Consider the following 56,727-nt stretch of genomic DNA (forward strand, 5'->3'; position numbering starts at 1 on the left):
GTGCGTAAACGACATCTCGCTGCGCGATATTTACGTCGCCGTCGATACGAAGAAGATGCCGCCCTCTGCGCCGGTCGAGGAAGAGGACAGCGGGCCGCTGAATCTCTCCACCCCTTATCCGATCGCCCTCAGCCGCGTCGCGCTGCATAACGTCAACGTCAAAATCGACGATACCGCGGTCTCCGTGCGCGATTTTTCCACCGGCCTGAACTGGCAGGAGAAAAACCTGACCCTGACGCCGACCTCGCTGCAGGGGCTGCTGATCGCCCTGCCGAAGGTGGCGAAAGTGGCGCAGGAGCAGGTGGTTGAGCCGAAAATCGACAACCCGCAGCCGCAGGAAAAACCGCTCGGCGAGACGATGACCGACCTCTTCTCGCAGCCGGTACTGCCGGCAATGACCGATGTGCACCTGCCGCTGAACCTCAACATTCAGGCGTTCCGCGGCGAGCAGCTGCGCCTGACCGGCGATACCGATATCACGGTGTACAACCTGCTGCTGAAAGTCAGCAGTATCGACGGGCAGATGAAGCTCGACGCCCTCGACATCGACTCCGATCAGGGCAAGGTCAGCGCTTCGGGCAGCGCCCAGCTACAGGATAACTGGCCGGTAGACATCACCCTCGCCGGAACGCTGAACGTCGACCCGATGAAAGGGGAGAAGGTGCAGCTGAAGGTGGGCGGCGAGATACGTAAAACGCTTAAGGTCGGAGTGGATTTAAGCGGGCCGGTCGCGGCCACGCTGCGGGCGGACGCGCAGCTGGCGGAGTCCGGGCTGCCGCTCAATATGGAGCTGAAGAGCAAGCAGCTCGCCTGGCCGTTCAGCGGCGAGAAGCAGTTCCAGGCCGACGACGTCCAGCTGAAGTTCAGCGGCAAAATGACCGACTACGCGCTGGCCTTCTCCACCGCGGTGAAAGGCCAGTCGCTGCCGCCGGCGAAAATCGCCCTCAACGCCAAAGGCAATGAGCGGCAGATCAATCTCGACAAGCTGACGGTCAATGCCCTGGAAGGGAAAACCGAGCTGAAGGCGCTCCTCGACTGGCAGCAGGCGATCAGCTGGCGCGGCGAGCTGACCCTCGACGGCATCAACACCGCCAAAGAGGTGCCGGACTGGCCATCGAAGCTCAATGGCAGGATCAAGACCCAGGGCAGCCTGTACGGCGGCAGCTGGCAGATGTCGGTGCCGGAGCTGAAAATTACCGGCAACGTGAAACAGAACAAGGTGGATGTTTCGGGCTCGCTGCAGGGCAACAGCTATCTGCAGTGGAAAATCCCGGGGCTGCATCTGGCGTTAGGCCCGAACAGCGCCGATATCAAAGGTGAGCTGGGGGTGAAGGATCTGAATCTCGACGCCACCATCGATGCGCCGCACCTGGATAATGCGCTGCCGGGGCTCGGCGGGACGGCGAAGGGGCTGGTGAAAGTGCGCGGCACTGTCGATGCGCCGCAGCTGCTGGCGGACATCACCGCCCGGGCGCTGCGCTGGCAGGAGCTGACCATCGCCCAGGTCAACGTCAAAGGGGATGTGAAATCCACCGATCAGATCGGCGGCAACCTGGACGTACGGGTGGATCGCATCAGCCAGCCGGGGGTGAATATCAGCCTGGTGCAGCTCAATGCCAAAGGCACTGAGAAGCAGCATGAGCTGCGGCTGCGGGTGCAAGGCGATCCGGTTTCCGGCCAGCTGGCGCTGGCGGGCAGCTTCGATCGTCAGGCCGAGCGCTGGAGAGGCGCGCTAAGCGATACCCGCTTCCAGACGCCGGTGGGGCCGGTGGCGCTGACGCGCAGTATCGCGCTGGACTATCGCAACCAGGAGCAGAAAATCAGCATCGGACCACACTGCTGGACCAACCCGAACGCCGAGCTCTGCGTGCCTGAGACCATTGACGCAGGCGCCAGCGGGCGGGCGCGGGTGAATCTCAACCGCTTCGACCTGGCGATGCTCAAGCCGTTTATGCCGGAGGCGACCCAGGCCAGCGGCGTCTTTACCGGTAATGCCGATGTCAGCTGGGACACCACCAAAGAGGGGCTGCCGCAGGGTAAAGTGACCCTCAGCGGGCGCAACGTCAAAGTGACCCAGGTGGTCAATGACGCCCCGCTGCCGGTGGCATTCGATACGCTGAACCTCAGCGCCGACCTGCATAACAATCGCGCGGAGCTGGGCTGGCTTATCCGCCTGACCAACAATGGCCAGCTGGATGGGCAGGTGCAGGTCACCGACCCGCAGGGGCGGCGTAACCTCGGCGGCAACGTCAATATCAGCAACTTCTCGCTGGCGATGATCAACCCGATTTTCGCCCGCGGTGAAAAGGCGGAGGGAAGGCTCAACGCCCGTCTGCGCCTGGGCGGCAACGTGAAGAGTCCGCAGCTGTTCGGCCAGATGCAGTTAAGCGGGGTGGATATCGACGGCAACTTTATGCCGTTTGATATGCAACCGAGCCAGCTGGCGATGAACTTCAACGGCACGCGCTCGACCCTGCAGGGGACGGTGAACACCCGTCAGGGGCAAATCGCCCTCAGCGGCAACGCCGACTGGACGCAGATCGATAACTGGCGGGCGCAAATTGCGGCGAAAGGCAGCCGGGTGCGGATCACGGTGCCGCCGATGGTCCGTCTCGATGTATCGCCGGACGTGGTGTTTACCGCCACGCCAAGCCTGTTCAACCTCGATGGCAAGGTGGATGTGCCCTGGGCGCGGATCGTGGTCAACGAAGTGCCGGAGAGCGCGGTTGGCGTGTCTTCTGATGAAGTGATGCTCGACAAAAACCTCAAGCCGATTAATCAGCAGAGCGCCGGGATCCCGATCAACAGCAACCTGACGATCCACGTCGGCAACAACGTTCGTCTGGAAGCCTTCGGTCTGAAAGCGCGTCTGACCGGCGATCTGAAAGTGGCGCAGGACAAGCAGGGGCTGGGACTCAACGGGCAGATCAATATTCCGGACGGCCGCTTCCACGCCTATGGCCAGGATTTGATTGTGCGCAAAGGGGAACTGCTGTTCTCCGGTCCGCCGGATCAGCCATTACTGAATATCGAAGCAATTCGTAACCCGGATGCCACCGAAGACGACGTGATCGCCGGCGTTCGCGTCACCGGATCCGCCGATCAGCCGAAAGCGGAGATCTTCTCTGACCCGGTTATGTCCCAGCAGGAAGCGCTGTCTTATCTGCTGCGCGGCCAGGGTTTGAGCAGCGGACAGAGCGATAGCGCCGCGATGACCTCAATGCTTATTGGTATGGGGGTTGCACAAAGTGGTCAGGTTGTGGGTAAAATCGGCGAGACGTTTGGCGTAAGCAATTTGGCGTTGGACACCGAAGGGGTAGGCGACTCTTCCCAGGTGGTGGTCAGCGGCTATGTACTGCCGGGTCTGCAGGTAAAATACGGGGTCGGTATCTTCGATTCCCTGGCGACGCTGACTTTACGTTATCGCCTGATGCCTAAGCTATATGTGGAAGCGGTGTCTGGCATCGACCAGGCGCTCGATTTGCTCTATCAGTTTGAGTTTTAGCAATGCGAATATTTGTTTACGGCAGTTTACGACGCAAACAAGGCAACAGCCACTGGATGACCAACGCCCAGTGGCTGGGCGCTCATAGTGTCGACGATTATCAGCTGTACAGCCTGGGCCACTATCCAGGCGCGGTGCCCGGCGAAGGCACAGTACATGGTGAAGTTTATCGTATTGATGCATCGACGCTGGCCGAACTGGATGCGCTGCGCACCAAGGGGGGCGAGTATGCGCGCCACCTGATTCAGACGCCTTACGGCAGCGCATGGATGTATGTCTATCAACGTTCCGTTGAGGGTTGTACGTTGATAGCGAACGGCAACTGGTTGGATCGCGACCAGTATTAACCATGACAGCGCCACCTTCGGGTGGCGTTGTTTTTTTCTGCGCCTACCTCTTACCAGAGCGGAAGATAATCCTTCGCCAGCCACGCTGTGGAAGCCAGCGTCGTCAGCGCGAGGAATAATAATCGTCGTGTTGGGGTGCTAAACATTACATGACCTCCTCGAGCGTGGTAGGAGGGGCAGCCCACCGCAGGTAACGCCGCATCGCCGATCGCAGCTTCAGCCAGTCAGCCACCCGGTGTGACAATAACCAGGCCGTTGGGCCTATCAGCTCCAGCACCGCCAGTACCCCACCAAAACAGAGTAACAATAAGGACAGCATGTCCAGCGAATCCTGAACCTGCCACCAGACGCGCCGGCCTGACTGAAGGGCGCTGACGAGTTCTACTCCGAGAAATAACAGATACATCACCAGCGCGAGGCCGTAAAACAGGTAATAGAGCAGCGACAGCTGTCGGCGTCCAGGATAGAGCGGATGGTTTTTTATATAAGCCGCGCCGTCGCTGGCATTGTATAGCGCATGGATCGCCCGGCTGTCGCGCTCGTATACGGCGAGGATGCGATCGCCGGTGGCAAGAAACGGCGGCTGACAACGGTAAAACACCGGATGCAGCGCGAAATTAGCGCAGCCTGCCTGCCACCAGAAGGCCAGCGGCAGGGAACCGCATTGTATCCCGAGGCCGTGATATTCGCGGGTTGGATTGCCTGCATACCACTTCTTAAAGTGGGCGTCGATGATGATGTCTGCCTGAGCGGCATAGAGTTCCGGCAGGGCTTGCGTAAAAGGCATTGCCGACTGGCGGAGGGCTTGCGTCGTGGCGGGTAGCGGCTGGCAAAAGGAGACGTCGCGTCGGCGGGCCAGCGCCATCTTCGCCAGCAGATCGCGCATGGCGGGGTGCCGTTTTAGCGCCGGGTGGAACAGTCGCTCGTAGAGCCCGGTTAACAGCGCGATGAAGGCCAGTATCGCGATAATGCCGCAGCCGAACCTACCCCATTCCGAGGCGCTCACCAGGAGCGGGATAAGGGTGACGATGAGCGTCAGCAGGCTGATAAACAGCAGTGGCCGGGCCCAGCGCTTTACGTGTTGACTGGGCTCAAGGAGCGTTTCGCCATCGCTGAGCCAGTGGATCCAGTAACTGCCGTTGTCCAGGCGGCGGGCGCCAAGATGCAGGGGCTGATTGATCTTCAGACGGTCAAAAAGCGAGGGGTCGTTAAAATAGCGTTTATCGGTATAAAAGACATGCTCGCCGGCGATAAGGCGCAGATACCCCTGTTTTTCAGAGGCGGCGGTCGTGAAGCCAGAAAAGTTAAGAGTGAAATAGCGAACGCTTTTCACGGGACACCCTCCATGGTGTTATCGCGGCAATCCGTGCCGCAATCAGGCAGGGGATGACCCTGCCTGAGACAGAATTACTTCTGCTTAGCGCGCTCGAAAGAGGCAACGATTTCGGCTTTCGCCGCTTCCGCGTTGTCCCAACCGTCGACTTTAACCCATTTGCCTTTTTCCAGATCTTTGTAGTGCTCAAAGAAGTGAGTGATCTGGGCTTTCAGCAGTTCCGGCAGGTCGTTCACATCATTGATGTGATCGTATTCTTTGCTCAGCTTGGTGTGCGGTACGGCAACCAGTTTCGCGTCTTCACCGGATTCGTCGGTCATCTTCAGAACGCCAACCGGACGGCAGCGGATCACGGAGCCCGGCTGCAGCGGGTACGGGGTCGGGACCAGCACGTCAACCGGGTCGCCGTCCAGGGAGAGGGTGTGGTTGATGTAGCCGTAGTTGCACGGATAGAACATCGCTGTGGACATGAAACGGTCAACGAACAGTGCACCGCTCTCTTTGTCGACTTCGTATTTGATAGGATCTGCGTTCGCCGGGATCTCGATCACGACGTAGATGTCTTCCGGCAGATCTTTGCCCGCAGGTACGTTGAGTAAGCTCATGTCTGTTTCCTTTAAAATGTATGGCAAACAAGTGCTCGGTATTATAGCCAACTCACATCGAATGTCTTCGCTTCTTTTTTCCGATCTCGCCGCGGAGTGCTCTGAATTTTGCACGCCATAATGACATGAAAATCCATAAACATAGCCACATCATGAATAAATTTATGTAACCGTTTTCATTGCATGTGATTGATTTATCAAACTGCTTAAAAAAACGTCACAAACCGCCGCTGCCGCGCTCCCCGCTAAGCCTTATCCGCTCTCCGCTGGGCTATTGGGCTGTCATTAACATCTCATTTACTTTTTTGAAGTGTGATGTAACGCATTCAGTTACATCACCGATTGTCTATAGTTTGTCCGCAGGTGAGACTTTAACCAACAATAACCCTACGAGGATACCCTTATGTGGAAGCGCTTACTTCTTGTCACAGCAGTTTCCGCAGCTATGTCGTCTATGGCGATAGCTGCCCCGCTAACCGTAGGTTTTTCGCAGGTCGGTTCTGAATCCGGCTGGCGTGCGGCGGAAACCAGCGTCGCGAAAGAGGAAGCCGCCAAGCGCGGTATTACGCTGAAGATCGCTGATGGTCAGCAAAAACAGGAAAACCAGATCAAAGCGGTGCGCTCCTTTATCGCCCAGGGGGTTGACGCGATCTTCATTGCGCCGGTGGTGGCCACCGGCTGGGAGCCGGTGCTGAAAGAGGCGAAAGAGGCCAAGATACCGGTCTTCCTCCTCGACCGTTCCATTGATGTGAAAGATAAAGATCTCTACATGACCACCGTGACCGCCAACAACGTGCTGGAAGGCCAGCTGATTGGCGACTGGCTGGTGAAAACCGTCGACGGTAAGCCGTGTAACGTCGTTGAACTGCAGGGCACCGTCGGGGCCAGCGTGGCCATCGACCGTAAGAAAGGCTTCGCCGACGCTATCGCCAAAGCGTCGAATATCAAAATTATCCGCTCTCAGTCCGGCGACTTCACCCGCAGCAAAGGGAAAGAGGTCATGGAGAGCTTTATCAAGGCGGAGAATAACGGCAAAAACATCTGCATGGTATTCGCTCATAACGACGATATGGCCATCGGCGCCATCCAGGCCATTAAAGAAGCCGGTCTGAAGCCGGGCAAAGATATTCTGACCGGCTCCATCGACGGCGTGCCGGATATCTATAAAGCGATGATCGCCGGCGAAGCCAACGCCAGCGTCGAGCTGACGCCGAATATGGCCGGCCCGGCGTTTGATGCGCTGGAGAAATACAAAAAAGACGGCACCCTGCCGGAGAAGCTGACCATTACTAAATCGACGCTGTATCTGCCGGATACGGCGAAAGAAGAGTTAGAGAAGAAGAAAAATATGGGCTACTGAGTGGCTAGCCCCTCATACCGGCCCTCTCCGCAAGCGGAGAGGGTAACAGGCAGCGTTCCAGTAACCCCGGCAAGCAGAGCGCGAACCGGGGCAACCTGACATCATTTGAAGGTGATATCGATTATGAGCGCCGAGGCACACCAGGAGATCCTTCGCACCGAAGGACTCAGTAAATTCTTCCCCGGCGTTAAGGCGCTGGATAACGTCAACTTTAGCCTGCGGCGCGGCGAAATCATGGCCCTGTTGGGCGAAAACGGCGCCGGAAAATCGACGCTGATCAAAGCGCTTACCGGCGTTTACCATGCCGATCGCGGCACCATCTGGCTGGAAGGCCAGGCCATTTCCCCGAAAAATACCGCCCATGCCCAGCAGCTGGGGATCGGCACCGTTTATCAGGAAGTGAACCTGCTGCCGAATATGTCGGTGGCGGACAACCTGTTTATCGGCCGTGAGCCGCGGCGGTTTGGCCTGCTGCGGCGTAAAGAGATGGAGGCCAGGGCGACGGCGCTGATGGCCTCCTATGGCTTTTCCCTCGATGTGCGCGAGCCGCTGAACCGCTTTTCAGTAGCGATGCAGCAGATCGTCGCTATCTGTCGGGCTATCGACCTGTCGGCCAAGGTATTGATCCTCGACGAGCCCACCGCCAGCCTCGATACTCAGGAGGTGGAGATGCTGTTTACCCTGATGCGCCAGCTCAGGGATAACGGCGTCAGCCTGATCTTCGTCACCCATTTTCTCGACCAGGTCTATGCGGTCAGCGACCGCATTACCGTGCTGCGCAACGGCAGCTTCGTCGGCTGCCGCGAAACCCGCGAGCTGCCGCAGATTGAGCTGGTGAAAATGATGCTGGGCCGCGAACTGGACCACAACGCCCTGCAGCGGGCGGGCCGAACCCTGCTGAGCGATAAGCCGGTGGCGGCGTTCGAAGGCTACGGCAAGAAAGGCACCATCGCCCCGTTCGACCTGCAGGTCCGTCCGGGCGAAATTGTCGGCCTCGCCGGCCTGTTGGGTTCCGGACGCACTGAAACCGCCGAGGTGATCTTCGGCATTAAAACAGCGGACAGCGGGAAGGCATGGATCAAAGGCAAACCGCAAACCCTGCGCTCTCCGCATCAGGCCTCCTGCCTCGGGATCGGCTTCTGTCCGGAGGATCGCAAAACCGACGGCATTATCGCCGCCGCTTCGGTGCGGGAAAATATCGTCCTTGCCCTGCAGGCGCAGCGCGGCTGGCTGCGGCCGATACCCCGGCGTGAACAGAACGAGATCGCCGAGCGCTTTATTCGCCAGCTGGGGATCCGTACCCCCAGCGCGGAGCAGCCGATCGAGTTTCTCTCCGGCGGCAACCAGCAGAAGGTATTACTTTCCCGCTGGCTGCTGACCAAACCGCAGTTCCTGATCCTCGATGAACCGACCCGCGGCATTGACGTCGGCGCCCACGCGGAAATTATTCGCCTGATTGAAACCCTCTGCGCCGATGGTCTGGCGCTGCTGGTCATCTCCTCTGAACTGGAGGAGCTAGTGGGTTACGCCGATCGGGTCATTATCATGCGCGATCGCCGGCAGGTGGCCGAGATCCCGCTCGCCGAGCTCTCTGTACCGGCGATCATGAACGCTATTGCGGCATAAGGAGTAACTCATGATGCCTCGATCTCTTTCGCAAACCGGCCCGGAGAAGCGACGCTTCACCTGGCCGAAGGGCACCCCGCAGATCATTGCTCTGCTGCTGGTTCTGCTGGTCGACAGCCTGGTGGCGCCCCATTTTTATCAGGTGGTGCTCCAGGATGGCCGCCTGTTTGGCAGCCCAATCGATATTCTCAACCGCGCCGCTCCGGTGGCGCTGCTGGCCATCGGCATGACGCTGGTGATCGCCACCGGCGGCATCGACCTGTCGGTGGGGGCGGTGATGGCGATTGCCGGCGCGACGGCCGCCTCGATGACCGTCGCCGGACACAGCCTGGCGGTGGTGCTGCTGGCCTCGCTGGCGGCGGGCGCGCTGGCCGGGCTGTGGAACGGCATCCTCGTGGCGGTCCTTAAGATCCAGCCCTTTGTGGCGACGTTGATCCTGATGGTGGCCGGACGCGGGGTAGCGCAGTTGATCACCGCCGGGCAGATCGTCACCTTTGATTCCCCTGCGCTGGCGTGGCTTGGCAGCGGATCGTTTCTGCTGTTTCCGACGCCAGTGATCGTCGCCGCTGCTACGCTGCTGCTGTTCTGGCTGTTTACCCGTAAAACGGCGCTGGGCATGTTTATCGAAGCGGTGGGGATCAATATCCGCGCGGCGAAAAACGCCGGCGTTAATACCCGCATCGTGGTGATGCTGGCCTATGTCCTGAGCGGCGTCTGCGCGGCGATCGCCGGGATCATCGTGGCGGCGGACATTCGCGGCGCGGATGCCAATAACGCCGGGCTATGGCTGGAGCTGGACGCCATTCTGGCGGTGGTCATCGGCGGCGCTTCGCTGATGGGCGGGCGATTCAACCTGCTGCTGTCGGTGGTGGGGGCGCTGATTATCCAGGGCATGAACACCGGGATTTTGCTCTCCGGCTTCCCGCCGGAGCTCAACCAGGTGGTGAAAGCGGTGGTGGTGCTGTGCGTACTGATTGTCCAGTCGCCGCGCTTTATCGGTTTACTGAAAGGGGTACGCGGCCATGATAAAACGTAATTTACCGTTGATGATCACCCTCGCGGTGTTTGTGCTGGGCTATCTCTACTGCCTGACGCAATTCCCCGGCTTTGCCTCGACGCGGGTGATCTGCAATATCCTGACGGATAACGCCTTCCTCGGGATCATCGCCGTGGGCATGACCTTCGTGATCCTCTCCGGCGGGATCGATCTGTCTGTCGGGTCGGTGATCGCCTTTACCGGCGTCTTTCTCGCCAAAGCGATTGGCTTTTGGGGAATATCACCGCTGGTGGCGTTTCCGCTGGTGCTGGTGATGGGCTGCGCCTTCGGCGCGTTTATGGGGCTGCTGATTGACGCCCTGAAGATCCCGGCCTTTATCATCACCCTCGCCGGCATGTTCTTCCTGCGCGGCGTGAGCTATCTGGTGTCAGAGGAGTCGATTCCGATTAACCACCCGGTGTATGACACCCTGTCCGGGCTGGCATGGACCATTCCCGGCGGCGGACGCCTCAGCGCCATGGGGCTGCTGATGCTGCTGGTGGTGGTGGCCGGTATTTTTGTCGCCCACCGCACCCGCTTCGGCAATCAGGTGTATGCCATCGGCGGCAACGCGACGTCGGCGAATCTGATGGGGATTTCCACCCGCAGCGCCACAATCCGTATCTATATGCTCTCCACCGGGCTGGCGACGCTGGCCGGGATCGTCTTTTCCATTTATACCCAGGCGGGCTATGCGCTGGCGGGCGTCGGCGTGGAGCTGGACGCCATTGCCTCGGTGGTGATCGGCGGCACGCTGCTCAGCGGCGGCGTTGGCACCGTGCTGGGAACCCTGTTCGGGGTGGCGATCCAGGGGCTGATTCAGACCTACATCAACTTCGACGGCACCCTCAGCTCATGGTGGACGAAAATCGCCATCGGCATTTTGCTGTTTATCTTTATCGCGCTGCAGCGTGGGCTGACCGTGCTGTGGGAAAACCGGCAGAATGCGGCGGTGACGCGGGTGAGCGGGGCGGGGAGTCGCTAAGCGAGAGGCTCCTCCCGCAGGCGCGGGAGGAGCGGGCAGGGCGTTTAGGCGTCCGGGAACGACTTAATAAAGTTCTCGACGTCTTCCACCATGTGGTTGTTGCCGACGAAGAAGGAGCGGCGCTGGTGCAGGCTTTCCGGAACAATATCCAGAATACGCTCTTTACCATCGCTGGCCTTACCGCCCGCCTGTTCGGCAAGGAAGGCCATCGGGTTGCATTCATACAGCAGGCGCAGCTTACCATCCGGGTGGCTGGCGGTGCTTGGATAGAGGTAGATGCCGCCTTTCAGCAGGTTGCGGTGGAAGTCCGCCACCAGAGAGCCGATATAGCGTGAGGTATAAGGACGCTGAGTCGCTTTGTCTTCTTCCTGGCAGTACTTAATGTACTTCTTCACGCCCTGCGGGAATTTGATGTAGTTGCCTTCGTTAATGGAGTAGGTATTGCCCTTCTCCGGGAAGCGCATGCGCTCCTGGCACAGACAGAAGACGCCGAGGGACGGGTCATAGGTGAAGGCGTGGACGCCGCAGCCGGTGGTATACACCAGCATTGTCGAAGAGCCATAGACCACATAGCCCGCTGCCACCTGCTTGTTTCCCGGCTGCAGGAAATCTTCTTCTGTCACCGGCGTGCCAACAGGCGTCACACGGCGATAGATAGAGAAGATCGTACCGACAGAGACGTTAACGTCGATGTTAGAGGAGCCATCCAGAGGGTCCATCAGCACCACGTATTTGGCGTGTTCACACCCTTCGAAGACGACAATCTCATCTTCTTCTTCAGAGGCGATCCCGGCAACAATATCGCGTGCTCGCAGTGCGGCTTTTAATTTTTCATTAGCGAACAGATCGAGTTTTTGCTGAACCTCGCCCTGAACGTTTTCAGCACCGCTGGCACCCAGGATATCGACCAGACCGGCCTTGTTGATATCGCGGTGGATGATCTTGGCGCCCAGCTTTATTGCTGACAACAAAGCAGTCAGCTCACCGGTGGCGTGGGAGAACTCGTGCTGCTTTTCAACAATAAACTCACCTAACGTTTTCATAACTCGTTCCCTGCATTTTTATGTTGAGTAAAACGAACGCAACAATCTTAACAAAGAATCAAAAAAGTGCGCACTGGTGAATCGCGCCAGCAAAATACAGATTCGCCTGAAATGCATTTCGCCAGGGCCCGGGATATGGGTAAAATGTGCCCCGGATAAGAGAAGGAAATGACGAATGCGCATTCATATTTTAGGAATCTGTGGCACGTTTATGGGGGGCCTGGCCATGCTGGCGCGCTCCCTCGGTCATGAGGTAACGGGGTCGGATGCTAACGTCTATCCGCCGATGAGCACCCTGCTGGAAAACCAGGGGATTGATTTAATTCAGGGCTATGACCCCAGCCAGCTGGAGCCCCGGCCGGACCTGGTGATCATCGGTAACGCCATGACTCGCGGCAACCCGTGCGTTGAAGCGGTGCTGGAAAACAATATTCCCTATATGTCCGGCCCGCAGTGGCTGCACGACTTCGTGCTGCGCGATCGCTGGGTGCTGGCCGTCGCCGGGACCCACGGCAAAACCACCACCGCCGGCATGGCGACCTGGATCCTTGAAGCCTGCGGTTACCAGCCGGGCTTCGTTATTGGCGGCGTTCCGGGCAATTTCGACGTCTCTGCGCGCCTGGGCGACAGCCCGTTCTTCGTCATTGAAGCGGATGAATACGACTGCGCCTTCTTCGACAAGCGCTCCAAATTTGTTCACTACTGCCCGCGGACGCTGATCCTTAACAACCTTGAGTTCGACCACGCGGATATCTTTGACGACCTGAAGGCGATTCAGAAGCAGTTCCACCATCTGGTGCGCATCGTGCCGGGCAAAGGCAAAATTATCCTGCCGGAGAACGACATCAACCTGAAGCAGGTGATGGCGATGGGCTGCTGGAGCGAGCAGGAGCTGGTGGGCGAGCAGGGCCACTGGCAGGCGAAGAAGCTGAACGCCGACGCCTCGCAGTGGGAAGTGCTGTTTGACGGCGAAAAGGTCGGCGAGGTGAAGTGGGCGCTGGTCGGCGAACATAATATGCATAACGGCCTGATGGCCATTGCCGCGGCGCGTCACGTCGGGGTACTGCCGGCGGATGCCGCGAACGCGCTGGGCAGCTTTATCAACGCCCGCCGTCGTCTGGAGCTGCGCGGCGAAGCCAACGGCGTCACCGTGTATGACGATTTCGCTCATCATCCGACGGCGATCCTCGCCACGCTGCAGGCGCTGCGCGGCAAAGTGGGCGGCACCGCGCGCATTCTCGCCGTGCTGGAGCCGCGCTCTAATACCATGAAAATGGGCGTCTGCAAGGACGATCTGGCGCCGTCCCTTGGCCGCGCCGATGAAGTGTTCCTCCTGCAGCCGCAGCATATTCCATGGCAGGTAGCGGAAGTGGCGGAAGCCTGCGTCCAGCCGGCCCACTGGAGCGCCGACGTCGATACCCTGGCGGAGATGGTGGTCAAAACCGCCCATCCTGGCGACCATATCCTGGTGATGAGCAACGGCGGCTTCGGCGGCATTCATCAAAAGCTGCTGGATAAGCTGGCGCAAAAAGCGGCCGCGGCAGAGTAAGCCCGAGCGCCTCCGGTCACTGCCCTCCGCGTGAGGGCAGTTTTGTTTTTACCAACAGGGAGGGTGTGATGCTGACCTGCGAAAGCGTACTAACTACCGACTCGCCCCATTTCGCTATGCTGGACGCGCTCTACGCACGCGCCTTTCCGTGGCACGAGCAGCGCGAAAGCGAGGCTAAACTTCAGGCGCTGAGCCACCCGCACTACGCGCTGGAGGCGTGGTTCGATGAGGACGTATTTATCGGCCTCAGCGGCTGCTGGCAGTTTGCCGGCTACGGCTATGTCGAACATCTGGCGATCGACGATACGCTGCGCTCCCGTGGCTATGGTAAACAGCTGCTGGCGCAGATCCTGACGCGTGCCCCGCTGACTATTCTGGAAATCGATCCGCTCACCAGCGAGATCGCCCATAAACGGCTGCGCTTTTATCAGTCGATGGGATTTCACGCTAACCCCTGGGCGCATCGTCATCCCACCTATCATCAGGGCATCGCGGATCATGAGCTGCTGGTGCTGAGCTATCCGCAGCCGATCGATGAGCGACAGTACCAGCAGTTTGCCCGGGATCTCGGGCGCGAGGTGATGGGGCGGGAGTAGCCCGGCGCGGCGTACCGCTCCGGGCGTCCGGCTGGGGGTATTTTTACTCTTTGGCGATCGGCGTTTCGTTCTCCGCCACTTTATTGTCGCCCTGAATCTGCGCGATCTTCTGCTCGACGGCAGCCACCTGGGCGCTGTCGTGCAGCAGGGTGTAGGTCAGATCAAACAGCGCGCTGGCGCCCGGCTGCAGCTGCTTCACGCGTTTTTGCTCGCGTTCAATGGTCACCGGATAGGCGTAGCTGGTCCCCGGCTCGATACCGGTGACGTAACCCTGTTTGACGGTGTCGGTGTTTTTCCACAGCGTCAGGGCCGGCAGCTGGCGGGTGTCGAACTGAATGGAGGCGCCTTTATCGCCAGACTTGTTGACCACGGCGGCCAGCGTCTGGTGATTTTCATCGGCCAGCGGCTGAATATTAAATACCATCTCGTCAAAGTCTTTGGTCGGTCCCTGATAGGTTTGCCAGGTTTTTAACCCGCTCTTGGCGTAATCATTGAACGGGCTGATGCTTGACATCGGGGCGAGGAAACGTGCGCCTTCTTCGAGGATCGGGGTACCGAAGTTGCTGTGGTAGATGATCTGATAATCATGCGGATAGTCGGCGTGATTGGTTAAGACATCGTGCAGGCTGAAGCTGTTGCTGCCCGGGATATAGCGCAGCTCGGTCATGGTCTGCAGATCGGCTTTTTTGAAGGTGCTCTCTTTCACCAGCCCGCGGACGCGAATTTCATACGGCGCGCTGTCGGCCACCTCAACCTCCACCAGGGAGGCCGGCGTGTTGCCGGCCTTGCCGTGCAAGGTATAAATTTGCCCGTCCGCGGTGACCGGATGGCCGGTCCACTCATAGCCGCAGCGGACCATCATCTCGTTGAACCCTTCCAGCCAGCCGAGTCCGTTGCGGCTCTCCAGGTTGATAAACGCCGGGTTAACAACCTCTTTGACCGGCGAGTCCCAGCCCATCCGACTGCCGAAGCCTTCCACTCGCAGCAAGTTCATGCCCCGCGTCGGGCTGAGGGTGATAGTCAGGCCGTCTTTACTGCGAATGGTGAGGATTTTGCTGCCTTCCTGCTTGCCGCCGTGCAGGACTTTCTGCTCAATGCTGAACGTATGGTCTTTCACCTTCAGCTGATCGCTGCTGATCTGCCAGTTTCCTTTATCCATGCCCTCTTCAGCACTCGTCAGCACCCATGTTTTTGCCGCGGCGGAGCCAGAAACCAGCAGAGCGATAGCCGTCAGAACCAGTGTCTTTTTCATTTTTATTCCCTTTTGCTGAATCGATTGTGTCATTGACGTGTGAAATCTACCGGCATGGGGGTGATTAAAATGTGAAGCGCCTCACCTGGTGAGAAAATGGCCGTTTTGAAGATGTTAAATGCGATAAGTGTCGTATTATTGTGCTAAGACTTGATTAATTATCACCACAATATGTGATCTGCATTGCTTTTAGCTTTAACGATTCAGCCAAGGTGAGGCAATAAACAAAAGTATCGTTGTGCGGATTAGGGGGACTCAGGAGATGCAGCGGGAACCCCCTGCTGCCGCGATGTTGGCGTTGTAGCTGGGGAAGGTAGGCCGGATAAGGCGTAGCCGCCATCCGGCACAACGACGGGAACGCGCCGGATACAGCCTGCCCGGCGGCGCGGCGCTTGCGCGGGCCTACGGAGTTGAGCAACTGTTTGATAACTCAGGTTCAGCAGCCTTCCGTAGGCCGGATAAGGCGTAGCCGCCATCCGGCACAACGACGGGAACGGCGTAGGATACAGCCTGCCCGGCGGCGCGGCGCGGGCCTGCGGAGTTGAACAACTGTTTGATAACTCAGGTTCAGCAGCCTTCCGTAGGCCGGATAAGGCGTAGTCGCCATCCGGCACAACGACGGGAACGGCGTAGGATACAGCCTGCCCGGCGGCGCGGCGCGGCGCTTGCGCGGGCCTGCGGAGTTGAACAACTATTTGATGACTCAGGTTCGGCAGCCTTCCGTAGGCCGGATAAGGCGTTAGCCACCCCCAGACAAAGCGGAGTAGCCCGGATAAGGCGCAGCGCGCCGCCATCCGGGTGACTTGTGCGGCAAAAGCGGCGGGAATTAGCCTTCGTTTTCCGCCAGTTCGCGCAGATACTGGAAGATCAGGCGCGCGGATTTCGGCGGTTTGTTGCCTTCTTTCTCTTTCTTCGCATTGCGGATCAGGGAACGCAGCTGCTGACGGTCAGCATCTGGCCACAGGTTCAGCACTTCAGCTACGGCGTCATCCCCGTCGTCAATCAGTCGGTCACGAATCTGCTCCAGCTTGTGGAACAGCGCAACCTGCTGGTTGTGGCGGTTTTTTAGCTTATCCAGCGCCTGACGAATCGGATCGACATCGCGATTGCGCAGCATCTTACCGATAAGCTGCAGCTGGCGGCGGCGACCCTCTTTTTTGATTCGCTGGGCGAGTTCGATGGCGTCGCGCAGGTCAGTATCCAGCGGAATTTTATCCAGCGCGTTTTTCCCCAGGTCAACGAGTTCAGCGCCAAGACGCTTCAGTTCTTCAGCGTCGCGCTTAATTTCACTCTTACTGACCCAGATAATTTCATCGTCTTCATCCTCGATATCATCACCGGGAACGTCGTCGAGCCAGTCTTCGGGCTGCTTTGTCATCTCAGGCTCCTTAAAAAAAGAGGCTAATGTTACCAGTTAAGGCGCGCACTGAAAAACGGTTCTCTGTTAGACTTCAGTTAACTCCTTCTTACATTATGGCATTAGCAATGAAAGTGATCTCTCAAGTTGCCCAGCAACGTAAGACGCTGGAAGAGGCCGTGACCACGGCGCTGGAACTGGCGGCAGGTAAATCCGATGGCGCAGAAGTCTCCGTCAGCAAAACGACAGGCATCGGCGTCAGCACCCGCTATGGCGAAGTGGAGAATGTAGAATTCAATAGCGATGGGGCGTTAGGCATCACGGTTTACCACCAGAACCGCAAGGGCAGCGCCTCTTCCACCGATCTCAGCCCGGACGCCATCGCCCGTACCGTGCAGGCGGCGTTGGATATCGCACGCTATACCTCCCCGGACCCGTTTGCCGGTGTGGCCGATAAAGAGCTGCTGGCCTTTGACGCTCCGGATCTGGACCTGTTCCACCCGGCGGAGGTCTCCCCGGACGACGCCATTGAACTGGCCGCCCGCGCGGAGCAAGCGGCGCTGAAGGCCGATAAACGCATCACCAACACCGAAGGCGGCAGCTTTAACAGCCACTATGGCATCAAAGTGTTCGGCAACAGCCATGGCATGCTGCAAAGCTACTGCTCGACTCGCCATTCGCTCTCCAGCTGCGTCATTGCGGAAGATGACGGCGATATGGAACGCGACTACGCCTACACCATTGGCCGGGCAATCGAGGATCTGCAATCCCCGGAATGGGTCGGGGAAGAGTGCGCCCGCCGCACCCTGTCGCGCCTGGCGCCGCGTAAGCTGTCGACCATGAAGGCGCCGGTGATTTTCGCCAACGAAGTGGCGACCGGGCTGTTTGGCCACCTGGTCGGAGCGATTGCCGGTGGTTCGGTATACCGCAAATCCACCTTCCTGCTCGATTCGCTGGGCAAACAAATTTTGCCGGAGTGGCTGACCATTGAAGAGCATCCGCACCTGCTGAAAGGGCTGGCCTCCACGCCGTTCGACAGCGAAGGCGTGCGCACCGAGCGTCGCGATATCGTCAAAGACGGCGTGCTGACCCAGTGGCTGTTGACCAACTACTCCGCCCGCAAGCTGGGGATGAAAAGTACCGGCCACGCCGGGGGCATCCATAACTGGCGCATCAACGGCCGCGGGCTGAGTTTTGCAAAGATGCTTAAAGAGATGGGCACCGGTCTTGTGGTTACCGAACTGATGGGGCAGGGTGTCAGTGGCGTCACCGGCGACTACTCACGCGGCGCATCCGGCTTCTGGGTAGAAAATGGCGAAATTCAATATCCTGTCAGTGAGATCACCATTGCAGGAAATCTGAAAGAAATGTGGCGTAATATCGTGACCATTGGCGATGATATCGAAACGCGCAGCAACATTCAGTGTGGTTCTGTGCTGCTGCCGGAGATGAAAATCGCCGGACAATAACACCTGTTTGCTTAAATAATAAAAAGGAAGTGAGCAATGCGTAAAAAACTGTTAGCGATGCTGGCTGTCTCTGCTTTTGCGCTCGGTTCAGCGTCGGCCTTCGCCGACTTGGGCGAAGACATGGACACTCTGGCAGAAAACCTGCAAGTGGTACAGAAAACCTCTGACGCCGGCGAGCTGAAAGCGGCGCTGAATAAGATGCGTACCGCCGCGGTTGATGCCCAGAAAGAGACCCCGCCGAAGCTGGAAGGCAAAGCGGCCGACAGCGCTGAGATGAAAGATTACCGTCACGGTCTGGATATTCTGATCGGCCAGATCGACGGCGCGCTGAAGCTGGCGAATGAAGGCAAGGTGAAAGAGGCGCAGGCCGCCGCGGAGGAGTTTAAAACCACCCGCAACACCTACCATAAGAAGTACCGCTAACTGTTCTTTTCGGGAGGCATCAGCCGATGTCTCCCGCCTGAAAACCTACCTGTATCACATTTTTCCCTTTTCTTTTTCCGGCCTTTCCGCAGCCGCGGGCGGCTCATTCGCGCGCATTGTTGTGATACGTCTCACGCCATAATTGCTGTTTTTTCATTTTTCCAGTGAATATGTGGTGTCGATCACGCCTGCCGTCTCCCTTTCCACTTCGAAGTGGAAAACAACTCGCTACAAACTCCCACCCCCCGGCGCTACTTTGATTCCCAGAGACATCAGCGGGGTATCAGAAGTGAATAACGGAGCGGTAATACACGACGTAGGGGAGCAGGCAGCGCAGACCGAACGCCTGGCTGACAAGATGCTGCAGCAGGTTTTTGCCCTGTTAAGCCGTCACGGCATCGTCCCTAACGACGTTCAGGAGCAAATGCTGACCTCCCACGTGCGGGCGATGGCCCACCGGTCAATCAGCGGGGAACCGCTGCCGGAAGTGGATGCCAGCCTGTTCGAAGAGATTTCACCAGATTCAATGACGTTGGCCCGCGAAGTGGTCGCGCAGTTCGGCAACCTGCCTGATGAAGAGGCCTGGCTGCTCTCCGTCCATTTCGAAGTCGCAAAAGAAAACCTGTAAGGAGCAAAACATGGAACAAATCACCGTAGTTATTGGCGACCGTCTGGGTAAAGGCCAAAAAGTCGCCGCAGGCGCAGAGAAAGCCGGCGCACGTGCAGTGGTCGTCCCTGGCGTTGCTGCCGACATGAAGCTTGGCGACATGATGAAAGCGGAAAACGCCACCTTCGGCATCTCCTTCTGCGGCAGCGGCGGCGCCGGCGCCATCACCGCCCAGACCAAACACGGCTACAAAGCGAAATACGGCATGCGTTCCGTGGAAGAGGGCGTCACCGCCATCAACGAAGGCTGCAACGTGCTGGGCTTCGGCTTTATGGATAAAGAAGAGCTGGGCGAGCGGCTGGTAGAGGCCTGGAAAAAGAAATACGGCGCATAAGTATGAAAGAGCAATTCACCACCACGGTGAGGGTTGCCGGCAAAGGCGAAAGCAAATCACGGGCCTTCGCCGATGCCCTGAACCATGTGCAGGCTGCGGTGATGAAAACCTCATCGCACATTCTGCTGCGTATTGAGCCACAGGACGTGACGGTTGTTCATGCGCGCGAAGCGGTACGAAAAGAGGCCTTCCTGTTTTTCTTTTTGCGCCGTGAACGACGGACCTACAGCGTGGAGCTGGACGTCACCGTCAACGTGACCGCCATCGATCTCGATAAAGTGGATTTCGTCACGCAAACCTGATTGTTAGCAAAGGGTCTGACTATGTTCCTGATAATTTTAATAAAATCGCTTATCATCGGCGGCCTGGTCGGCGTCGGCGTGGGCGCCGGAGCGGCACGCATGTTTCATGCCCCTACCACCCAGGGGATGGGGGCGTTTCGAACCCTGGGCGAGCTGAACTCCTGTGAGGGCGATCCGGCTTCCCACTTCTCCTTTGGCCTCGGTTTCTTCTTTAACGCCTGGGCCTCTTCCGTTGCAGCAGGCTCCTTCACCCAGGATGTTGACCACCGCATTATCCCCAACTGGGGCGCGGCGGCGCTGATGCTGAAAAATCGTAACGTCGGCGAAACGCTGCACGATCCGAAAAAAATGGCCATCTCCTGCGGCATCATCGGCATGATTGTCGTCGCCTTCCTCAACCTTACCGCCTCGTCCGTACCGGAAGCGCTGCAGGTGACCGCGGTTAAGGTACTGGTACCGGCGGCAAACCTGCTGGTGAACACCGTGATGCCGGTGATCTTCTGGCTGGCGGCGATCGACGCCGGTAAAAAATCAGGCTTCTGGGCGACCATCTTCGGCGGCGCAGCGCAGCTGATTATGGGCAACGCCGTACCGGGGCTGGTGCTGGGTATTCTGATCGGCAAAGGCGTTGAAGAGAGCGGCTGGAACCGGGTCACCAAAGTGATGATGGTGGCCATTGTCGCCCTGTTCGTCCTCAGCGGCTTCTTCCGCGGCTTCGACATGAAGATGATCGAATCCTTCCATCTGACCGTGCCGAACTGGCTGGACATGATCCACAACTCACTCAGCGGCAAATAACGGGAGCCTGATAATGGAACAGAATAAAGGTTTTTGGTATGCCGACTGGTCGTTCCCGATCTTCGTTGGCCTGCTCTCCTCCGGCGTCTTCGCCGGGACCCACATGTACTACCTGTACGGCATCGGCGCCTTTAACGAAGTCGCCTTCGTGGCGATGCTGAAGTCGGGGATTGATACCGGCGTTTACGGCGCGGTGGCGGCGTTTGGCGCCAGCTTCCTGTTCGCCCGCATCATCGAAGGGTCGCTGGTGGGGATCCTCGATATCGGCGGCGCTATTCAGACCGGGATCGGTCTTGGCGTCCCGGCGCTGCTGCTCGGCGCGGGCTTTGTCTTCCCGGTGGCGAACTTCGCCGCCTCGCTGGCAACCGGCCTGATCCTCGGCCTGGCGGTGGGCTACATCATCATTCTGGCGCGTAAGTTCACCATCAACCAGAGCGACTCCACCTACGGCGCCGACGTGATGATGGGCGCAGGTAACGCCTCCGGCCGCTTCCTGGGGCCGTTGATTATCCTCAGCGCAATGACCGCCTCGATTCCTATCGGGATCGGCTCGCTGGTTGGCGCACTGCTGTTCTACATCTGGCAGAAACCGATCACCGGTGGCGCCATCCTCGGCGCGATGATCCTTGGCTCGATCTTCCCGGTGGCGATTAGCTAATCGCTCGATGGCGCTGCGCTTATCGGGCCTACAGGTCAGCGCGATGTGTAGGCCGGATAAGGCGGTACGCCGCCATCCGGCAACAGATTCACTCTTTCATCAGGAGATAGCTATGTTTGATTTACTCCTGCGCCGCGCGCGCCTCGTCGACGATACCCTGACTGATATCGCCATTCAGGACGGGAAAATCGCGGCGCTGGGCGAGATTAGCGCGCCCTCCCGTAAAACCATCGATCTGCAGGGCAACAGCTACGTCAGCGCCGGCTGGATTGACTCCCACGTTCACTGCTACCCAAATTCGCCGATATATCACGATGAGCCGGACAGCGTTGGCATCGCCACCGGCGTCACCACCGTGATTGATGCTGGCAGCACCGGCGCCGACGATGTGGACGACTTCTACCAGTTAACCCGCAAAGCGGTGACGGAAGTCTATGCCCTGCTCAATATCTCCCGCGTCGGGCTGATTGCCCAGAACGAACTGGCCAATTTGGCCAATATCGACGCCGAGGCGGTGAAGCAGGCGGTGCAGCGCCATCCCGACTTTATCGTCGGCCTGAAGGCGCGGATGAGCAGCAGCGTGGTGGGGGAAAACGGCATTACGCCGCTGGCGCGCGCCAAGACTATGCAGCAGGAAAACGGCGATCTGCCGCTGATGGTACACATCGGCAATAATCCGCCGAACCTCGATGAAATTGCCGAGCTGTTGAGTCGTGGCGACATCATTACCCACTGCTATAACGGCAAGCCGAACCGCATTCTGAATCCTGCCGGCGAACTGCGCAGTTCGATTACTCGCGCCCTGCAGCGCGGCGTGCGCCTCGACGTCGGCCACGGTACCGCCAGCTTCAGCTTTGAAGTGGCGCGCCGGGCGATTGCGCTGGGCATTCTGCCGCACACCATCAGCTCGGATATTTACTGCCGCAACCGCATCGACGGCCCGGTACGTTCGCTGGCGCTGGTGATGTCGAAATTCCTCGCTATCGGCATGACCCTGCCGCAGGTGATTGACTGCGTGACCGTCAGCGCCGCCGAGGGGCTGCGCCTGTCGCGTAAAGGGCGTCTGGAAGTGGGTTTCGACGCCGATCTAACGCTATTTCGCCTGGAGCGCCAGCCAACGCTGCTGGTGGATGCCGAAAAAGAGAGCCTCCAGGCAGACAACATTCTGGTGCCGCTGGCCGCGATCCGCGCGGGCAAAGGCTATCTGACCGAACAAGGGAGCGCGGAACATGCCTTCGATTTTTGAAAAATATCATTTAAAACAAGTTATTAACACTTCCGGCCGGATGACGGCGCTGGGCGTCTCCACGCCGCGCCCGGAAGTGGTGGAAGCCGCGATGGCCGGTATGAACCAGTACTTTGAAATGAAAGACCTGGTGAATAAGACCGGCGAGTACATCGCCAGGCTGCTGGACGTGGAAGGGGCGACCGTGGTCTCCTGCGCGTCGGCAGGGATTGCCCAGTCGGTGGCGGCGGTGCTGGTGAAAGACAGCGACTGGCTGCTGGAGAACCTGCACGTTACGCCGATAGAGAATAACGAAATCGTCCTGCCGAAGGGCCACAACGTCAACTTCGGCGCGCCGGTCGGCACCATGGTGGCGCTGGGCGGCGGCAGGCTGGTGGAAGCGGGCTACGCCAACGAATGCTCTGCCGAACAGCTGGCGGCGGCGATCACCCCGCGCACCGCGGCGATCCTCTACATCAAATCCCACCACTGCGTGCAGAAAAGCATGCTCAACGTGGCGCAGGCCGCGGAAGTGGCGCGTCAGCATCATTTACCGCTGATCGTCGACGCGGCGGCGGAGGAAGATCTGCAGGGCTACTACCGCATGGGCGCCGACCTGGTGATCTACAGCGGCGCGAAAGCGATTGAAGGGCCGACCAGCGGGCTGGTGATCGGCAAAACGCAGTACGTCGAGTGGGTTAAACGCCAGTCGATGGGGATTGGCCGGGCGATGAAAGTGGGTAAAGAGGGGATCCTCGGCCTGACCTGCGCCATTGAACACTACCTGACGGCAAGCAAAGAGAGCGGTGAAGAGATGGTGGCGAAGATGACGCCGTTTATCGAACAGCTCAATACCCTCAACGGCGTCACTGCCCGCGTGGTATGGGACAGCGCCGGCCGCGATATCGCCCGCGCCGAAATCAAATTCGACGAAGCGGTGACCGGCGTGAAGACCGGCGATCTGGTTAACGCGCTGAAGCAAGGCGAATACGCCATCTACTTCCGAGGCTATAAAGCGAATGAAGGCATTATCGAAGCCGATGTCCGCAGCGTTAACGCACAGCAGCTGGCGGTGGTCGCCCGTCGCATCGCGGAAGTTCTACACAAGGAGAAACAAGCATGAAACTGACCCCAAACTTTTACCGTGACCGCGTGTGCCTGAACGTCCTGGCGGGCAGCAAAGACAACGCTCGGGAAATCTACGACGCGGCGGAAGGTCATGTCCTGGTCGGCGTGCTCTCCAAAAATTACCCGGACGTCGCCAGCGCGGTGGCCGATATGCGCGACTACGCGAAGCTGATTGATAACGCCCTCTCCGTCGGGCTGGGCGCGGGGGATCCGAATCAGTCGGCGATGGTGAGCGAGATTTCTCGCCAGGTGCAGCCGCAGCACGTCAACCAGGTCTTCACCGGCGTGGCCACCAGCCGCGCGCTGCTCGGGCAGAACGAGACGGTGGTCAACGGCCTGGTTTCGCCCACCGGCACCCCGGGGATGGTGAAGATCTCCACCGGCCCGCTGAGCAGCGGCGCGGCGGATGGGATTGTGCCGCTGGAAACCGCCATCGCGCTGTTAAAAGATATGGGCGGCAGCTCCATCAAATACTTCCCCATGGGCGGCCTGAAGCACCGCGACGAGTTCGAAGCAGTGGCCAAAGCCTGCGCCGCGCACGATTTCTGGCTGGAGCCGACCGGCGGTATCGATCTGGAAAACTACAGCGAGATCCTGAAAATCGCCCTTGATGCCGGGGTGAGCAAAATCATCCCGCATATCTACAGCTCGATTATCGATAAGGCCAGCGGCAACACCCGCCCGGCCGATGTGCGCCAGCTGCTGGAGATGACCAAACAGTTAGTGAAGTAGTGCCCTTGCCCCTCTCCCTCAAAGGGTGAGGGGCAACTGATCCCACCGAACCATCAAGGAGTTACCATGCCAACCGCTCGTCACCTGCTTGTTGCTTCACTGTCTTTGCTTGCCGCCGGCGCCGCCGCGCAAACCCACTACGCCTGGATTGGCACCTATAATCCCAATGGCGAAGGTCTGTACCGCTTTACCGTTGATGGCCAAACCGGCGCGCTGCGGGACAAGGCGCTGGTGAGCTCGCTGGCGAATGTCGCGCAGCTGACCGTCTCGCGCGATGGCAAAACGCTGTATGCCGCCAGCGAGGTGGAGAAAGGCGTGGTGCAGGCGTGGCGCATTGAGAGGAACGGTGAGCTGACCGCACTCAATCAGGTCGCCTCCGGCGGCGCCGGGCCGGTTTATCTCTCCCTGACGCCAAACGGTAAACAGCTGCTGGTGGCCAACTACGTCAGCGGCAGCATCGCCGTGCTACCGGTCAAAGAAGATGGTAGCCTGGGTGAGGCGGTGGACAGGCATCAGGATGAAGGCCCGGCAGGGGCCGAACGCCCGGCGGCGGCCGTCGAGGGCAGCTTCGCCATCAGCGATCACAATGGCCCGCACGCCCATATGATCGCCGCCGATCCCAGCGGCAAATACGTTTACTCTACCGATCTGGGGCTGGATCGGATCTATCAGTACCGGCTGGATAGCGCCAGCGGCAAGCTGACGCCGAACGATCCGCCGTTTATCGCCGCTTCGTCGCCGGGCGCCGGCCCGCGCCACTTCGTCTTTACGCCAAAGGGCGACGGCCTGTGGCTGATTAACGAAGAAGCGTCGACGCTGACCTTCTATCATCTGGATCAGCAAAGCGGCCTGCTGCGCGAAGGCAAAACCGTCTCCGCGCTGCCGAAAGAGTATAAGGGCACCAGCTTTGCCGCCGGTCTGGCGCTGAGCAACGACGGCAAACAGCTGTACGTCGCCAACCGTCTGCATAACAGCATCGCCCACTTTACGGTGCAGGCCGATGGCCGCCTGAGCCACCAGGAGGATATCTGGACGCGCGGAGATTACCCCCGCACGCTGACCCTGGATACTCAGGGGCAGTGGCTGTACGTCATGAACCAGCGTAGCGATAATATTACCCGCTTCAGCGTGGCGCCGAAGGATGGCAAATTGACCTTTGTCTCAGACTACACGCCGGTCGGCAGCCCATCGCAGATGGTGATATCCGCCCAACCCTGAGCCGTAACCACAAGGAACTGACATGCGATTTCCCAACCAACGCTTAGCGCAACTCTTCACCCTGCTGCGGAATGAAACGCTGCCGCAGGATGAGCTGGCGCAACGCCTGTCGGTTTCCACCCGTACCGTGCGCGCCGATATTACCGCCCTGAATGCGCTACTGGCGCAGTATGGCGCGCAGTTTATCCTCAACCGCGGCAGCGGTTATCAGCTGAAAATTGATAACCCGGCGAGCTTTCAGACGCTGGAGGAGGCGTCGCCGAAGGCGCAGCATGTCCCGCGTACCGCCCAGGATCGCATCACGTTTCTGCTGGTGCGTTTTCTGACGTCGGCGTTCTCCATCAAGCTGGAAGACCTGGCGGATGAGTGGTTCGTCAGCCGCGCCACGCTGCAGAACGATATGGTCGAGGTGCGCGAGCGCTTCCAGCGCTATCAGCTCACCCTTGAAACCCGCCCGCGCCACGGTATGAAGCTGTTTGGCAGCGAGGTATCGGTTCGCGCCTGCCTCACCGACCTGCTGTGGGAGCTGGCCCAGCAGGGCGGTATCGCGCCGCCGATCGGCGCCGAGGCCTTTGCCGCGGAGGTGCCAGCGCTGCTGGAGCCCGTGCTGCAGGAGACGCTAACCCGGCACCATATTCGCCTCACCGACGTCGGCGAGCGCTTTATCTGCCTGTACGGGGCGGTGGTGGTGCGCCGCGTCAGCGAAGGCTACCCGCTGGCGGATTTCAGTGCTGAAGATGTGGCGCAGAACGTCCGTGATGCCGCGCGCGATCTGGCGGGCGAACTGCAGCGGCTGGCCGGTAAACCTTTATCGCCCGCGGAAGAAGAGTGGCTGTGCGTGCATATCGCCGCCCGTCAGGTACAGGACGTGGACCCGGAAACCATCAGCGCCGACGATGACGAAGCGCTGGTCAACTACATCCTGCGCTACATCAACAGCCAGTATAACTACAATCTGCTGGACGATGCCCAGCTGCACGCCGATCTGTTGACCCACATAAAGACCATGATCACCCGCGTACGCTACCAGATCATGATCCCCAATCCGCTGCTGGATAACATCAAACAGCACTACCCGATGGCCTGGGATATGACCCTCGCCGCGGTCTCCAGCTGGGGCAAATACACGCCTTATACCATTAGCGAAAACGAAATCGGTTTTCTGGTGCTGCATATCGGCGTCGGGCTGGAGCGCCACTACAACATCGGCTACCAGCGTCAGCCGCAGGTGCTGCTGGTGTGCGATACCAGCAATGCGATGGTGCGGATGATTGAGGCGATCCTGCAGCGCAAATATCCGCAGCTGGAGATCGCCGCCACTATTTCCCAGCGCGAGTACGAACAGCGGGACGCGATCGAGGAGGATTTTGTTATCTCCACGGTGCGGATCAGCGAAAAAGACAAGCCGGTAGTGACCATCGCGCCGTTCCCCACTGACTATCAACTGGATCAGATCGGCAAGCTGGTGCTGGTGGACCGCACCCGTCCGTGGATGCTGAATAAGTACTTCGATGCCGCCCATTTCCGGGTGATCGACACGCCGATGGATCAGCAAACGCTATTCGCCGAACTGTGCCAGCAGCTGCTGGAGGAAGGCTTCGTCGATGCGGAGTTTCATGCTTCGGTGGTGGAGCGTGAAGCGATCGTCAGCACCATGCTCGGCGACGGTATTGCGCTACCGCACTCCCTGGGTTTGCTGGCGAAAAAGACGGTGGTCTATACCGTTATCGCTCCGCAGGGCATCGCCTGGGGGGACGAAACCGCCCATATCATCTTCCTGCTCGCTATCAGCAAGCGCGAGTATGAAGAGGCGATGGCGATCTACGATATTTTCGTGACTTTCCTGCGCGAGCGCGCCATGAGCCGCCTCGCCACGACCCGCAGCTTCGATGAGTTTAAAACGGTGGCGATGGAATGCGTCAGCCGGTTTTGAGAGGCGTTTTCCAGATTCGAGTGTAATTCAAATGTAATGCTATAATGCATTACAAAATATCCCTTTCTGGAGGCATAATGGCCACGCTCAACGTTCGGCTGGATGATAAACTCAAAAAAGAGGCTTATGCCGTGCTGGAGAAACTCGATATGACGCCAACGGAGGCGGTACGCCTGCTGTTTCAATACATTGCGGAAAATGGCCGCATGCCGGTGAAAAGTATGACCATCAGCGATGGCGAAGCGGCGTTGTTACGCACCGTTCGCGAGCGGCTGGAAAACCCACGGCCGGGGGTTAAGGTGAGTCTGGATGACCTATGAACTGGAGTTTGATCCACGAGCCTGGCGCGAATGGCAGCTTGGCGAGACGGTCAAAAAACAGTTCAAAAATAAGCTCCAGCAGATTGTGCAGAATCCGCGAATTGAGTCGGCCAGGCTGAGCGATTTGCCGGATTGCTACAAAATCAAGCTTAAGGCGTCAGGTTATCGGCTGGTGTATCAAGTACGAGATAGGGTGGTGGTGGTTTACGTTATTGCCATTGGCAAAAGAGAGAAAGCGGCCGTTTATCATCAGGCGAATAAACGGCTCTAAACGCTATCGCAAATGATGCACGACCTGGTTGCTGCTGCCGCGCCAGATCAGCGCCGGGTCTTTTAAATCCTGCACAAACTTACCGTCGACCAGCACGTTGATCAGGTTCACCACCTGCATCTGCGCCTCATTCAGCTCTTCCAGCTTATAGCCGGTCCAGACCCAGATATCTTTACCGGGGCATTCGGCGCGCACGCGCTGAACCAGCTTTAAGATCTCCGCGATGTTTTGCGGATGCAGCGGATCGCCGCCGGAGAGCGAAATCCCCTGGCGCTTGATGCGGGTGTCGTTGAGGTCGGCGATGATGCGGTCGGCCATCTCGGTCGTGAAGGGCATGCCGGAATTCACCCTCCAGGTGCTTTTGTTGTAGCAGCCCGGGCACTCATGGACGCAGCCGGAGACAAACAGGGTGCAGCGGGTGCCGGGGCCGTTGACAATATCTACCGGGTAGTACTGATGGTAATTCATTGTTTCCTCTTCTCATTTGCCGCTGCAGCGGCGTTGGCTGCGCTCGCTCGCCCGGGTCACTTACTCCAGTAAGCTCCCCGGGACTTACTCGTTTGCCGCCTTGCTACAACGCCAACTGATTTGAGGAAACCCACCTGGCTGTCTGGGATCCCTTCGTTTGCCGCCTTGCTCTGACGTTATTTGCTTTGCGAAAACGGAGGAGTGCGGCCATTTCCCGGCGTCGCTGCGCTCGGCCGGGCTACGACTCACCAGGCAGTGGTAGCCCGGATAAGGCGCTGCGCGCCGCTATCCGGGAAAAGCGCATTGTTCTTTAACCGATCTGCCCATTGCCCAGGTGCTTCACGCGGCGCTTCACTTCTTCCTGCTTGCCGGCGTTGAACGGACGCGCGTCCGGGCTACCGAGGTAGCCGCACACCCGGCGGGTAACGGAAACGCGGGAGGCGTCGTGGTTACCGCATTTCGGGCAGGTAAAACCCTTGCTGGTGCACTCGAACTCGCCGGTGAAACCACACTCGTAGCACTCATCGATCGGCGTATTGGTTCCGTAATACGGCACATGCTGATAGCTGTAATCCCACACGTCCTCCAGCGCCTTCAGGTTGTGCTGGATGTTCGGGTATTCGCCGTAGCAAATGAAGCCCCCGTTGGCCAGCGGCGGATACGGCGCTTCAAAATCGATCTTGTCGTACGGGTTGACCTTCTTCTCCACGTCGAGGTGGAAGCTGTTGGTGTAGTAACCTTTGTCGGTCACCCCTTCCACCACGCCAAACTCGGCGGTATCGAGACGGCAGAAGCGATCGCACAGGTTTTCGCTCGGCGTGCTGTACAAGCTAAAGCCGTAGCCGGTCTCTTCCTTCCACAAATCGACGGCGTCGCGCAGGCGCTGGACGATGGCCACACCCTTCTCGCGCAGCGCCTCGCTGTCGTACATGTGCTGATTGCCGTACAGTGCATTGATGGTTTCATGGATACCGATATAGCCCAGCGAAATCGACGCCCGGCCGTTTTTGAAAATCTCGGAGACGTCGTCGTCGGCTTTCAGTCGCACGCCGCAGGCCCCTTCCATATAGAGGATCGGCGCCACGCGCGCTTTTACCCCTTCCAGGCGGGCAATACGGGTCATCAGCGCTTTGCGCGCCAGCTGCAGGCGCTCGTCCAGCAGCGCCCAGAAGGCGGCTTCGTCGCCTTTCGCTTCCAGGGCGATGCGCGGCAGGTTGAGGCTGATAACGCCGAGGTTATTGCGCCCATCGTGCACCTGCTCGCCGTTCTCGTTTTCCCACACCCCGAGGAAGCTGCGGCAGCCCATCGGCGTTTTAAACGACCCGGTAACCTTCACCACCTGGTCGTAGTTGAGGATATCCGGGTACATGCGCTTGCTGGCGCACTCCAGCGCCAGCTGTTTGATGTCGTAGTTCGGATCGCCGAACTTATGGTTCAGGCCGTCACGGATCGCGAACACCAGTTTCGGGAACACCGCGGTCTTACGGTTTTTACCGAGGCCGGCAATGCGGTTACGCAGAATCGACTGCTGGATCAGCCGCGATTCCCAGCTGGTGCCGAGGCCGAACCCGAAGGTGACGAACGGCGTCTGGCCGTTGGCGGTATGCAGCGTGTTAACCTCATACTCCAGCGACTGGAAGGCGTCGTAGCACTCTTTTTCGGTACGGGCGCGGGCATAGCCTTCGGCATCCGGGATCTGCCACTCTTCGGCGATTTTGCGATGCTTGTTAAAGCTTTCGCTGACGAACGGCGCCAGCACTTCATCGATGCGGTTAATGGTGGTGCCGCCGTAAATATGGCTGGCGACCTGGGCGATGATCTGCGCTGTTACCGCGGTGGCGGTAGAGATAGACTTCGGCGGCTCGATCTCCGCGTTGCCCATCTTAAAGCCCTGAGTCAGCATGCCTTTCAGGTCGATCAGCATGCAGTTAAACATGGGGAAGAAGGGCGAGTAATCGAGGTCATGATAGTGGATCATGCCGCGTTCGTGGGCCATCACCACATCGTGAGGCAGCAGGTGCTGCCGGGCGTAGTGCTTGGCGACGATACCGGCCAGCAGGTCGCGCTGGGTCGGGATGACTTTACTGTCCTTGTTGGCGTTTTCGTTGAGCAGCGCGGAGTTGGTCTGCTCGACGAGGCCGCGGATCTCCTGATTGAGGCGGCCGCGCTTCTCACGCTGGCTATCGCGGTCATGGCGATACTCAATATAGGCGCGCGCCAGCTGCTTATAGGGGCCGGACATCAGCTGGTTTTCCACCGCGGTCTGGATCTCATTGATGTCGACCTGGGCGCGGCCCTGCATTTGTTGGCTAACGACTTCTGCGACGGTGGCGCAATAGTCTGCGTCATCGACTCCCGCTGCTTTAGCTGCACGCAGAATTGCTTCCTGAATGCGCTCTGACTTGAACGGCACTTTACAGCCATCACGTTTCATCACATGCGGTGTCATGATCACTCCATATATAGAACAGGTTATCCACAGAGGCGGAGGTTATCCCGAAGGCGCTGCGCGCTACGGCTCGTGCTGTTTGCCTTCAGATCCGGCCCGTTTTATCCACATCTCATCACCGCCAGACATCGATAAGATATGGTGACATAATAGACGATTAATACAACATGTAGGGCCGGGACGCATTTTAAGTTCTATATGTAGTGATTTGCATCAAAGATGTTTGCGATTTTATTGACCCAGAACAAGGTAAAAAGGTGAGAGTACGGATGATGGGCGCTGGCGATAAATGTAAATTTATCTGGCTGGAAAATAAGCAAAAATGCCTGGCGTTCGCCACCGGCGCCAGGCATGACATCCTCATCTCGGGAGGGCAGGGGATACCTTACGCCTGCAGCCACCATACCGCTTCGAACGGCCGCAGCGTTAGCCCGGTCGGGCGGGGCGTGGTCTCGGCATAGTTGCTGATGATCATCTTCCAGTCGCCTGGGGCCTCCTCTGGCTGCCAGGTCTGCAGGTCGCGGCTCAGGTTGGCGGCGACCACCAGCGTTTGTCCCTGCCACTGACGGCGATAGCACCACAGTGACGGATGGTCAGGCAGGAGATCCTGATAATCACCCCAGGTCAGCAGCGGCAGGGTTTTACGCAGCGTAATCAGCTGCTGATAGGCATAAAACACCGAATCGGGGTCCGCCAGCGCCGCCTCGACGTTGATCTCCCGGTAGTTATCGCCAAGGCCGATCCACGGTTCGCCATCGCTGAAGCCACCGTTCTCGCCGGCGTGCCACGGCATCGGCGTGCGGCTGTTGTCGCGCGACTTGCTGGCAAGGATTGCCAGCAGTTCGTCCGGGCTTTGCCCCTGCGCCGCACGTTCGATAAACATATTGTGGCTCTCGACGTCGCGATAATCGCTGATGCTGTTGAAGTGCGGATTGGTCATACCGATCTCTTCGCCCTGATAAATATAGGGCGTGCCCTGCATGCCGTGCAGCACCATCGCCAGCATCTTCGCCGCCGGCACCCGGTACGCGCCTTCGTCGCCAAAGCGCGACACGATGCGCGGCTGATCGTGGTTACACCAGAACAGCGCGTTCCACGCCCGATTGTGCATTCCCTGCTGCCAGTGGCGGAACAGCGCCTTCAGCGCCACATAGTCCGGGCGGGCGAGGGTCCATTTCTCTCCGCCGGGATAATCGACTTTTAAATGGTGGAAGTTAAAGGTCATCGACAGCTCGCGGCCGTCCAGCGCGGCGTACTGCTGGCAGTGTTCCAGCGAGGTGGAAGACATCTCGCCGACGGTCATCAGGTTACGCGGGGTGAAGACATCGCGGCTCATCTCCTGCAGGAACTCATGTACCCGCGGGCCGTCGGTATAGAAGCGGCGGCCATCCCCGTCCAGATCGCAGGGAAAGGTCTGGTCTTTTGAGATCAGGTTGACCACGTCGAGGCGCAGACCGTCGACGCCGCGGTCTGCCCAGAATTCGCAGACCTTTTTCAGCTCGGCGCGCACCGCCGGATTCTCCCAGTTGAGATCCGCCTGCTCAATGGCGAACAGGTGCAGATAATACTGCCCGCTGTCGGCGTGCCACTGCCAGGCGTTGCCGCCAAACTTGGAGCGCCAGTTGTTCGGCAGGGCGTCCGGTTCGCCATCGCGCCAGATATAGAACTGACGGTAGGGGCTTTCCTTATTCAGCGACTGACGGAACCATTCGTGTTCGGTCGAGGTATGGTTCAGCACCATATCCAGCACGATGCGGATCCCGCGGGCCTTCGCCTCCGCCACCAGGGCGTCAAAGTCGGCCATCGTGCCGTAGGAGGGATCGATGGCGGTGTAGTTCGCCACGTCGTAGCCGTTATCCACCTGCGGAGAGACGTAGAACGGCGTCAGCCAGATGGCGTCTACCCCAAGCTTTTGCAGATAGTCGAGGCGGGAGGTGACGCCGCGCAGGTCGCCGGTACCGCTGCCGGTGGTATCCTGAAAACTCTTCGGATAGATTTGATAAATAACGCCGTTTTGCCACCAGTGGGGGAGTTGATTCATAGTACTTTCCTGCTGCAACGAGGGGCGCCAAAGGCGCCCCGAAAGAAGAAGTTAGACAATCTGCAAGGTGCCCTGACGGTACTTGCGCTGATACACCACGGTGGTGAGGATAATCGGCACCACCACCGCGATGGCCATCGCCATGGCGTACACCTGCCAGTAGGTAGGCTGGATGGAGAGGATCCCCGGCAGGCCGCCGACGCCGATGCCGTTCGCCAGCACGCCGTTCAGGCCGCACAGCAGGCCGGCGAGGCCGGAGCCGATCATCGCGCACAGCATCGGGAAGCGGTACTTCAGGTTGATACCGTACATTGCCGGCTCGGTGACCCCGAGATAGGCGGAGATCGCCGCCGGCACCGAGATTTCACGTTCATTCTGCTTGCGGCTGGCGATGATGATGCCGACCACCGCCGATGCCTGGGCAATGTTGGACAGCGCAATCAGCGGCCACACCGGGGTGCCGCCCATGCTCTGGATCATCTGCATATCGATGGCGAGGGTGGTCTGGTGGACGCCGGTTATCACCAGCGGCGCGTAGAGGAAGCCAAACAGCGCGGCGCCGATCGGCGCGAAGCTGCCGGTTAACAGATGGCGCACCGCGAAGGCCACGCCGTCGCCGATCAGGCGGCCGAACGGACCGATAATGGCGTGCGCGAGGAATACCGCCAGGATCAGCGAGCAGACCGGGACAATGACCAGGTAGAGGTAGTCCGGCACAATGCGCTTGAGGCGCGTCTCGATAAAGCCTAAGGCCAGGCCTGCCAGCAGGGCCGGGATCACCTGCGCCTGGTAGCCGACTTTAGCAATGGTAAACAGGCCGAAGTTCCACACCTCCGGCACCTGCTGGCCGAGGAGATAGGCATTCATCAACTGCGGGGACACCAGGGTAACGCCAAGAACGATCCCGAGGATCGGCGTACCGCCCATCTTCTTCACCGCCGACCAGCAGATCCCCACCGGCAGATAGAAGAAGATCGCCTCGCCAATCAGCCACAGGAAGTCATAGATGGTTTTCAGCGACGGGTGCATCTGGGCCAGCGTCTGGCCGTTGCTCATAGGTAAGTCGCCGATGACGTTGCGGAAACCGAGGATCAGACCGCCGCTGATCAGCGCCGGCAGCAGTGGGAAGAAGATCTCGGCGAAGTGCGAGATCAGCTGTTCATGCCACTTCATATTTTGCCGCGCGGCCTGTTTGACCTGCTCTTTATCGGCGGAAGTCTGGCCAGTGGTCGCCAGCAGGGCTTTGTAGTAATCGCCCACCTCGGTGCCGATGACCACCTGGAACTGGCCGGCGTTAGTGAAGCATCCCTTCACCATGCGCAGCTGCTCAATCTCTTTTGGTCTGGCGATGGCCGGGTCGTTCAGCACAAAGCGCAAACGGGTAATACAGTGGCTGACGGTGGCGATATTGCCGCGCCCGCCCACCAGTTCGATCAGTTTATCGATGTCCTGCTGGTTTACTTTGCTCATGATGAAGCCTCAAAAACAGAGGGGGAGAGATGCCGTTTTTACCTTGAGGGCATCCTAACCGTTCCGCTTGATTTGCCAAATGGGAACGTTCCCGAAATCCGGCGACGATCACATAAATCGCCCGAACGAGATTAATTCAGGGCGGCGGGAATTACGATCTGGCGGGGATCAACGCTGCCGGCGATCTGCTCGATCAACTGCCGGGCGGCCCGGCGTCCGGACTCGGCATAGCCCGGATCGACGGTCAAGATTTCCGGGTGGAGAAACTTCATCAGCGGCGTGCTGCCGACGCTGGCGAGCTGCAGCGCATCGCGACCCTGCTGCTGGAGGTACTTGCTGGCGCCGAGGGCGAGGGTATCGGTGGCGCAGACCAGGGCGCTGGTCTCGGCCGTCAACACGCTGGCGACGGTGTCATACCCCTGCTTCATGCCCAGCCCCGGCAGGGCGTCGGTGGGCGTCAGACGATGCTTTTTACAGAAGGCGAGGTAGGCGAGATGGCGGCGTTCGCCGGTGGTGACGTCGCTGTGCGGTACGCCAAGGAAGCTGATATGGCGATGTCCGCGATCGTAGAGCCGCTGCATCAGCAGCGTGATGGCCCCCTCGTCGTCATAGCACACCGAGGCGAAGCCGGGGGCGTCGCGGGCCATCAGCACCAGGGTGTCGCGCCAGGGGGCGAGCATCGCCTCGTCGATGCCGGTAAAACCGAACAGTACCACGCCGTCAATATTACGCCGGGCGAGCATGCCGAGATGCTCCTCCACCAGCCCCGGGGAGAACTGACTCTCCATCATAATCGGGTCGTAACCCTGCTCATAAAAGGCGGGCAGCATGGTCTGCACGGCGAGGTTTTCCGACAGCGAATCGAGACGGGTGACGATAATCGCCACCACTTTATCGCTCTGGCCGCGCATGGCGCGGGCGGAGCGGGAGGGCGAGAAACCGTGCTGCTGCATCACCGCTTCGACGCGCTCGCGGGTCCGTTCGCTGACCCCGCTCTCGTTGTTGAGGACGCGGGATACCGTTGATTTCCCTACGCCGCTTAAGCGCGCGATATCTTTGATGGTCAGCCGGTTCTGCATGCGGAATTCTCGTCAGGGGGTAGAAGTGAGCATAATGCTACTCAACCAAACCGCAATGAGCAAAGTCTGGTTTACGTTCGGTTTAGTTGCGCGGGTTTATCATCACCATTATTGCCACACAATCCTTAACGAGGGCGCTATAATCCGCGCCGTTTATATTCACTTACCGGAGATAGTTATGGACCCCGATCCCACTCCTCATCCTCGATGGAGCAACCTTTCTTTCCGGTAAGCCTGTTTAACACTGCTTTACCGGAAAGCGTAAAGCAGTGACGTCCTTGATGTCCCTGCCATAAAAATAACATGCCTGACAGGTAGGTTTTGCTACGTCCGTCGGCAACGCTGCGTTCGCTTACGCGAGCGCGGAGGGACTGTTTATGCTGAAAAATTATACCCGGCAGCTGTTCGCACAGCTTAGCCGCCATCTGCCACGCCGTTTAGTCCAGCGCGATCCGCTGCCGGACGCCCGCCATCTGGCGAGCGGCCCCATTCCTGAGTCGCTGGGCAAACAGTGCCTGGACGTGGCGGCGATGGACGACCAGGAGATCTGGCGCGCCTTTGACAGCCACCCTGAAGGGCTCAATGAAGGCGAAGTGGCGGCGAAAATCCTCAAACACGGTGACAACCAGATCCCGGCGCAGAAGCCCTCGCCGTGGTGGGGGCATCTGTGGACCTGCTACCGCAACCCGTTCAATCTGCTGTTGACGGTGCTCGGCATCGTCTCCTATTCCACCGAGGATCTGTTCGCCGCCGGGGTTATCGCCCTGATGGTGGGGATCTCGACGCTGCTCAACTTCATCCAGGAGGCGCGCTCGACCAAAGCGGCGGATGCGCTGAAGGCGATGGTGAGCAATACCGCCACCGTGCTGCGGGTGGTCAACGAGCAGGGGGAGAGCCGCTGGCTGGAATTGCCTATCGACCAGCTGGTGCCGGGCGACATCATCAGGCTGTCGGCGGGAGACATGATCCCGGCCGACCTGCGTATCCTGCAGGCGCGGGATCTGTTTGTCGCCCAGGCCTCGCTGACCGGCGAATCGCTGCCGGTGGAGAAAGTGGCCCGCAGCCGCGATCCGCTGCAGCAGAACCCGCTGGAGTGCGACACCCTGTGCTTTATGGGCACCAACGTGGTGAGCGGCTCGGCGCAGGCCATCGTCTTCGCCACCGGCGGCCACACCTGGTTTGGGCAGCTGGCCGGCCGCGTCAGTGAACAGGAGAGCGAGCCGAACGCCTTTCAGAAAGGCATCAGCCGGGTCAGCATGCTGCTGATCCGCTTTATGCTGGTGATGGCCCCGGTGGTGCTGCTGATCAATGGCTACACCAAAGGCGACTGGTGGGAGGCGGCGCTGTTCGCGCTGTCGGTGGCGGTTGGCCTGACGCCGGAGATGCTGCCGATGATCGTCACCTCGACGCTGGCGCGCGGGGCGGTGAAGCTGTCGAAGCAAAAGGTTATCGTGAAGCACCTCGACGCCATTCAGAATTTTGGCGCGATGGACATCCTCTGCACCGATAAAACCGGCACCCTGACCCAGGATAAAATCGTGCTGGAGAACCATACCGACGTCTCCGGCAAGGTCAGCGAGCGGGTACTGCATGCCGCCTGGCTCAACAGCCACTACCAGACCGGCCTGAAAAACCTGCTCGACACCGCGGTGCTGGAGGGCGTTGAGCTGGAGGCCGCCCGCGGGCTGGCGGCGCGCTGGCAGAAGGTAGATGAGATCCCCTTCGACTTCGAACGCCGCCGCATGTCGGTGGTGGTGAAAGAGCAGGACGACGCGCATCAGCTGATCTGCAAAGGGGCGCTGCAGGAGATCCTCAACGTCTCAACCCAGGTGCGCTACAACGGCGATATCGTGCCGCTGGACGACACCATGCTGCGCCGCATTCGCCGGGTGACCGACACCCTCAACCGGCAGGGGCTGCGGGTGGTGGCGGTGGCGACCAAATATCTGCCGGCCCGCGAAGGCGACTACCAGCGCGCCGATGAGTCGGACCTGATCCTGGAAGGCTACATCGCCTTCCTCGATCCGCCGAAAGAGACCACCGCTCCGGCGCTGAAAGCATTAAAAGCCAGCGGCATCACGGTGAAGATCCTCACCGGCGACAGCGAGCTGGTGGCGGCCAAGGTGTGCCATGAAGTGGGGCTGGATGCTGGCGAAGTGGTGATTGGCAGCCAGATTGAAGCGATGAGCGACGACGAGCTGGCGGCGCTGGCGAAACGCACCACGCTCTTCGCCCGCCTGGCGCCGCTGCATAAGGAGCGTATCGTGACGCTGCTGAAACGCGAAGGCCACGTGGTGGGCTTTATGGGCGACGGCATCAACGACGCCCCGGCGCTGCGCGCGGCGGACATCGGCATCTCGGTCGACGGCGCGGTGGATATTGCCCGCGAGGCGGCGGATATCATTCTGCTGGAGAAGAGCCTGATGGTGCTGGAGGAGGGGGTGATCGAAGGCCGCCGCACCTTCGCCAACATGCTTAAGTACATCAAAATGACCGCCAGCTCCAACTTCGGCAACGTCTTCAGCGTGCTGGTGGCCAGCGCCTTCCTGCCGTTTCTGCCGATGCTGCCGCTGCACCTGTTGATTCAAAACCTGCTGTACGATGTCTCCCAGGTGGCGATCCCGTTCGATAACGTCGATGATGAACAGATCCGCAAACCGCAGCGCTGGAACCCGGCCGATCTCGGGCGCTTTATGGTCTTCTTCGGCCCGATCAGCTCGATTTTCGATATCCTCACCTTCGGCCTGATGTGGTGGGTGTTCCACGCCAATACCGTGGAGATGCAGACCCTGTTCCAGTCCGGCTGGTTTATCGAGGGGCTGCTGTCGCAAACGCTGATTGTGCACATGATCCGCACCCGGCGCATTCCCTTCGTCCAGAGCCGCGCCGCCTGGCCGCTGTTCGCCATGACCCTGGTGGTGATGGCGGTGGGGATCGCGCTGCCGTTCTCGCCGCTGGCGGGCTATCTGCAGCTGCAGGCTCTGCCGCTGAGCTACTTCCCGTGGCTGGTGGCGATCCTGGCGGGCTATATGGTGCTGACCCAAACCGTCAAAGGCTTCTACAGCCGCCGCTACGGCTGGCAATGAGGGGAAGGTTTACGGATGACCCACGTAAAAAAGGCAGCCTGCGGGCTGCCTTTTTTCATGCCGAGGTTAGCGATCAGCGACGCACGGCGATGGCTTCGATCTCGATCTTCACATCTTTCGGCAGACGCGCCACTTCAACGCAGGAGCGCGCCGGGAAGGTGGCGTTGTGCTCGGTGAAGAACGCTTCGTAAGTGGCGTTAACGGTAGCGAAATCGTTGAGGTCTTTGACGAAAACGGTGGTCTTGACGATATCGCCGACGGTGAGGCCAGCGGCTTCAACGATCGCTTTCACGTTGTTCAGCGACTGGCGCGCCTGTGCGGACACGTCTTCCGGAACGCTGCCGGTTTTCGGGTCGACCGGGATTTGGCCAGAGGTGATGATCATGCTGCCGAGGTCAACGCCCTGAACGTATGGGCCAATCGCTGCTGGTGCATTTTCCGTCGCAATAGTTTTGCTCATGTTATCTCCAGATGAACTGAGTAATGTTACGCAAAATCATTCAGGTTGCCGCCAGGCGATAAGCGCTGTATCGCCGGCGCAGACGCCGCCTGAAGGACGAAGCGTAGGGTGGTAGCCATTATAGGGAGGCCTACCACCAATACCAACCGCATTTAGTTGGCCAGCACCACATAATGAGAAAACTCTTTTTCGCAGTATTTACATTTGAGTGCGATGTCATCAGCGCGCTTTTTCACTGCAAAACTGGAAGAAACCGGTTCGGCGTGGCTGATACAGTTGCTGTTCGGGCAGACCAGCACGCTGTCGATACGATCCGGCAGGCTCGGGCGGGATTTGCCCACCACTTCGTAATCATCAATGCGGTTTACCGTCGCCTGCGGGGCGTATAACGACAGCTGGTTAACCTGCTCGTCGGTCAGGAAGGTGTTCTCGATTTTAATCAAGTCTTTGCGGCCCATCTCGCCGGAGGGCAGGTTCAGGCCGATGGTGATGCGCTGGTCGGTTTCGGTCAGTTTGAACAGGGTGAGCAGCTTAAAGCCGACCTGCGCCGGGATGTGGTCGATCACGGTGCCGCGTTTGATCGCTTCTACCTGCAGTTTATTGTCGTGTGTCATCTCTCATTTCCCCCTTACAGAGCCAGCTCGCTATTCAGTACCAGTGCCAGTAACGCCTGGCGGGCGAAGATGCCGTTACCGGCCTGCTGGAAGTACCAGGCGTGCGGCGTTTTATCGACATCGGTGGTGATTTCGTCAATGCGCGGCAGCGGGTGCAGCACCTTCATGTTAGCGCGCGCCCCTTCAAGGTCGGCGGCGCGCAGGACGAACTGCGCTTTGACGTTGGCATATTCCGACGGATCCAGACGTTCTTTCTGCACGCGGGTCATGTACAGAATATCCACTTCCGCCATTACGTCGTCGATGGCGCTATGCAGGCTCCAGGCGATACCTTTTTCATCCAGCATATCGAGGATGTATTGCGGCATGGCCAGCGCGTCCGGGGCGATGAAGTAGAAGCGGTTGCCGCTGAACTTGGCCAGCGCCTGGGTCAGGGAGTGGACGGTACGGCCATACTTCAGATCGCCGACCATCGCCACGTTGAGGTTTTCGAGGCGGCCCTGGGTCTCCTGAATGGTGAACAGGTCGAGCAGGGTTTGGGTCGGGTGCTGGTTAGCGCCGTCACCGGCGTTCAGTACCGGCACGCCGCCGGAGAATTCGGTCGCCAGACGGGCCGCGCCCTCCTGCGGATGACGCATCACGATGGCATCAACGTAGGTGCTGATGACGGAGATGGTATCCGCCAGCGTTTCCCCTTTTTTGCCCAGCGAAGTGTTGGCGCTGTCGGAAAAGCCGACCACGCTGGCCCCCAGGCGGTGCATCGAGGTTTCAAAAGAGAGGCGGGTGCGGGTCGAGGCTTCAAAGAAACAGCTGGCGATAACCTTATGCTTCAGCAGCTCGGGTTGTGGATTGGCTTTCAGCTTTGCCGCCGTCGCCAGCACCAGTTCGAGGTCTTCGCGGCTGAGATCGTTTATGGAAATGATATGTTTTTGATATAGCGGGTTAGCCATGCTTATCTCCTGACGCCTGGGCAAAAAAAAAGCCCCTTAAATAAGGGGCTTCGGGAATCCAATGAGCAACGGAAAGAAAAACGGCAGGCCAGCGTCTGCATTGAGACGCGCTAAGACAGAATGTCGTACGCAATTGGCCATGCTTCCTCCCGGCAAAACGACTGGCATTATACGCAGACCGTTATGACGATCAAGCGATTCATTCACAATCAGGTAATCGTTTGCCTGCAGAAAAGTGCGCCAGCGCAAAGAACCATGAAACTGTACTGGTATGGCAGCGGCGATGGGGGTATAAAACGCAAAAATGAAATGTTGTTTTATATTTGAGGTAAGCGATGATTATTGGCAATATCCACCATCTGCAGCCGTGGCTGCCGGCCGCGCTGCGCGAGGCTATCGAACACGTTATCGCCCATGTCAGCGAGGCGACGCCGCTGGGTAAACACGATATCGACGGCGACAACCTGTTTTATCTGATTTCCGAAGACACCACCGAGCCGCAGGCCGCACGCCGCGCGGAATATCATACCCGCTATCTCGATATCCAGATTGTGCTCCGCGGCAGCGAGGGGATGACCTTCAGCACCTTGCCGGCAGGAGAGCCGCAGACCGACTGGCTGGCGGAGAAAGACATCGCTTTCCTGGCGGAGGGGACGCAGGAGCAAACGGTGATCCTTAACGAAGGGGACTTTGTGGTGTTTTATCCCGGGGAAGTGCATAAACCGCTGTGCGCCGTGGGCGCGCCGGCGAAGGTGCGCAAAGCGGTGGTGAAGATGCTGATGGCGTAACGCAGCGCCCTGACGGGCGGTATCCCGGATACGCGCCGAGCGATCCGGGATTTGACGGCGAGCGAAGGACTATTTGCTCAGCGTCGCCACCATCACCGCTTTGATGGTGTGCATCCGGTTTTCCGCCTGGTCAAAGACCACGCTTGCCGCCGACTCAAACACCTCGTCAGTCACTTCCATGCCGCCGTGCAGGCCGTAATCGGCCGCCATCTGTTTGCCCAGCGTGGTCTGGTCGTCATGGAACGCCGGCAGGCAGTGGAGGAACTTGACCTGCGGATTGCCGGTCAGCGCCAGCATCGCGCTGTTAACCTGATAGTCGCGCAGCAGGGCGATACGTTCGGCCCATTTTTCCTTCGCCTCGCCCATTGAGACCCAGACGTCGGTATAGATAAAATCGGCGCCTTTCACCCCCGCGGCGATATCTTCCGTCAGGGTGATGTTGCCGCCCTGCTGTTTCGCCAACGCGGTACAGGTTTCCACCAGCGCGGCCTCCGGCCAGCAGGCCGATGGCGCCACCAGGCGCAGATCCAGACCGGTCAACGCGGCGGCTTCCAGCATCGAATTGCCCATGTTGTTGCGCGCGTCGCCGGCGTAGACCAGCGTCATCTGGTTAAAGGCTTTGCCCGGCAGGTGCTCTTTCATGGTCAGCAGGTCCGCCAGCAGCTGGGTAGGGTGGTACTCGTTGGTGAGGCCGTTCCATACCGGCACGCCGGCATATTGCGCCAGGGTCTCCACCACTTCCTGGCCGTGGCCGCGATACTGAATGCCGTCGTACATCCGTCCGAGCACACGGGCGGTGTCCTTGATCGACTCTTTATGGCCAATCTGGCTGCCGCTGGGCCCCAGGTAGGTCACGCGGGCGCCCTGATCGTATGCGGCAACTTCGAAAGAGCATCGTGTACGGGTTGAGTCTTTTTCGAAGATGAGCGCGATGTTTTTCCCTGCCAGTTTCTGGACTTCGATACCGTTTTTCTTATCGGCTTTCAGCTTTGCCGCCAGCTCGAGCAGGGCGGTGATTTCTGCAGGCGTAAAATCGAGTAACTTTAAAAAATGCTTCTGGTAAAACGCAGACATGGTTCCCTCACCTGGCATAGGCCACTAATTGAATTAAAATTCAATTTATATGTATGAATATTCATTTGCAAGTCTGTGATCGAAATCTTTCACTGAGAAGTGGAGGCAATGACGGCGGTATGTGACAATAGGGATAACTGCCGCACATTATGAGGAACGAGCCATGGCAAACCCGGAACACCTGGAAGAACAGCGTGAAGAGACGCGTCTGATTATCGAAGAGCTGCTGGAGGATGGCAGCGATCCGGACGCACTGTACACGATTGAGCATCACCTCTCTGCAGACGATTTCGAAACCCTGGAGAAAGTGGCGGTGGAAGCCTTTAAGCTGGGCTACGAAGTAACCGAGCCCGAAGAGCTGGAAGTGGAAGAGGGTGAAGTGGTCATCTGCTGCGATATTCTGAGCGAATGCGCCCTGAACGCAGAACTGATCGATGCCCAGGTGGAACAGCTGATGACGCTGGCAGAAAAATTTGACGTCGAGTATGACGGTTGGGGCACCTACTATGAGGACCCGAACGGCGAAGAAGACGGCGATGATGACGAAGATTTTGTCGATGAAGACGACGATGGCGTTCGTCACTAAGTCGCAGATGTTGTAGATGGATACGGCGGCGCCAGCCGCCGTATAGCAAGGAACTTCCATGGATTACCCGCAGATACTCTCCCCGATTATCAACTTCCTGCACTGCCCGACGCCGCAGGCGTGGATTGACGAAGCCCGCAAGCCGGAAAACCTGCCGCTGCTGCTGACCGACCATATGGTGTGCGAACTGAAAGCGGCGCAGAACGCCATGCTGCTGGTGCGTCGCTACGTCGCGGATAAAGCCGACGCCGATGAGCTTCTGGACTGCCTGAAGCCGTATGAAGACTTCACCTACCGCCGGGGGCCGGAGCCGGATTTTGTCGCTCTGCATAAGCGGATCAACAAAAGCGCCATGCCGCAGACCGACGACCCATGGGGCCGTCAGCTGCTGGACAGCATGATTTTGCTGATTAAAGAGGAGCTGCATCACTTCTGGCAAGTGCGGGAGATGATGCTGGCGCGCGATATCCCCTACGTCAAAATCACCGCCAGCAACTATGCCCGCGGCATGCGACGGGAGGTACGCTCACATGAGCCGGTGATGCTGATCGATAAGCTCATCTGCGGCGCCTATATCGAGGCCCGCTCCTGCGAGCGCTTTGCGGCGCTGGCGCCGTGGCTGGACGACGATCTGCAGAAGTTCTATCTGTCGCTGCTGCGCTCGGAAGCGCGTCACTATCAGGACTACCTGGATCTGGCGCAGAAGATTGCCGGAGAAGATATCAGCGAGCGGGTACGCCAGCTCGGCGAGGCGGAAGCGGCGCTGATCCTCCGTCCGGAGGCCGAGTTCCGCTTTCACAGCGGCGTGCCGGCGGCGGCGTAGCCCACGCTATTCGGCCCCTGTAGCCCCGGTAGCCACTAACACCGGCAGTTTCATTAGCCATGGGGAGAGAGATAGCGTTGAGAGCTTCAGCTCGCAATAGTACGGGCCGTAGGTTGGGTAAGGCGTTAGCCGCCACCCGACAAAAAAACGGCACCGCGAGCACGGGTAAGGTGCCAGCAGTGCCATCCGGGACATACCCCGGCTCGCGCTGCGCTTAGCCGGGCTACCGAACTGTCGCCCCGATAAGCGTAGCGCTACCGGGGACGCCTGCGATATCGAGGCGCTACAGCGTTTTCAACATCCGCACTTCGCAGTCCACGTGGCCGGTGCAGCCCAGCGGACCGTCAATATGTTCGAAGCCAAGATGCTCATATAAGCCGATCGCCTCCGTCAGGAAGGCGGTGGTTTCCAGATAGCAGCGTTTAAAGCCCTGCTCGCGGGCGTAGTCCAGCGCCAACAGCGCCAGCTTCTTCGCCAGCCCCTGGCCGCGGGCGCTGGTCATAAAATACATTTTCTGCAGCTCGCAGATATCCGGCTCGCTGCAGGCGAGCGGCGCGACGCCGCCGCCGCCCACCACTTCTCCCTCTTTCTCCACCACCCAGTAGGCGGAGCCCGGCTGGCTGTACAGCTCATACAGCTCATCGAGATTCGGGTCGGCGACCGTATAGCCTTTATCGGCGGTCAGGCCGTATTCAGCGGAGACCTGACGGATGACCCTGGCGATGGCGGGATTGTCTGCCGCCGTAATGCGACGCAGCAACGTCGCCGCGGGGACGCTCGTATTCATACAATGACTCATTACCCAAAAAAGACGAATGATGATGTTAATAACATCGCGGCAGGGGAGAGCGCAAGCGAGGATGTTTCATAAAAACGCCCCTTGCCGGGTGGCAAGGGGCGGGAGGGTTACAGCGCGGCGATCACCGCCTGCTGTTCAATCAGCTTCGCTTTCGCTTCCGCGTAGCCTTCCAGCTTCTCGCGCTCTTTGGCGATCACCGCTTCCGGCGCTCGGGCGACAAAGCCTTCGTTGGCCAGCTTGCTTTCGATGCGGCCAATTTCACCTTCGATTTTGGCCACTTCTTTCGCCAGACGCGCCAGCTCATCTTCTTTGTTGATGAGGCCCGCCATCGGGATCAGCAGTTCGGCGCCGTCGACGATCTTGGTCACCGAGACCGGACCTTTATCCTCGGCAGGCAGCACGGTAATGCTTTCCAGACGCGCCAGATTCAGCAGGAAGCTGCGGTTGTCGTTCACGCGACGCTCGGCCTCTTTGCTGCAGCCGCGCAGCAGCAGTTCCAGCGGTTTGCCCGGAGCGATGTTCATTTCCGCACGGATGTTACGCACGGCGACGATCGCCTGCTTCAGCCATTCGGTGTCGGCCAGCGCCGCGTCGTCCACCTGAGAGGCATCGTACTGCGGGAACGGCTGCAGCATGATGGTGTCGGCGGTGATCCCGCAGATGACCTTCACGCGCAGCCAGATGGTCTCGGTGATGAACGGAATGATCGGATGCGCCAGGCGCAGCAGACCTTCCAGCACAGTCACCAGCGTATGGCGAGTGCCGCGCAGCTCCGCTTCGCTGCCGCCGTTCATGACCGGCTTGGTCAGTTCCAGGTACCAGTCGCAGAACTGGTTCCAGGTGAACTCATACAGGATGCCGGCGGCGATATCGAAGCGGAAGTTATCCAGCGCTTCGCGATACGCTTTGACGGTGTGGTTGAATTCCGCAAGGATCCAGCGGTCGGCCAGGGAGAGCACCATCTCGCCGCCGTTGAAGCCGCAATCCTGATCTTCGGTGTTCATCAGCACAAAGCGGCTGGCGTTCCACAGCTTGTTACAGAAGTTACGGTAACCTTCCAGACGCTTCATATCCCAGTTGATGTCGCGGCCGGTAGAGGCCAGCGCCGCCAGGGTGAAGCGCAGGGCGTCGGTGCCGTGCGGCTCGATGCCGTTCGGGAACTGTTTCTCGGTGCGCTTACGGATTTTCTCCGCCAGCTGCGGCTGCATCATGTTGCCGGTACGTTTCTCCAGCAGCTCCGGCAGGGTGATGCCGTCAACCATATCCAGCGGGTCAATAACGTTACCCTTGGATTTGGACATCTTCTGGCCTTCGTCATCGCGGATCAGACCAGTCATGTAGACGGTCTTAAACGGAACCTGCGGTTTACCGTTTTCATCTTTGATGAAGTGCATGGTCATCATGATCATGCGGGCGATCCAGAAGAAGATGATGTCGAAGCCGGACACCATCACGCTGGTTGGGTGGAACTGACGCAGGGCGTCGGTGTTTTCCGGCCAGCCGAGGGTGGAGAAGGTCCACAGCGCGGAGGAGAACCAGGTATCGAGAACGTCTTCGTCCTGACGCAGCGCAACGTCGGCGCTCAGGTTGTTTTCCTGACGCACTTCGTCTTCGCTACGGCCCACGTAGACATTGCCGTCGTTGTCATACCATGCCGGAATGCGGTGACCCCACCACAGCTGACGGGAGATACACCAGTCCTGAATATCGCGCATCCAGGAGAAGTACATGTTTTCGTACTGCTTCGGCACGAACTGGATGTCGCCGTTTTCAACGGCTTCCACCGCCGGCTTGGCCAGCACGTCCGCGCGCACGTACCACTGGTCGGTCAGCATCGGTTCGATAACCACGCCGCCGCGGTCGCCGTAAGGGACGGTCAGGTCGTGCGGTTTGATCTCTTCCAGCAGGCCGAGGGCGTCAACCGCCGCAACGACGGCTTTACGCGCCGCGAAGCGTTCCAGTTTCTGGAACTCCGCCGGGATCTCGCTGGAGTAGACGTCAGATTCATTGCCTTTGGTGTCGTACACTTCCGCGCTTTCGCGGATGTCGCCGTCAAAGGTCAGGATGTTGATCATCGGCAGCTGGTGACGACGACCCACTTCGTAGTCGTTAAAGTCGTGCGCCGGGGTGATCTTCACGCAGCCGGTGCCTTTCTCCATGTCGGCGTGTTCGTCGCCCACGATCGGGATGCGGCGGTTTACCAGCGGCAGCACCACGAATTTGCCAATCAGATCTTTGTAGCGCGGATCTTCCGGGTTAACGGCCACGCCGGTATCGCCCAGCAGGGTTTCCGGACGGGTAGTGGCGACCACCAGGTAGTCTTTACCGTCAGCGGTTTTCGCGCCATCGGCCAGCGGGTAGCGGATGTGCCACATCGAACCTTTCGATTCGCGGTTTTCCACTTCGAGGTCGGAAATGGCGGTGCGCAGTTTCGGGTCCCAGTTAACCAGGCGTTTACCGCGGTAGATCAGATCTTCTTTGTACAGGCGAACAAAGACTTCTTTCACGGCATTGGAAAGCCCCTCGTCCATGGTGAAGCGCTCGCGCTCCCAGTCCACGGAGTTGCCGAGACGGCGCATCTGACGGGTAATGGTGCCGCCGGATTCCGCTTTCCACTGCCAGATTTTGTCGATAAAGGCGTCGCGGCCGTAGTCGTGGCGGGTTTTCCCTTCTTCAGCGGCAATCTTACGCTCAACCACCATCTGGGTAGCGATACCCGCGTGGTCGGTCCCCGCCTGCCACAGGGTGTTTTTGCCCTGCATGCGCTGGTAGCGAATCATGGTATCCATGATGGTTTGCTGGAAGGCATGACCCATATGCAAACTGCCGGTGACGTTCGGCGGCGGGATCATGATGCAGAAGCTCTCCTGGCTTTCATCACCATTCGGTTTGAAATAGCCCTGCTTTTCCCAGTGCTCGTAAAGCGGCTGTTCGATATCTTGTGGGTTGTATGTCTTTTCCATTATTTCCAGGTTGCCGTGTTCAGGTTGAAACCAGCCATGCGGTACGCCTTATAGCGTTCGCGCGCCAGTTGTTTCAGATTTTCTTCGTAAGGGACAAAGTCTATCACTTCTGTGAAAGCGGTGGCAAAATCTGCAAAGTTAAGCCGCAGGCTGATCAGAATGTCCCGCGGGCTGCTGTTGCGCTTTTGCGGCCAGGCAATCTCTACCGGCGCGCCGCCTCGCGGGCCTTCGCCCGCCAGATTGTGCGGCACAAAGCTCTCCGGTGGTCGCGACCACAGCGCCTCATCGAGACGAATCGCCTGCTGCTCATCTTCACAGGCGATCAGGACGCGCTTGCCGTTGCGCCAACGTTCTGCGGCAATGTCACACACCAGCTGCTCGACGGCGCTCAGGCCATCGACGGTGTCTTCGTTGTCCAGAAGATAGAACGTTGCGTTTTTCATATATGGGGCTTCTTGTTGTGGATTTAAATGTAAAGCCGGGCGGCGCTACGCTTACCCGGCTTACAAACGGCATCTTTCCGTAGGCCCGGTAAGCGTAGCGCCACCGGGCATCAGACGGCAATCACTCTTCGCCGTTAAAACCCGCGCGATTGAGCAGGAACTGCGACAGCAGCGCGACCGGACGACCGGTGGCGCCTTTGGCCTTACCGGAACGCCAGGCGGTGCCGGCGATGTCGAGGTGCGCCCAGTTGTACTTGCGGGTGAAGCGCGACAGGAAGCAGCCGGCGGTGATCGCGCCGCCAGGACGGCCGCCAATATTCGCCATATCGGCAAAGTTGGATTCCAGCTGATCCTGGAACTCGTCGGCCAGCGGCAGACGCCATGCGCGGTCGCCCGCCAGTTCAGAGGCGCCGATCAGCTCATGGGCCAGCGGGTTATGGTTCGACATCAGGCCGGTGATGTGATGGCCGAGGGCAATCACGCAGGCGCCGGTCAGCGTCGCGACATCGATAACCGCTTCCGGCTCGAAGCGCTCAACGTAGGTCAGCACGTCGCACAGCACCAGGCGGCCTTCGGCGTCGGTGTTCAGCACTTCCACCGTCTGGCCGGACATGGTGGTCAGAACATCGCCCGGGCGATACGCGCGACCGCCAGGCATGTTTTCACAGCCCGCCAGCACGCCGATCACGTTCAGCGGCAGCTGCAGCTCAGCAACCATCCGCATCACGCCGTACACCGCCGCGGCGCCGCACATGTCGTACTTCATCTCGTCCATGCCTTCGGCCGGCTTAATGGAGATACCGCCGGAATCGAAGGTCAGGCCTTTACCGACCAGCACGATAGGGCGCGCGTCTTCCGACGGGTTGCCTTTATACTCGATAACCGACATCAGCGACTCGTTCTGCGAACCGTTGCCGACGGCGAGGTAGGCGTTCATTCCCAGCTCGCGCATCTGCTGTTCGCCGATCACGCGGGTGATAACGTTTTTGCTATAGGTATCGGCCAGCTGGCGCGCCTGGGAGGCCAGATAGGCGGCGTTACAGATGTTCGGCGGCATGTTGCCGAGATCTTTCGCCGCTTTGATGCCGGCGGCGATCGCCAGCCCGTGCTGAATGGCGCGTTCGCCGCTGGTCAGCTCGCGACGGGTCGGCACGTTAAAGACCATTTTACGCAGCGGGCGACGCGGCTCGCTTTTGTTGGTCTTCAGCTGGTCGAAGCTGTACAGCGTCTCTTTGGCGGTTTCAACGGCCTGGCGAACTTTCCAGTAGTTGTTACGGCCCTTGACGTGCAGCTCGGTCAGGAAGCAGACCGCCTCCATTGAACCGGTATCATTCAGGGTATTGATGGTTTTCTGGATGACCTGCTTGTACTGACGCTCATCCAGTTCGCGCTCTTTGCCGCAGCCAATCAGCAGAATGCGCTCAGACAGAATGTTTGGCACATGGTGCAGCAATAACGTCTGGCCAGGTTTGCCTTCCAGCTCGCCGCGACGCAGCAGGGCGCTGATGTAGCCGTCGCTGATTTTATCGAGTTGTTCGGCGATGGGGGAGAGGCGACGTGGTTCAAAGACGCCGACCACGATACAGGCGCTCCGCTGCTTCTCCGGGCTACCGCTTTTTACACTGAACTCCATGCACTATGCTCCTGAATCTTAAAGACAACAGTGGTGGCTACGGCTATACTCGTCGCCTTTCAAGTTGCAGATGCGCCGGCTGCGCCTGCTTACCCTGACGTGGCACATTGTGCGCGCCAGGGGCCACAGCCCTGCTGCCTTCTTACAACTCGAAATCCATTGAGTATATAATTGCAAGCTTTCGTAACTCATATCCGCTGTTGCGGTGACTTCGTGTTAATCTTAACGTTATTAAGGCCTGGGTTCGTCAGAAAAGATCCTGACATGCAGAACCGATGAGTCATTTAATCTTAGCGACGTTTTCGACGACCAAAGAGAATAAATGACGTTTAAGCCATGAAACAAGCAATTTTCCTGCACTAAAACGGGTTTTTACGGGCGTATTTATAGTGATAATCATAAGATATCTGGTTCGTGAGACGCTGAAAAGCCAGTTGGCGATCCTATTCATCCTGTTACTGATTTTCTTTTGTCAGAAATTAGTCAGGATCCTCGGCGCTGCGGTGGATGGCGATATCCCAACCAATCTGGTGCTCTCGCTGTTGGGGCTCGGCATCCCGGAGATGGCGCAGCTTATCCTGCCGTTAAGTCTGTTCCTTGGCCTGCTGATGACCCTCGGCAAGTTGTACACCGAAAGCGAAATTACGGTGATGCACGCCTGCGGCCTGAGTAAAGCCGTGCTGATCAAGGCGGCGATGATCCTCGCGCTGTTCACCGGCGCGGTGGCGGCGGTCAACGTGATGTGGGCGGGGCCGTGGTCGTCGCGCCATCAGGATGAAGTGCTGGCGGAAGCCAAGGCTAACCCCGGCATGGCCGCTCTGGCCCAGGGCCAGTTCCAGCAGGCCAGCGATGGTAACGCGGTGATGTTTATCGAGAGCGTCAACGGCAACCGCTTCCATGACGTCTTCCTTGCCCAGCTGCGTCCGAAAGGCAACGCGCGACCTTCCGTGGTGGTGGCGGATTCCGGCGAGCTGTCGCAGCAGAAAGACGGTTCGCAGGTGGTGACCCTCAACAAGGGCACCCGCTTTGAAGGCACCGCGATGCTGCGCGATTTCCGCATTACCGATTTCAATAACTATCAGGCCATTATCGGCCACCAGGCGGTGACCTCCGATCCGGACGACACCGAACAGATGGATATGCGCACTCTGTGGCAGACCCACACCGACCGCGCGCGCGCCGAACTGCACTGGCGCTTCACGCTGGTGGCGACGGTCTTCATTATGGCGCTGATGGTGGTGCCCCTCAGCGTGGTGAACCCGCGCCAGGGCCGCGTGCTGTCGATGCTGCCGGCGATGCTGCTCTACCTGGTGTTCTTCCTGCTGCAGACCTCGATTAAGTCGAACGGCGGCAAAGGCAAAATGGACCCGGCTATCTGGATGTGGGCGATCAACCTGCTCTATTTTGCGCTGGCGGTGCTGTTAAACCTGTGGGACACGGTGCCGATGCGCCGCTTCCGCGCCCGTTTTAATAAAGGAGCGGCCTGATGCAGGCGTTTGGCGTACTTGACCGTTATATCGGTAAGACGATTTTCAACACCATCATGATGACGCTGTTCATGCTGGTGTCGCTCTCCGGCATTATCAAGTTTGTCGATCAGCTGAAAAAGTCCGGGCAGGGCAGTTACGACGCGCTGGGCGCCGGCCTCTATACCATCCTCAGCGTGCCGAAAGACATCCAGATCTTCTTCCCAATGGCGGCGCTGCTTGGCGCGCTGCTGGGGCTGGGGATGCTGGCCCAGCGCAGCGAGCTGGTGGTGATGCAGGCGTCCGGTTTCACCCGGCTGCAGGTGGCGCTGGCGGTGATGAAAACCGCTATCCCGCTGGTGCTGCTGACCATGGCGATCGGCGAGTGGGTGGCGCCGCAGGGCGAACAGATGGCGCGCAACTACCGCGCCCAGCAGATGTACGGCGGTTCGCTACTTTCCACCCAGCAGGGGCTGTGGGCGAAAGATGGCCATAACTTTGTCTATATCGAACGGGTGAAAGGTAACGATGAGCTGGGGGGCGTCAGCATTTATGCCTTCAACCCGGAGCGTCGTTTACAGTCGGTGCGCTATGCCGCCTCGGCAAAATTCGATAGCGAGAATAAAGTGTGGCGCCTGTCGCAGGTGGATGAATCCGATCTGACCGATCCGAAGCAGGTGACCGGGTCGCAGATGGTGAGCGGTACCTGGAAAACCAACCTGACGCCGGACAAGCTCGGCGTGGTTGCCCTGGATCCGGATGCGCTGTCGATCAGCGGGCTGCACAACTATGTGAAATACCTGAAATCCAGCGGTCAGGATCCGGGACGCTACCAGCTCAATATGTGGAGCAAAATCTTCCAGCCGCTGTCGGTGGCGGTGATGATGCTGATGGCGCTGTCGTTTATCTTTGGCCCGCTGCGTAGCGTGCCGATGGGCGTCCGGGTAGTGACGGGGATTAGCTTCGGCTTTATCTTCTACGTGCTGGATCAGATTTTCGGCCCGCTGACCCTGGTGTACGGCATACCGCCGATCATCGGCGCGCTGTTGCCAAGCGCCAGCTTCTTCCTGATAAGCCTCTGGCTGATGATGCGTAAGGCCTAGCGGGTAAGCCTGAAACCTAAGCCCCCTCATTGATGAGGGGGCTTTTTTTTTAGCGCTTGCGTCCGCCCAGCAGGCTGCCCAGCATGCCGCGGACGATCTGATTGGTGACCTGGCGAACTGCGCTTTTCGCCGCGGTCTGCACGATACCGTCGCGTTTGCCGCCGCGCGGGCCGGTGCTGCCGAACAGGATATCTTTCAGGCCGCCGAGCAGCCCGTCGTCTTCTCCGCTCTGCTGACCCTTCGCCGGCGGAGCCGACTGCTGCTCGGTAGTGACCTGCACCCCTTGCTGCAGCATCTCGAAGGCCGACTCGCGGTCCACCTCCTCTTCATACTTGCCGTACAGCGGCGAGTGATTCAGCAGGCCATTGCGCTCGTCATCGCTGACTGGCCCCATCCGCGAGCAGGGAGCGATAACCATCGCCCGCTCGACCACCGACGGACTGCCTTTCTCATCGAGGAAGGAGATCAGCGCCTCGCCGGTGCCCAGCTCCTGGATCGCCTGTTCGGTACTGAAGGCCGGGTTGGCGCGCATGGTCTGGGCGGCGGTTTTCACCGCTTTCTGATCCTTCGGCGTAAAGGCGCGCAGCGCGTGCTGCACACGGTTGCCCAACTGGCCGAGCACAGCGTCGGGAATATCCGCCGGGTTCTGCGAGACAAAATAGACGCCGACGCCCTTGGAGCGGATAAGACGGATCACCTGTTCGATTTTATCCAGCAGCACCTGCGGCGCATCGTTGAACAGCAGATGCGCCTCATCGAAGAAGAACACCAGTTTGGGCTTGTCGAGATCGCCCGCCTCCGGTAGGCGCTCGTACAGCTCGGAGAGCATCCACAGCAGGCTGGCGGCGTAGAGCTTCGGCATCTGGTAGAGCTTTTCAGCGCTGAGGATATTGATCACCCCTTTGCCACTGGCATCGACGCGCATCCAGTCGGCAATATCCAGCATCGGCTCGCCGAAGAAGTGCCCGGCGCCCTGTTGCTCCAGGGTCAACAGCCCGCGCTGGATGGCGCCGACCGAGGCGCTGCTGATATTGCCGTACTGATTCTGGAAAGATTTGGCGTTGTCGCCGATAAACTGGGTGATGGCGCGGAGGTCTTTGAAGTCGAGCAGCAGCAGGCCGCGGTCGTCCGCGATGCGGAAAATAATGTTCAGCACGCCGCTCTGCACCTCATTGAGATTGAGCAGGCGCGCCAGCAGCAGGGGGCCAAGATCGGAGACCGTCGCCCGCACCGGGTGGCCCTTTTCGCCAAAGATATCCCAGAGCACCACCGGGTTGGCGTGCGGCTCCCAGTCGCTGACGCCGATCTTCTCCAGCCGCGCCTGCAGTTTCTCTGAGCTCTGGCCCGCGGCGGCAATGCCGGTCAGGTCGCCCTTGACGTCCGCCATAAATACCGGCACGCCAATCTCCGAAAACGACTCAGCCAGCTTTTGCAGGGTGACGGTTTTACCGGTGCCGGTCGCACCGGTGATCAGCCCATGGCGGTTGGCCATGGCGGGCAGCAAATAGAGCGCGTTATCCAGCGTGCGCGCAATCAACAGGGGTGAGCTCATGATCGATTCCTCCATTTATCCTGCGACGATTATAGGCAACCTCGTCGTCCGGCGTTGGGGAAATCGTCACGCGCCGCGCACGCTGTCGCGAGAGGCCTCAGGCGCAGTGGCGTTGGATAAGTGCGATGCTCTGCTCAATTTCGCGCTCGATATCCGCTTCGCTCCACTGCGCCAGCTCGGGAGCGAAGGGTTCAAAAGCGTATATCCCCTGATAGCCGCGGGCTTCCAGGGCCTTAACCTGCTCGCAGGTGCCGAGACGATCCTGCGGCGTCAGCATGATGCGCTCGGCATCGGTGAGCTGCTCGCGCGGACGGGTATCGTCCACTCCGGAAAGGTGGACCAGCCCGATGTCCGCTACCTCCACCTGACTGAACTCGTCCGCCGCCTGCGGGTAGAGATGGTGATGGAAGGTGTCGATCAGCAGCTTAAACGGCACGCGCGCGTCATGGATCAGCGTCTGCGCCTGGTGCGCCGATCGCAGCGAGCTTTGCGGGAAGCCCAGCGGCTCCACCAGGCCGTGGATGCCGTAGAAGGCGAACAGCGGGGCCAGATCGCGCAGGGCGCCCAGGGTGTCGCTGGCCGGCACCTCGCTGCCGTCGTTGAGCGGGCAGAGCACCAGCGATTTGGCGCCGATGGCCTGAGCCTCTTTCAGCAGCGACTCGGTCAGCTGCCGCACCTCTTCGCTACGGCGGTTAAAGGGATAGACCGCGTTAATCGTCAGGATCTCGATGTGATAACGCGCCGCCAGCTCGCGCACCTGCTGATGGCTTAAATCGTCGGTCACCTTCCCGCTGGGTAAATCGTTGCGCAGCTCGACTTTATTCAGGCCCAGACGGTTCACCAGACGGAAAAACGCTTCAATGCTGAGCGCTGGCGCGATTTTGCGGTTAATACAAAAACGTTGCATTGCGATGGCCATGGGACACTCCTGACGGAAGAGGGTTAGGTTCGTTCAATTGGCTAACAGTCAAAACGTTTATTCCAAAATAAGCAAGAATGAAAATGATGATTGTTTGAGCTGCCTCGCAAAATATTCCCGGCCGCCGCGGCGGGAGCGACCGGGACGGGGAGCCTGGCATCACGAGGCGGCGCGGCTCGATGGGGGAAGCGTGTAAGCGATGCGTGAGCGCAAAATGCGACTGTTATCACCAAAATGAAATTTCATTTCACAACAATGTTGAAATATAAATTTCATTTTACTACGGTTATAGCACAGCAGAATCAGCGACGGGCCGGCGTGCGCTGGCCCTCTTCACTATGAGGCGAGAACATGACGATCACAGGAAACTTTATTGGCGGGAAAACCGTTATCAGCAGCAGCAACGAAACGATGCCGGTGTACGATCCGGCGACGGGCAAAGCGGTGCGCGAAGTCACGGTATCGACCGCGCAGGAAGTCTCTGAGGCGATTCAGGTTGCTCGCGATGCGTTTGACAGCTGGTCCCGTACCACGCCGCTGCGCCGCGCCCGCGTGCTGTTCAACTTCAAAATGCTGCTGGAGCAGCACGTGGAAGAGCTGGCGGGGATCATCGTCAGCGAGCACGGCAAAGTGTGGTCGGATGCGCTGGGCGAGCTGACCCGCGGCATGGAAGTGGTCGAATTCGCCTGCGGGATCCCGCACCTGATTAAAGGTGAATACTCTTCTGACGTCGGCACCGGCGTCGACAGCTATTCGCTGATGCAGCCGCTGGGCGTGGTGGCCGGGATCACCCCGTTCAACTTCCCGGCGATGGTGCCGATGTGGATGTTCCCGCTGGCGCTGGCCTGCGGCAACAGCTTCGTCCTCAAACCGCCGGCGCTGGCGCCGACGGCCGCCGTGCGTCTGGCAGAGCTGCTGAAAGAGGCTGGTCTGCCGGACGGCGTGTTTAACGTCGTGCACTGCAGCAATGAAGATGCCGAGCAGCTGTACACTGACCCGCGCATTGCGGCAGTGAGCTTCGTTGGCTCCTCCGGCGTGGCGGAGTATATCTATAAGACCGCCAGCGCCCACGGCAAGCGCGTGCAAGCCTTTGGCGCCGCCAAAAACCACGCGATAGTGATGCCGGATGCCGATCTTGACGCCACCGTTAACGCCATTATGGGCGGCGCCTTCGGTTCCGCAGGCGAGCGCTGCATGGCGCTGCCGGTGGTGGTCGCGGTGGGAGATGAAACCGCCGACAAACTGATCGCCCGCCTGAAGCCGTTGGTGGAGGCGCTGAAAGTGGGCCCGGGCTGTATGCGCGGCCAGGAAGAGAACGAGATGGGGCCGGTGGTTTCTGATACTCACCAGAAAAAAGTCCTCGGCTATATTGATAAAGGCGAAAGCGAAGGGGCAAAACTGGTGGTCGATGGCCGCAAACTGCGCGTGCCGGGTTACGACGCGGGCTATTATGTCGGCGGCACCCTGTTCGATCACGTCACCCCGGAGATGACCATCTGGCGCGAAGAGATCTTTGGCCCGGTGCTGGGGATTGTGCGCGCGGCGGACTATGACAGCGCCCTCGAACTGGTCAACAGCCACGAGTTTGGCAACGGCAGCGCCGTCTTCACCAGCAACGGCCACACCGCGCGTGAATTCGTCCACGACGTGCAGGCGGGGATGGTTGGGGTGAACGTGCCGGTCCCGGTGCCGATGGCGTTCCACAGCTTTGGCGGCTGGAAGCGCTCAGTGTTCGGGGCGCTGAACGTTCACGGGCCGGACGGCGTGCGCTTCTACACACGCATGAAGACCGCCACCGTACGCTGGCCGGCAGGGCAGCAGACCGTATCTGAATTCAGCATGCCGACGTTAGGTTAATCGGCGAAGGAGAGCGCCATGTCGTTACTGGC

Annotated in this window: 54 protein-coding genes (2 of these 54 running past the window's edge); 31 read left to right on the forward strand and 23 right to left on the reverse strand. The window is 59.2% G+C overall.

Features of this window, described 5'->3' with window-relative positions:
- Both tamB and ACQUTP_RS19660 read left to right on the forward strand, forming a co-directional pair.
- A protein-coding gene (gene tamB, locus ACQUTP_RS19655) for an autotransporter assembly complex protein TamB (RefSeq protein ID WP_182971532.1) crosses the window boundary here: on the forward strand, nt 1–3,505 show its 3' portion. 272 nt of this gene lie to the left of the window's left edge; only the last 3,505 of its 3,777 coding nucleotides appear in the window; its start codon lies beyond the left edge, outside the window; the stop codon is at nt 3,503–3,505.
- 2 nt (nt 3,506–3,507) lie between these two features.
- Nucleotides 3,508–3,852: a gamma-glutamylcyclotransferase family protein gene (locus ACQUTP_RS19660; RefSeq protein ID WP_002886724.1), complete on the forward strand. Its 345-nt coding sequence runs from the start codon at nt 3,508–3,510 to the stop codon at nt 3,850–3,852.
- Between the two features lie 145 nt (nt 3,853–3,997).
- Here ACQUTP_RS19660 and ACQUTP_RS19665 read toward each other — a convergent pair whose 3' ends face one another.
- Nucleotides 3,998–5,185, reverse strand: a complete 1,188-nt coding sequence (locus ACQUTP_RS19665) for a hypothetical protein (RefSeq protein ID WP_285755470.1) — start codon at nt 5,183–5,185, stop codon at nt 3,998–4,000.
- Nucleotides 5,186–5,259: 74 nt separating this feature from the next.
- Nucleotides 5,260–5,790 carry an inorganic diphosphatase gene (gene ppa / locus ACQUTP_RS19670; RefSeq protein ID WP_002886766.1) on the reverse strand — a complete coding sequence of 177 codons (531 nt, stop codon included), beginning with the start codon at nt 5,788–5,790 and terminating at the stop codon, nt 5,260–5,262.
- Between the two features lie 403 nt (nt 5,791–6,193).
- On the opposite strand from ppa, the gene ytfQ reads away from it, so the two are divergent.
- The 4 genes from ytfQ (at nt 6,194) to yjfF (ending at nt 10,797) form a co-directional block, all read left to right on the forward strand.
- Nucleotides 6,194–7,150, forward strand: coding sequence for a galactofuranose ABC transporter, galactofuranose-binding protein YtfQ (ytfQ, locus tag ACQUTP_RS19675; protein WP_002886769.1), 957 nt, complete (start codon nt 6,194–6,196; stop codon nt 7,148–7,150).
- A gap of 123 nt (nt 7,151–7,273) precedes the next feature.
- Nucleotides 7,274–8,776: a galactofuranose ABC transporter, ATP-binding protein YtfR gene (gene ytfR, locus ACQUTP_RS19680; RefSeq protein WP_008807146.1), complete on the forward strand. Its 1,503-nt coding sequence runs from the start codon at nt 7,274–7,276 to the stop codon at nt 8,774–8,776.
- Nucleotides 8,777–8,786: 10 nt separating this feature from the next.
- Nucleotides 8,787–9,812, forward strand: a complete 1,026-nt coding sequence (gene ytfT, locus ACQUTP_RS19685) for a galactofuranose ABC transporter, ATP-binding protein YtfT (RefSeq protein ID WP_004206491.1) — start codon at nt 8,787–8,789, stop codon at nt 9,810–9,812.
- Nucleotides 9,799–10,797, forward strand: a complete 999-nt coding sequence (yjfF, locus tag ACQUTP_RS19690) for a galactofuranose ABC transporter, permease protein YjfF (RefSeq protein ID WP_002886825.1) — start codon at nt 9,799–9,801, stop codon at nt 10,795–10,797. The genes ytfT and yjfF overlap by 14 nt, the downstream gene beginning before the upstream one ends.
- Nucleotides 10,798–10,841: 44 nt before the next feature.
- On the opposite strand, the gene fbp is transcribed toward yjfF, so the two are convergent.
- On the reverse strand, nt 10,842–11,840 hold the full coding sequence (fbp, locus tag ACQUTP_RS19695) for a class 1 fructose-bisphosphatase (protein ID WP_004206493.1): 999 nt from the start codon (nt 11,838–11,840) through the stop codon (nt 10,842–10,844).
- A 175-nt stretch (nt 11,841–12,015) separates the two neighbouring features.
- Between fbp and mpl the strand changes: the two genes are divergently transcribed.
- Complete coding sequence (gene mpl / locus ACQUTP_RS19700) at nt 12,016–13,389, forward strand: UDP-N-acetylmuramate:L-alanyl-gamma-D-glutamyl-meso-diaminopimelate ligase (RefSeq protein ID WP_004206494.1); 1,374 nt, start codon at nt 12,016–12,018, stop codon at nt 13,387–13,389.
- A 68-nt stretch (nt 13,390–13,457) separates the two neighbouring features.
- Nucleotides 13,458–13,985, forward strand: coding sequence for a GNAT family N-acetyltransferase (locus ACQUTP_RS19705; RefSeq protein ID WP_180250125.1), 528 nt, complete (start codon nt 13,458–13,460; stop codon nt 13,983–13,985).
- A 43-nt stretch (nt 13,986–14,028) separates the two neighbouring features.
- Here ACQUTP_RS19705 and ACQUTP_RS19710 read toward each other — a convergent pair whose 3' ends face one another.
- Nucleotides 14,029–15,237 (reverse strand): aldose 1-epimerase family protein, encoded by a 1,209-nt coding sequence (locus ACQUTP_RS19710; protein WP_205608964.1) that lies wholly within the window; start codon nt 15,235–15,237, stop codon nt 14,029–14,031.
- An 826-nt stretch (nt 15,238–16,063) separates the two neighbouring features.
- Entirely contained in the window at nt 16,064–16,615 is a 552-nt protein-coding gene (gene yjgA, locus ACQUTP_RS19715; protein WP_004206498.1) for a ribosome biogenesis factor YjgA, read from the reverse strand.
- Between the two features lie 95 nt (nt 16,616–16,710).
- On the opposite strand from yjgA, the gene pmbA reads away from it, so the two are divergent.
- The 14 genes from pmbA to ACQUTP_RS19785 all read left to right on the forward strand — a co-directional run bounded on the left by pmbA (nt 16,711) and on the right by ACQUTP_RS19785 (nt 28,072).
- A complete protein-coding gene (gene pmbA / locus ACQUTP_RS19720) occupies nt 16,711–18,063 on the forward strand; it encodes a metalloprotease PmbA (protein ID WP_017900576.1) in 1,353 nt (450 codons plus the stop codon).
- A gap of 36 nt (nt 18,064–18,099) precedes the next feature.
- Complete coding sequence (cybC, locus tag ACQUTP_RS19725) at nt 18,100–18,486, forward strand: cytochrome b562 (protein WP_002886893.1); 387 nt, start codon at nt 18,100–18,102, stop codon at nt 18,484–18,486.
- Between the two features lie 289 nt (nt 18,487–18,775).
- Entirely contained in the window at nt 18,776–19,114 is a 339-nt protein-coding gene (locus ACQUTP_RS19730) for a PRD domain-containing protein (RefSeq protein ID WP_004206500.1), read from the forward strand.
- A 10-nt stretch (nt 19,115–19,124) separates the two neighbouring features.
- Nucleotides 19,125–19,487, forward strand: coding sequence for an SFCGS family glycine-rich protein (locus ACQUTP_RS19735; protein ID WP_032454653.1), 363 nt, complete (start codon nt 19,125–19,127; stop codon nt 19,485–19,487).
- 2 nt (nt 19,488–19,489) lie between these two features.
- Nucleotides 19,490–19,789, forward strand: coding sequence for a DUF4312 family protein (locus tag ACQUTP_RS19740; RefSeq protein ID WP_004206503.1), 300 nt, complete (start codon nt 19,490–19,492; stop codon nt 19,787–19,789).
- Nucleotides 19,790–19,810: 21 nt separating this feature from the next.
- Nucleotides 19,811–20,587, forward strand: coding sequence for a DUF4311 domain-containing protein (locus ACQUTP_RS19745; RefSeq protein WP_002886897.1), 777 nt, complete (start codon nt 19,811–19,813; stop codon nt 20,585–20,587).
- Between the two features lie 13 nt (nt 20,588–20,600).
- Nucleotides 20,601–21,245: a DUF4310 family protein gene (locus ACQUTP_RS19750; RefSeq protein WP_004206504.1), complete on the forward strand. Its 645-nt coding sequence runs from the start codon at nt 20,601–20,603 to the stop codon at nt 21,243–21,245.
- A gap of 112 nt (nt 21,246–21,357) precedes the next feature.
- Entirely contained in the window at nt 21,358–22,491 is a 1,134-nt protein-coding gene (locus tag ACQUTP_RS19755) for an amidohydrolase/deacetylase family metallohydrolase (protein WP_080847916.1), read from the forward strand.
- Nucleotides 22,475–23,593, forward strand: coding sequence for a DgaE family pyridoxal phosphate-dependent ammonia lyase (locus ACQUTP_RS19760; RefSeq protein WP_080847918.1), 1,119 nt, complete (start codon nt 22,475–22,477; stop codon nt 23,591–23,593). Before ACQUTP_RS19755 ends, ACQUTP_RS19760 begins: the two co-directional genes overlap by 17 nt.
- On the forward strand, nt 23,590–24,330 hold the full coding sequence (gene dagF / locus ACQUTP_RS19765; protein ID WP_004206507.1) for a 2-dehydro-3-deoxy-phosphogluconate aldolase: 741 nt from the start codon (nt 23,590–23,592) through the stop codon (nt 24,328–24,330). Before ACQUTP_RS19760 ends, dagF begins: the two co-directional genes overlap by 4 nt.
- 66 nt (nt 24,331–24,396) lie before the next feature.
- On the forward strand, nt 24,397–25,548 hold the full coding sequence (locus tag ACQUTP_RS19770; RefSeq protein ID WP_057212389.1) for a lactonase family protein: 1,152 nt from the start codon (nt 24,397–24,399) through the stop codon (nt 25,546–25,548).
- A gap of 22 nt (nt 25,549–25,570) precedes the next feature.
- On the forward strand, nt 25,571–27,481 hold the full coding sequence (locus ACQUTP_RS19775; RefSeq protein ID WP_017900572.1) for a BglG family transcription antiterminator: 1,911 nt from the start codon (nt 25,571–25,573) through the stop codon (nt 27,479–27,481).
- Nucleotides 27,482–27,558: 77 nt separating this feature from the next.
- The gene (locus tag ACQUTP_RS19780) at nt 27,559–27,801 is read left to right on the forward strand and encodes a type II toxin-antitoxin system RelB/DinJ family antitoxin (RefSeq protein WP_002886901.1); all 243 of its coding nucleotides are present in this window, start codon (nt 27,559–27,561) and stop codon (nt 27,799–27,801) included.
- Nucleotides 27,791–28,072 (forward strand): type II toxin-antitoxin system RelE family toxin, encoded by a 282-nt coding sequence (locus ACQUTP_RS19785; protein WP_017900571.1) that lies wholly within the window; start codon nt 27,791–27,793, stop codon nt 28,070–28,072. The genes ACQUTP_RS19780 and ACQUTP_RS19785 overlap by 11 nt, the downstream gene beginning before the upstream one ends.
- 3 nt (nt 28,073–28,075) lie before the next feature.
- Here the strand turns inward: ACQUTP_RS19785 and nrdG are convergent, their stop codons facing one another.
- The 5 genes from nrdG to treR all read right to left on the reverse strand — a co-directional run bounded on the left by nrdG (nt 28,076) and on the right by treR (nt 35,579).
- The gene (gene nrdG / locus ACQUTP_RS19790; protein ID WP_032456904.1) at nt 28,076–28,540 is read right to left on the reverse strand and encodes an anaerobic ribonucleoside-triphosphate reductase-activating protein; all 465 of its coding nucleotides are present in this window, start codon (nt 28,538–28,540) and stop codon (nt 28,076–28,078) included.
- A gap of 310 nt (nt 28,541–28,850) precedes the next feature.
- On the reverse strand, nt 28,851–30,989 hold the full coding sequence (gene nrdD, locus ACQUTP_RS19795; RefSeq protein ID WP_004206513.1) for an anaerobic ribonucleoside-triphosphate reductase: 2,139 nt from the start codon (nt 30,987–30,989) through the stop codon (nt 28,851–28,853).
- 385 nt (nt 30,990–31,374) lie between these two features.
- Nucleotides 31,375–33,030 (reverse strand): alpha,alpha-phosphotrehalase, encoded by a 1,656-nt coding sequence (gene treC, locus ACQUTP_RS19800; protein ID WP_048322789.1) that lies wholly within the window; start codon nt 33,028–33,030, stop codon nt 31,375–31,377.
- A gap of 51 nt (nt 33,031–33,081) precedes the next feature.
- Entirely contained in the window at nt 33,082–34,500 is a 1,419-nt protein-coding gene (gene treB, locus ACQUTP_RS19805) for a PTS trehalose transporter subunit IIBC (protein WP_004206516.1), read from the reverse strand.
- Nucleotides 34,501–34,631: 131 nt separating this feature from the next.
- Nucleotides 34,632–35,579, reverse strand: a complete 948-nt coding sequence (gene treR / locus ACQUTP_RS19810) for a trehalose operon repressor TreR (RefSeq protein ID WP_048294069.1) — start codon at nt 35,577–35,579, stop codon at nt 34,632–34,634.
- A 178-nt stretch (nt 35,580–35,757) separates the two neighbouring features.
- Here treR and mgtL point away from each other — a divergent pair, with 178 nt between their 5' ends.
- Both mgtL and mgtA read left to right on the forward strand, forming a co-directional pair.
- Nucleotides 35,758–35,811: a mgtA regulatory leader peptide MgtL gene (gene mgtL, locus ACQUTP_RS19815; RefSeq protein WP_219340445.1), complete on the forward strand. Its 54-nt coding sequence runs from the start codon at nt 35,758–35,760 to the stop codon at nt 35,809–35,811.
- A 145-nt stretch (nt 35,812–35,956) separates the two neighbouring features.
- Nucleotides 35,957–38,665 carry a magnesium-translocating P-type ATPase gene (mgtA, locus tag ACQUTP_RS19820; RefSeq protein WP_080847919.1) on the forward strand — a complete coding sequence of 903 codons (2,709 nt, stop codon included), beginning with the start codon at nt 35,957–35,959 and terminating at the stop codon, nt 38,663–38,665.
- A gap of 73 nt (nt 38,666–38,738) precedes the next feature.
- Here mgtA and ridA read toward each other — a convergent pair whose 3' ends face one another.
- From ridA to ACQUTP_RS19845, 5 genes are all read right to left on the reverse strand, one after another.
- The gene (gene ridA / locus ACQUTP_RS19825; RefSeq protein WP_002886926.1) at nt 38,739–39,125 is read right to left on the reverse strand and encodes a 2-iminobutanoate/2-iminopropanoate deaminase; all 387 of its coding nucleotides are present in this window, start codon (nt 39,123–39,125) and stop codon (nt 38,739–38,741) included.
- Between the two features lie 152 nt (nt 39,126–39,277).
- Entirely contained in the window at nt 39,278–39,739 is a 462-nt protein-coding gene (pyrI, locus tag ACQUTP_RS19830) for an aspartate carbamoyltransferase regulatory subunit (protein WP_002886927.1), read from the reverse strand.
- A gap of 14 nt (nt 39,740–39,753) precedes the next feature.
- A complete protein-coding gene (gene pyrB, locus ACQUTP_RS19835; RefSeq protein WP_004206522.1) occupies nt 39,754–40,689 on the reverse strand; it encodes an aspartate carbamoyltransferase in 936 nt (311 codons plus the stop codon).
- Nucleotides 40,690–40,691: 2 nt separating this feature from the next.
- A complete protein-coding gene (locus tag ACQUTP_RS19840; RefSeq protein WP_227650304.1) occupies nt 40,692–40,751 on the reverse strand; it encodes a pyrBI operon leader peptide in 60 nt (19 codons plus the stop codon).
- Nucleotides 40,726–40,830 carry a pyrBI operon leader peptide gene (locus ACQUTP_RS19845; RefSeq protein ID WP_002886930.1) on the reverse strand — a complete coding sequence of 35 codons (105 nt, stop codon included), beginning with the start codon at nt 40,828–40,830 and terminating at the stop codon, nt 40,726–40,728. The genes ACQUTP_RS19840 and ACQUTP_RS19845 overlap by 26 nt, the downstream gene beginning before the upstream one ends.
- A 194-nt stretch (nt 40,831–41,024) precedes the next feature.
- Here ACQUTP_RS19845 and ACQUTP_RS19850 point away from each other — a divergent pair, with 194 nt between their 5' ends.
- Nucleotides 41,025–41,477: a YhcH/YjgK/YiaL family protein gene (locus ACQUTP_RS19850; RefSeq protein WP_017900567.1), complete on the forward strand. Its 453-nt coding sequence runs from the start codon at nt 41,025–41,027 to the stop codon at nt 41,475–41,477.
- A 69-nt stretch (nt 41,478–41,546) separates the two neighbouring features.
- Here ACQUTP_RS19850 and argF read toward each other — a convergent pair whose 3' ends face one another.
- On the reverse strand, nt 41,547–42,551 hold the full coding sequence (argF, locus tag ACQUTP_RS19855; RefSeq protein WP_032456908.1) for an ornithine carbamoyltransferase: 1,005 nt from the start codon (nt 42,549–42,551) through the stop codon (nt 41,547–41,549).
- Nucleotides 42,521–42,616 carry a putative translational regulatory protein ArgL gene (argL, locus tag ACQUTP_RS19860; RefSeq protein ID WP_370736902.1) on the reverse strand — a complete coding sequence of 32 codons (96 nt, stop codon included), beginning with the start codon at nt 42,614–42,616 and terminating at the stop codon, nt 42,521–42,523. The genes argF and argL overlap by 31 nt, the downstream gene beginning before the upstream one ends.
- Nucleotides 42,617–42,714: 98 nt before the next feature.
- Here argL and rraB point away from each other — a divergent pair, with 98 nt between their 5' ends.
- Together rraB and miaE are read left to right on the forward strand one after the other, a co-directional pair.
- The gene (rraB, locus tag ACQUTP_RS19865) at nt 42,715–43,137 is read left to right on the forward strand and encodes a ribonuclease E inhibitor RraB (protein WP_004206524.1); all 423 of its coding nucleotides are present in this window, start codon (nt 42,715–42,717) and stop codon (nt 43,135–43,137) included.
- A 58-nt stretch (nt 43,138–43,195) separates the two neighbouring features.
- On the forward strand, nt 43,196–43,960 hold the full coding sequence (gene miaE, locus ACQUTP_RS19870) for a tRNA isopentenyl-2-thiomethyl-A-37 hydroxylase MiaE (protein ID WP_004206526.1): 765 nt from the start codon (nt 43,196–43,198) through the stop codon (nt 43,958–43,960).
- A 283-nt stretch (nt 43,961–44,243) separates the two neighbouring features.
- Here the strand turns inward: miaE and ACQUTP_RS19875 are convergent, their stop codons facing one another.
- The 4 genes from ACQUTP_RS19875 to pepA all read right to left on the reverse strand — a co-directional run bounded on the left by ACQUTP_RS19875 (nt 44,244) and on the right by pepA (nt 49,798).
- Nucleotides 44,244–44,747, reverse strand: coding sequence for a GNAT family N-acetyltransferase (locus ACQUTP_RS19875; RefSeq protein ID WP_017900565.1), 504 nt, complete (start codon nt 44,745–44,747; stop codon nt 44,244–44,246).
- A gap of 119 nt (nt 44,748–44,866) precedes the next feature.
- Nucleotides 44,867–47,722 carry a valine--tRNA ligase gene (locus ACQUTP_RS19880; protein ID WP_004206529.1) on the reverse strand — a complete coding sequence of 952 codons (2,856 nt, stop codon included), beginning with the start codon at nt 47,720–47,722 and terminating at the stop codon, nt 44,867–44,869.
- Nucleotides 47,722–48,165, reverse strand: a complete 444-nt coding sequence (holC, locus tag ACQUTP_RS19885) for a DNA polymerase III subunit chi (RefSeq protein ID WP_004206530.1) — start codon at nt 48,163–48,165, stop codon at nt 47,722–47,724. The genes ACQUTP_RS19880 and holC overlap by 1 nt, the downstream gene beginning before the upstream one ends.
- 121 nt (nt 48,166–48,286) lie before the next feature.
- Nucleotides 48,287–49,798, reverse strand: a complete 1,512-nt coding sequence (gene pepA / locus ACQUTP_RS19890; RefSeq protein ID WP_004206531.1) for a leucyl aminopeptidase — start codon at nt 49,796–49,798, stop codon at nt 48,287–48,289.
- 389 nt (nt 49,799–50,187) lie between these two features.
- On the opposite strand from pepA, the gene lptF reads away from it, so the two are divergent.
- Together lptF and lptG are read left to right on the forward strand one after the other, a co-directional pair.
- The gene (gene lptF, locus ACQUTP_RS19895; RefSeq protein ID WP_012969078.1) at nt 50,188–51,285 is read left to right on the forward strand and encodes an LPS export ABC transporter permease LptF; all 1,098 of its coding nucleotides are present in this window, start codon (nt 50,188–50,190) and stop codon (nt 51,283–51,285) included.
- The gene (gene lptG, locus ACQUTP_RS19900) at nt 51,285–52,367 is read left to right on the forward strand and encodes an LPS export ABC transporter permease LptG (protein WP_002886956.1); all 1,083 of its coding nucleotides are present in this window, start codon (nt 51,285–51,287) and stop codon (nt 52,365–52,367) included. Before lptF ends, lptG begins: the two co-directional genes overlap by 1 nt.
- A gap of 49 nt (nt 52,368–52,416) precedes the next feature.
- On the opposite strand, the gene ACQUTP_RS19905 is transcribed toward lptG, so the two are convergent.
- Together ACQUTP_RS19905 and ACQUTP_RS19910 are read right to left on the reverse strand one after the other, a co-directional pair.
- A complete protein-coding gene (locus ACQUTP_RS19905) occupies nt 52,417–53,919 on the reverse strand; it encodes a helicase HerA-like C-terminal domain-containing protein (protein WP_048322798.1) in 1,503 nt (500 codons plus the stop codon).
- A 97-nt stretch (nt 53,920–54,016) separates the two neighbouring features.
- A complete protein-coding gene (locus ACQUTP_RS19910) occupies nt 54,017–54,838 on the reverse strand; it encodes a TIM barrel protein (RefSeq protein ID WP_023319606.1) in 822 nt (273 codons plus the stop codon).
- A 351-nt stretch (nt 54,839–55,189) separates the two neighbouring features.
- On the opposite strand from ACQUTP_RS19910, the gene ACQUTP_RS19915 reads away from it, so the two are divergent.
- Both ACQUTP_RS19915 and iolB read left to right on the forward strand, forming a co-directional pair.
- Nucleotides 55,190–56,695, forward strand: a complete 1,506-nt coding sequence (locus ACQUTP_RS19915) for a CoA-acylating methylmalonate-semialdehyde dehydrogenase (RefSeq protein WP_004146794.1) — start codon at nt 55,190–55,192, stop codon at nt 56,693–56,695.
- Nucleotides 56,696–56,713: 18 nt separating this feature from the next.
- Nucleotides 56,714–56,727: the beginning of a 5-deoxy-glucuronate isomerase gene (gene iolB / locus ACQUTP_RS19920; protein ID WP_023291777.1), read on the forward strand. The gene runs 796 nt beyond the window's last position; the window shows 14 of its 810 coding nt (coding positions 1–14); it begins with the start codon at nt 56,714–56,716; its stop codon lies beyond the right edge, outside the window.

It is taken from the genome of Klebsiella sp. 2-CIP_Kleb. (assembly GCF_050378715.1).
Taxonomy (GTDB): Bacteria; Pseudomonadota; Gammaproteobacteria; order Enterobacterales; family Enterobacteriaceae; genus Klebsiella; species Klebsiella quasipneumoniae.

Coding starts and splice junctions, on each gene's coding strand:
- ACQUTP_RS19875 (WP_017900565.1), bottom strand. CDS start 44,747: ATGAATACGAGCGTCCCCGCGGCGACGTTGCTGCGTCGCATTACGGCG.
- ACQUTP_RS19915 (WP_004146794.1), top strand. CDS start 55,190: ATGACGATCACAGGAAACTTTATTGGCGGGAAAACCGTTATCAGCAGC.
- ACQUTP_RS19785 (WP_017900571.1), top strand. CDS start 27,791: ATGACCTATGAACTGGAGTTTGATCCACGAGCCTGGCGCGAATGGCAG.
- ytfR (WP_008807146.1), top strand. CDS start 7,274: ATGAGCGCCGAGGCACACCAGGAGATCCTTCGCACCGAAGGACTCAGT.
- ACQUTP_RS19905 (WP_048322798.1), bottom strand. CDS start 53,919: ATGAGCTCACCCCTGTTGATTGCGCGCACGCTGGATAACGCGCTCTAT.
- ACQUTP_RS19660 (WP_002886724.1), top strand. CDS start 3,508: ATGCGAATATTTGTTTACGGCAGTTTACGACGCAAACAAGGCAACAGC.
- yjgA (WP_004206498.1), bottom strand. CDS start 16,615: ATGACAAAGCAGCCCGAAGACTGGCTCGACGACGTTCCCGGTGATGAT.
- treB (WP_004206516.1), bottom strand. CDS start 34,500: ATGAGCAAAGTAAACCAGCAGGACATCGATAAACTGATCGAACTGGTG.
- pyrB (WP_004206522.1), bottom strand. CDS start 40,689: ATGGCTAACCCGCTATATCAAAAACATATCATTTCCATAAACGATCTC.
- ridA (WP_002886926.1), bottom strand. CDS start 39,125: ATGAGCAAAACTATTGCGACGGAAAATGCACCAGCAGCGATTGGCCCA.
- ACQUTP_RS19910 (WP_023319606.1), bottom strand. CDS start 54,838: ATGGCCATCGCAATGCAACGTTTTTGTATTAACCGCAAAATCGCGCCA.
- ACQUTP_RS19755 (WP_080847916.1), top strand. CDS start 21,358: ATGTTTGATTTACTCCTGCGCCGCGCGCGCCTCGTCGACGATACCCTG.
- dagF (WP_004206507.1), top strand. CDS start 23,590: ATGAAACTGACCCCAAACTTTTACCGTGACCGCGTGTGCCTGAACGTC.
- ACQUTP_RS19705 (WP_180250125.1), top strand. CDS start 13,458: ATGCTGACCTGCGAAAGCGTACTAACTACCGACTCGCCCCATTTCGCT.
- treC (WP_048322789.1), bottom strand. CDS start 33,030: ATGAATCAACTCCCCCACTGGTGGCAAAACGGCGTTATTTATCAAATC.
- treR (WP_048294069.1), bottom strand. CDS start 35,579: ATGCAGAACCGGCTGACCATCAAAGATATCGCGCGCTTAAGCGGCGTA.
- pepA (WP_004206531.1), bottom strand. CDS start 49,798: ATGGAGTTCAGTGTAAAAAGCGGTAGCCCGGAGAAGCAGCGGAGCGCC.
- ACQUTP_RS19780 (WP_002886901.1), top strand. CDS start 27,559: ATGGCCACGCTCAACGTTCGGCTGGATGATAAACTCAAAAAAGAGGCT.
- ytfQ (WP_002886769.1), top strand. CDS start 6,194: ATGTGGAAGCGCTTACTTCTTGTCACAGCAGTTTCCGCAGCTATGTCG.
- mgtA (WP_080847919.1), top strand. CDS start 35,957: ATGCTGAAAAATTATACCCGGCAGCTGTTCGCACAGCTTAGCCGCCAT.
- pmbA (WP_017900576.1), top strand. CDS start 16,711: ATGGCATTAGCAATGAAAGTGATCTCTCAAGTTGCCCAGCAACGTAAG.
- argL (WP_370736902.1), bottom strand. CDS start 42,616: ATGAATATTCATACATATAAATTGAATTTTAATTCAATTAGTGGCCTA.
- ACQUTP_RS19745 (WP_002886897.1), top strand. CDS start 19,811: ATGTTCCTGATAATTTTAATAAAATCGCTTATCATCGGCGGCCTGGTC.
- ACQUTP_RS19770 (WP_057212389.1), top strand. CDS start 24,397: ATGCCAACCGCTCGTCACCTGCTTGTTGCTTCACTGTCTTTGCTTGCC.
- mpl (WP_004206494.1), top strand. CDS start 12,016: ATGCGCATTCATATTTTAGGAATCTGTGGCACGTTTATGGGGGGCCTG.
- cybC (WP_002886893.1), top strand. CDS start 18,100: ATGCGTAAAAAACTGTTAGCGATGCTGGCTGTCTCTGCTTTTGCGCTC.
- holC (WP_004206530.1), bottom strand. CDS start 48,165: ATGAAAAACGCAACGTTCTATCTTCTGGACAACGAAGACACCGTCGAT.
- nrdD (WP_004206513.1), bottom strand. CDS start 30,989: ATGACACCGCATGTGATGAAACGTGATGGCTGTAAAGTGCCGTTCAAG.
- ACQUTP_RS19750 (WP_004206504.1), top strand. CDS start 20,601: ATGGAACAGAATAAAGGTTTTTGGTATGCCGACTGGTCGTTCCCGATC.
- argF (WP_032456908.1), bottom strand. CDS start 42,551: ATGTCTGCGTTTTACCAGAAGCATTTTTTAAAGTTACTCGATTTTACG.
- ACQUTP_RS19760 (WP_080847918.1), top strand. CDS start 22,475: ATGCCTTCGATTTTTGAAAAATATCATTTAAAACAAGTTATTAACACT.
- yjfF (WP_002886825.1), top strand. CDS start 9,799: ATGATAAAACGTAATTTACCGTTGATGATCACCCTCGCGGTGTTTGTG.
- ACQUTP_RS19880 (WP_004206529.1), bottom strand. CDS start 47,722: ATGGAAAAGACATACAACCCACAAGATATCGAACAGCCGCTTTACGAG.
- ACQUTP_RS19740 (WP_004206503.1), top strand. CDS start 19,490: ATGAAAGAGCAATTCACCACCACGGTGAGGGTTGCCGGCAAAGGCGAA.
- ACQUTP_RS19710 (WP_205608964.1), bottom strand. CDS start 15,237: ATGAAAAAGACACTGGTTCTGACGGCTATCGCTCTGCTGGTTTCTGGC.
- ytfT (WP_004206491.1), top strand. CDS start 8,787: ATGATGCCTCGATCTCTTTCGCAAACCGGCCCGGAGAAGCGACGCTTC.
- miaE (WP_004206526.1), top strand. CDS start 43,196: ATGGATTACCCGCAGATACTCTCCCCGATTATCAACTTCCTGCACTGC.
- fbp (WP_004206493.1), bottom strand. CDS start 11,840: ATGAAAACGTTAGGTGAGTTTATTGTTGAAAAGCAGCACGAGTTCTCC.
- ACQUTP_RS19850 (WP_017900567.1), top strand. CDS start 41,025: ATGATTATTGGCAATATCCACCATCTGCAGCCGTGGCTGCCGGCCGCG.
- ACQUTP_RS19845 (WP_002886930.1), bottom strand. CDS start 40,830: ATGGCCAATTGCGTACGACATTCTGTCTTAGCGCGTCTCAATGCAGAC.
- lptG (WP_002886956.1), top strand. CDS start 51,285: ATGCAGGCGTTTGGCGTACTTGACCGTTATATCGGTAAGACGATTTTC.
- nrdG (WP_032456904.1), bottom strand. CDS start 28,540: ATGAATTACCATCAGTACTACCCGGTAGATATTGTCAACGGCCCCGGC.
- ACQUTP_RS19775 (WP_017900572.1), top strand. CDS start 25,571: ATGCGATTTCCCAACCAACGCTTAGCGCAACTCTTCACCCTGCTGCGG.
- rraB (WP_004206524.1), top strand. CDS start 42,715: ATGGCAAACCCGGAACACCTGGAAGAACAGCGTGAAGAGACGCGTCTG.
- pyrI (WP_002886927.1), bottom strand. CDS start 39,739: ATGACACACGACAATAAACTGCAGGTAGAAGCGATCAAACGCGGCACC.
- ppa (WP_002886766.1), bottom strand. CDS start 5,790: ATGAGCTTACTCAACGTACCTGCGGGCAAAGATCTGCCGGAAGACATC.
- ACQUTP_RS19735 (WP_032454653.1), top strand. CDS start 19,125: ATGGAACAAATCACCGTAGTTATTGGCGACCGTCTGGGTAAAGGCCAA.